The organism is uncultured Anaerofustis sp. (assembly GCF_938029165.1).
Lineage (GTDB): Bacteria > Bacillota > Clostridia > Eubacteriales > Anaerofustaceae > Anaerofustis.
In genome coordinates this window covers 173,014-230,684 of the sequence record NZ_CALHFB010000050.1, presented here as the reverse complement: position 1 = coordinate 230,684, position 57,671 = coordinate 173,014, and the positions used below count along the sequence as shown (strand labels likewise).

Annotated in this window: 61 protein-coding genes and 2 tRNA genes (2 of these 63 only partly in view); 39 read left to right on the top strand and 24 right to left on the bottom strand. The window is 37.5% G+C overall.

Translation table 11 applies throughout. The features are described from left to right. From Q0516_RS10170 to Q0516_RS10160, 3 genes are all read left to right on the top strand, one after another. Nucleotides 1–301, top strand: partial view of an ImmA/IrrE family metallo-endopeptidase gene (locus tag Q0516_RS10170; protein ID WP_294465555.1) — the 3' portion only. The gene continues 263 nt to the left of window position 1, outside the view; 301 of the gene's 564 nt are visible here — the last part of the coding sequence; the start codon falls outside the window, past its left edge; the stop codon is at nucleotides 299–301. A gap of 27 nt (nucleotides 302–328) precedes the next feature. Next, nucleotides 329–955, top strand: a complete 627-nt coding sequence (locus tag Q0516_RS10165) for a hypothetical protein (protein WP_294465553.1) — start codon at nucleotides 329–331, stop codon at nucleotides 953–955. 315 nt (nucleotides 956–1,270) lie between these two features. Continuing rightward, nucleotides 1,271–2,470 (top strand): tyrosine-type recombinase/integrase, encoded by a 1,200-nt coding sequence (locus Q0516_RS10160; RefSeq protein WP_294465551.1) that lies wholly within the window; start codon nucleotides 1,271–1,273, stop codon nucleotides 2,468–2,470. A gap of 46 nt (nucleotides 2,471–2,516) precedes the next feature. Here Q0516_RS10160 and Q0516_RS10155 read toward each other — a convergent pair. From Q0516_RS10155 to Q0516_RS10130, 6 genes are all read right to left on the bottom strand, one after another. Continuing rightward, a tRNA-Ser gene (locus Q0516_RS10155) sits at nucleotides 2,517–2,608 on the bottom strand. 39 nt (nucleotides 2,609–2,647) lie between these two features. Beyond that, nucleotides 2,648–2,736 (bottom strand) — tRNA-Ser (locus Q0516_RS10150). 76 nt (nucleotides 2,737–2,812) lie between these two features. Further along, nucleotides 2,813–3,625: a pyrroline-5-carboxylate reductase gene (gene proC, locus Q0516_RS10145; protein ID WP_294465549.1), complete on the bottom strand. Its 813-nt coding sequence runs from the start codon at nucleotides 3,623–3,625 to the stop codon at nucleotides 2,813–2,815. 43 nt (nucleotides 3,626–3,668) lie between these two features. Further along, a complete protein-coding gene (locus tag Q0516_RS10140) occupies nucleotides 3,669–4,376 on the bottom strand; it encodes a SprT-like domain-containing protein (protein ID WP_294465547.1) in 708 nt (235 codons plus the stop codon). Nucleotides 4,377–4,395: 19 nt separating this feature from the next. Continuing rightward, nucleotides 4,396–5,304, bottom strand: coding sequence for a CorA family divalent cation transporter (locus Q0516_RS10135; RefSeq protein WP_257480952.1), 909 nt, complete (start codon nucleotides 5,302–5,304; stop codon nucleotides 4,396–4,398). Between the two features lie 826 nt (nucleotides 5,305–6,130). Beyond that, nucleotides 6,131–6,301: a hypothetical protein gene (locus tag Q0516_RS10130; RefSeq protein ID WP_294465545.1), complete on the bottom strand. Its 171-nt coding sequence runs from the start codon at nucleotides 6,299–6,301 to the stop codon at nucleotides 6,131–6,133. Between the two features lie 50 nt (nucleotides 6,302–6,351). On the opposite strand from Q0516_RS10130, the gene Q0516_RS10125 reads away from it, so the two are divergent. After that, nucleotides 6,352–7,875 carry an ABC-F family ATP-binding cassette domain-containing protein gene (locus Q0516_RS10125; RefSeq protein ID WP_294465544.1) on the top strand — a complete coding sequence of 508 codons (1,524 nt, stop codon included), beginning with the start codon at nucleotides 6,352–6,354 and terminating at the stop codon, nucleotides 7,873–7,875. 505 nt (nucleotides 7,876–8,380) lie between these two features. On the opposite strand, the gene Q0516_RS10120 is transcribed toward Q0516_RS10125, so the two are convergent. Together Q0516_RS10120 and Q0516_RS10115 are read right to left on the bottom strand one after the other, a co-directional pair. Beyond that, nucleotides 8,381–8,755: a RidA family protein gene (locus tag Q0516_RS10120; protein ID WP_257480905.1), complete on the bottom strand. Its 375-nt coding sequence runs from the start codon at nucleotides 8,753–8,755 to the stop codon at nucleotides 8,381–8,383. 385 nt (nucleotides 8,756–9,140) lie between these two features. After that, the gene (locus tag Q0516_RS10115; RefSeq protein WP_294465541.1) at nucleotides 9,141–9,731 is read right to left on the bottom strand and encodes a hydrolase; all 591 of its coding nucleotides are present in this window, start codon (nucleotides 9,729–9,731) and stop codon (nucleotides 9,141–9,143) included. A 953-nt stretch (nucleotides 9,732–10,684) separates the two neighbouring features. On the opposite strand from Q0516_RS10115, the gene Q0516_RS10110 reads away from it, so the two are divergent. The 32 genes from Q0516_RS10110 to Q0516_RS09955 all read left to right on the top strand — a co-directional run bounded on the left by Q0516_RS10110 (nucleotide 10,685) and on the right by Q0516_RS09955 (nucleotide 40,195). Continuing rightward, on the top strand, nucleotides 10,685–11,500 hold the full coding sequence (locus tag Q0516_RS10110; RefSeq protein WP_294465539.1) for a hypothetical protein: 816 nt from the start codon (nucleotides 10,685–10,687) through the stop codon (nucleotides 11,498–11,500). Nucleotides 11,501–11,514: 14 nt separating this feature from the next. Continuing rightward, on the top strand, nucleotides 11,515–11,859 hold the full coding sequence (locus tag Q0516_RS10105) for a hypothetical protein (RefSeq protein ID WP_294465536.1): 345 nt from the start codon (nucleotides 11,515–11,517) through the stop codon (nucleotides 11,857–11,859). A gap of 31 nt (nucleotides 11,860–11,890) precedes the next feature. Beyond that, a complete protein-coding gene (locus Q0516_RS10100; RefSeq protein WP_294465531.1) occupies nucleotides 11,891–12,496 on the top strand; it encodes a hypothetical protein in 606 nt (201 codons plus the stop codon). Beyond that, nucleotides 12,496–14,988 carry a hypothetical protein gene (locus Q0516_RS10095; protein WP_294465528.1) on the top strand — a complete coding sequence of 831 codons (2,493 nt, stop codon included), beginning with the start codon at nucleotides 12,496–12,498 and terminating at the stop codon, nucleotides 14,986–14,988. The genes Q0516_RS10100 and Q0516_RS10095 overlap by 1 nt, the downstream gene beginning before the upstream one ends. A 10-nt stretch (nucleotides 14,989–14,998) precedes the next feature. After that, a complete protein-coding gene (locus tag Q0516_RS10090) occupies nucleotides 14,999–15,391 on the top strand; it encodes a hypothetical protein (protein WP_294465524.1) in 393 nt (130 codons plus the stop codon). An 8-nt stretch (nucleotides 15,392–15,399) separates the two neighbouring features. Next, nucleotides 15,400–16,239 carry a DUF859 family phage minor structural protein gene (locus tag Q0516_RS10085; protein ID WP_294465521.1) on the top strand — a complete coding sequence of 280 codons (840 nt, stop codon included), beginning with the start codon at nucleotides 15,400–15,402 and terminating at the stop codon, nucleotides 16,237–16,239. Beyond that, nucleotides 16,239–16,871, top strand: coding sequence for a hypothetical protein (locus Q0516_RS10080; RefSeq protein ID WP_294465519.1), 633 nt, complete (start codon nucleotides 16,239–16,241; stop codon nucleotides 16,869–16,871). The genes Q0516_RS10085 and Q0516_RS10080 overlap by 1 nt, the downstream gene beginning before the upstream one ends. A gap of 86 nt (nucleotides 16,872–16,957) precedes the next feature. Next, complete coding sequence (locus Q0516_RS10075) at nucleotides 16,958–17,278, top strand: hypothetical protein (protein ID WP_294465516.1); 321 nt, start codon at nucleotides 16,958–16,960, stop codon at nucleotides 17,276–17,278. 12 nt (nucleotides 17,279–17,290) lie between these two features. After that, nucleotides 17,291–18,382 (top strand): hypothetical protein, encoded by a 1,092-nt coding sequence (locus tag Q0516_RS10070; RefSeq protein WP_294465513.1) that lies wholly within the window; start codon nucleotides 17,291–17,293, stop codon nucleotides 18,380–18,382. A gap of 55 nt (nucleotides 18,383–18,437) precedes the next feature. Continuing rightward, complete coding sequence (locus Q0516_RS10065) at nucleotides 18,438–19,607, top strand: hypothetical protein (protein WP_294465510.1); 1,170 nt, start codon at nucleotides 18,438–18,440, stop codon at nucleotides 19,605–19,607. A gap of 72 nt (nucleotides 19,608–19,679) precedes the next feature. Then, entirely contained in the window at nucleotides 19,680–20,810 is a 1,131-nt protein-coding gene (locus tag Q0516_RS10060) for a hypothetical protein (RefSeq protein WP_294465509.1), read from the top strand. A gap of 11 nt (nucleotides 20,811–20,821) precedes the next feature. Beyond that, entirely contained in the window at nucleotides 20,822–21,223 is a 402-nt protein-coding gene (locus Q0516_RS10055) for a DUF2977 domain-containing protein (RefSeq protein ID WP_294465506.1), read from the top strand. A gap of 96 nt (nucleotides 21,224–21,319) precedes the next feature. After that, nucleotides 21,320–22,420, top strand: a complete 1,101-nt coding sequence (locus Q0516_RS10050; protein ID WP_294465501.1) for a hypothetical protein — start codon at nucleotides 21,320–21,322, stop codon at nucleotides 22,418–22,420. A gap of 62 nt (nucleotides 22,421–22,482) precedes the next feature. After that, entirely contained in the window at nucleotides 22,483–23,655 is a 1,173-nt protein-coding gene (locus Q0516_RS10045) for a hypothetical protein (RefSeq protein WP_294465496.1), read from the top strand. A gap of 78 nt (nucleotides 23,656–23,733) precedes the next feature. Then, nucleotides 23,734–24,066, top strand: coding sequence for a hypothetical protein (locus tag Q0516_RS10040; RefSeq protein WP_294465493.1), 333 nt, complete (start codon nucleotides 23,734–23,736; stop codon nucleotides 24,064–24,066). A 2-nt stretch (nucleotides 24,067–24,068) separates the two neighbouring features. After that, nucleotides 24,069–24,854 (top strand): D-Ala-D-Ala carboxypeptidase family metallohydrolase, encoded by a 786-nt coding sequence (locus tag Q0516_RS10035; protein WP_294465491.1) that lies wholly within the window; start codon nucleotides 24,069–24,071, stop codon nucleotides 24,852–24,854. A 25-nt stretch (nucleotides 24,855–24,879) separates the two neighbouring features. Continuing rightward, the gene (locus tag Q0516_RS10030; RefSeq protein ID WP_294465488.1) at nucleotides 24,880–25,176 is read left to right on the top strand and encodes a phage holin; all 297 of its coding nucleotides are present in this window, start codon (nucleotides 24,880–24,882) and stop codon (nucleotides 25,174–25,176) included. Nucleotides 25,177–25,800: 624 nt separating this feature from the next. After that, on the top strand, nucleotides 25,801–26,562 hold the full coding sequence (locus Q0516_RS10025) for an SDR family oxidoreductase (protein WP_365945418.1): 762 nt from the start codon (nucleotides 25,801–25,803) through the stop codon (nucleotides 26,560–26,562). Between the two features lie 85 nt (nucleotides 26,563–26,647). Beyond that, nucleotides 26,648–27,301, top strand: a complete 654-nt coding sequence (locus Q0516_RS10020; protein ID WP_294465483.1) for a flavin reductase — start codon at nucleotides 26,648–26,650, stop codon at nucleotides 27,299–27,301. Nucleotides 27,302–27,439: 138 nt separating this feature from the next. Further along, a complete protein-coding gene (locus tag Q0516_RS10015; RefSeq protein WP_294465482.1) occupies nucleotides 27,440–28,816 on the top strand; it encodes a hypothetical protein in 1,377 nt (458 codons plus the stop codon). 279 nt (nucleotides 28,817–29,095) lie between these two features. After that, on the top strand, nucleotides 29,096–30,082 hold the full coding sequence (locus Q0516_RS10010; RefSeq protein WP_294465480.1) for an Ig-like domain-containing protein: 987 nt from the start codon (nucleotides 29,096–29,098) through the stop codon (nucleotides 30,080–30,082). Nucleotides 30,083–30,292: 210 nt separating this feature from the next. After that, a complete protein-coding gene (rimP, locus tag Q0516_RS10005; RefSeq protein ID WP_294465475.1) occupies nucleotides 30,293–30,754 on the top strand; it encodes a ribosome maturation factor RimP in 462 nt (153 codons plus the stop codon). A 17-nt stretch (nucleotides 30,755–30,771) separates the two neighbouring features. Continuing rightward, entirely contained in the window at nucleotides 30,772–31,956 is a 1,185-nt protein-coding gene (nusA, locus tag Q0516_RS10000) for a transcription termination factor NusA (protein ID WP_294465473.1), read from the top strand. Nucleotides 31,957–31,974: 18 nt separating this feature from the next. Continuing rightward, entirely contained in the window at nucleotides 31,975–32,259 is a 285-nt protein-coding gene (locus Q0516_RS09995; RefSeq protein ID WP_294465471.1) for a YlxR family protein, read from the top strand. A 1-nt stretch (nucleotide 32,260) separates the two neighbouring features. Next, nucleotides 32,261–34,729 carry a translation initiation factor IF-2 gene (gene infB / locus Q0516_RS09990; RefSeq protein WP_294465468.1) on the top strand — a complete coding sequence of 823 codons (2,469 nt, stop codon included), beginning with the start codon at nucleotides 32,261–32,263 and terminating at the stop codon, nucleotides 34,727–34,729. A 5-nt stretch (nucleotides 34,730–34,734) separates the two neighbouring features. Further along, entirely contained in the window at nucleotides 34,735–35,100 is a 366-nt protein-coding gene (gene rbfA, locus Q0516_RS09985) for a 30S ribosome-binding factor RbfA (RefSeq protein ID WP_294465465.1), read from the top strand. Next, the gene (locus Q0516_RS09980) at nucleotides 35,090–36,025 is read left to right on the top strand and encodes a bifunctional oligoribonuclease/PAP phosphatase NrnA (RefSeq protein ID WP_294465464.1); all 936 of its coding nucleotides are present in this window, start codon (nucleotides 35,090–35,092) and stop codon (nucleotides 36,023–36,025) included. The genes rbfA and Q0516_RS09980 overlap by 11 nt, the downstream gene beginning before the upstream one ends. Further along, on the top strand, nucleotides 36,026–36,934 hold the full coding sequence (gene truB / locus Q0516_RS09975; protein WP_294465461.1) for a tRNA pseudouridine(55) synthase TruB: 909 nt from the start codon (nucleotides 36,026–36,028) through the stop codon (nucleotides 36,932–36,934). A 3-nt stretch (nucleotides 36,935–36,937) separates the two neighbouring features. Then, complete coding sequence (locus Q0516_RS09970) at nucleotides 36,938–37,852, top strand: bifunctional riboflavin kinase/FAD synthetase (RefSeq protein ID WP_294465458.1); 915 nt, start codon at nucleotides 36,938–36,940, stop codon at nucleotides 37,850–37,852. A 148-nt stretch (nucleotides 37,853–38,000) separates the two neighbouring features. After that, entirely contained in the window at nucleotides 38,001–38,774 is a 774-nt protein-coding gene (locus Q0516_RS09965) for a transporter substrate-binding domain-containing protein (protein WP_294465457.1), read from the top strand. A 31-nt stretch (nucleotides 38,775–38,805) separates the two neighbouring features. Continuing rightward, nucleotides 38,806–39,474, top strand: coding sequence for an amino acid ABC transporter permease (locus Q0516_RS09960; protein WP_294465454.1), 669 nt, complete (start codon nucleotides 38,806–38,808; stop codon nucleotides 39,472–39,474). After that, entirely contained in the window at nucleotides 39,467–40,195 is a 729-nt protein-coding gene (locus tag Q0516_RS09955; protein WP_294465450.1) for an amino acid ABC transporter ATP-binding protein, read from the top strand. The genes Q0516_RS09960 and Q0516_RS09955 overlap by 8 nt, the downstream gene beginning before the upstream one ends. Before the next feature lie 27 nt (nucleotides 40,196–40,222). Here Q0516_RS09955 and rsgA read toward each other — a convergent pair whose 3' ends face one another. From rsgA to dut, 6 genes are all read right to left on the bottom strand, one after another. Further along, the gene (gene rsgA, locus Q0516_RS09950; RefSeq protein WP_294465447.1) at nucleotides 40,223–41,302 is read right to left on the bottom strand and encodes a ribosome small subunit-dependent GTPase A; all 1,080 of its coding nucleotides are present in this window, start codon (nucleotides 41,300–41,302) and stop codon (nucleotides 40,223–40,225) included. A gap of 423 nt (nucleotides 41,303–41,725) precedes the next feature. Continuing rightward, nucleotides 41,726–42,538 carry an ATP-dependent Clp protease proteolytic subunit gene (locus Q0516_RS09945; RefSeq protein ID WP_294465445.1) on the bottom strand — a complete coding sequence of 271 codons (813 nt, stop codon included), beginning with the start codon at nucleotides 42,536–42,538 and terminating at the stop codon, nucleotides 41,726–41,728. 84 nt (nucleotides 42,539–42,622) lie between these two features. Next, nucleotides 42,623–43,813, bottom strand: coding sequence for an aspartate kinase (gene dapG / locus Q0516_RS09940; RefSeq protein ID WP_117532613.1), 1,191 nt, complete (start codon nucleotides 43,811–43,813; stop codon nucleotides 42,623–42,625). Nucleotides 43,814–43,838: 25 nt separating this feature from the next. Beyond that, nucleotides 43,839–44,078 carry a YlmC/YmxH family sporulation protein gene (locus tag Q0516_RS09935; RefSeq protein WP_257479781.1) on the bottom strand — a complete coding sequence of 80 codons (240 nt, stop codon included), beginning with the start codon at nucleotides 44,076–44,078 and terminating at the stop codon, nucleotides 43,839–43,841. 315 nt (nucleotides 44,079–44,393) lie between these two features. Next, a complete protein-coding gene (locus Q0516_RS09930; RefSeq protein WP_294465441.1) occupies nucleotides 44,394–44,822 on the bottom strand; it encodes a DUF3788 domain-containing protein in 429 nt (142 codons plus the stop codon). A gap of 202 nt (nucleotides 44,823–45,024) precedes the next feature. Beyond that, a complete protein-coding gene (gene dut, locus Q0516_RS09925) occupies nucleotides 45,025–45,465 on the bottom strand; it encodes a dUTP diphosphatase (RefSeq protein ID WP_294465436.1) in 441 nt (146 codons plus the stop codon). Between the two features lie 226 nt (nucleotides 45,466–45,691). On the opposite strand from dut, the gene rpsO reads away from it, so the two are divergent. The 3 genes from rpsO (at nucleotide 45,692) to uppP (ending at nucleotide 49,062) form a co-directional block, all read left to right on the top strand. Further along, nucleotides 45,692–45,955, top strand: a complete 264-nt coding sequence (gene rpsO / locus Q0516_RS09920) for a 30S ribosomal protein S15 (RefSeq protein ID WP_083781750.1) — start codon at nucleotides 45,692–45,694, stop codon at nucleotides 45,953–45,955. A 58-nt stretch (nucleotides 45,956–46,013) separates the two neighbouring features. Continuing rightward, a complete protein-coding gene (pnp, locus tag Q0516_RS09915; protein WP_294465433.1) occupies nucleotides 46,014–48,149 on the top strand; it encodes a polyribonucleotide nucleotidyltransferase in 2,136 nt (711 codons plus the stop codon). Between the two features lie 76 nt (nucleotides 48,150–48,225). Beyond that, a complete protein-coding gene (gene uppP, locus Q0516_RS09910) occupies nucleotides 48,226–49,062 on the top strand; it encodes an undecaprenyl-diphosphatase UppP (RefSeq protein WP_257479785.1) in 837 nt (278 codons plus the stop codon). Between the two features lie 146 nt (nucleotides 49,063–49,208). On the opposite strand, the gene Q0516_RS09905 is transcribed toward uppP, so the two are convergent. From Q0516_RS09905 to tsf, 10 genes are all read right to left on the bottom strand, one after another. Continuing rightward, nucleotides 49,209–50,210: a serine hydrolase gene (locus Q0516_RS09905; protein ID WP_294465430.1), complete on the bottom strand. Its 1,002-nt coding sequence runs from the start codon at nucleotides 50,208–50,210 to the stop codon at nucleotides 49,209–49,211. Between the two features lie 249 nt (nucleotides 50,211–50,459). Beyond that, nucleotides 50,460–50,945: a GNAT family N-acetyltransferase gene (locus tag Q0516_RS09900; RefSeq protein ID WP_294465650.1), complete on the bottom strand. Its 486-nt coding sequence runs from the start codon at nucleotides 50,943–50,945 to the stop codon at nucleotides 50,460–50,462. Between the two features lie 13 nt (nucleotides 50,946–50,958). Continuing rightward, nucleotides 50,959–51,699 carry a PHP domain-containing protein gene (locus tag Q0516_RS09895; RefSeq protein ID WP_294465426.1) on the bottom strand — a complete coding sequence of 247 codons (741 nt, stop codon included), beginning with the start codon at nucleotides 51,697–51,699 and terminating at the stop codon, nucleotides 50,959–50,961. Further along, entirely contained in the window at nucleotides 51,696–52,748 is a 1,053-nt protein-coding gene (gene ispG, locus Q0516_RS09890) for a flavodoxin-dependent (E)-4-hydroxy-3-methylbut-2-enyl-diphosphate synthase (RefSeq protein WP_294465424.1), read from the bottom strand. Before ispG ends, Q0516_RS09895 begins: the two co-directional genes overlap by 4 nt. Nucleotides 52,749–52,758: 10 nt before the next feature. Next, nucleotides 52,759–53,781 carry an RIP metalloprotease RseP gene (gene rseP, locus Q0516_RS09885; protein ID WP_294465421.1) on the bottom strand — a complete coding sequence of 341 codons (1,023 nt, stop codon included), beginning with the start codon at nucleotides 53,779–53,781 and terminating at the stop codon, nucleotides 52,759–52,761. Between the two features lie 12 nt (nucleotides 53,782–53,793). Continuing rightward, nucleotides 53,794–54,615, bottom strand: a complete 822-nt coding sequence (locus tag Q0516_RS09880) for a phosphatidate cytidylyltransferase (RefSeq protein WP_294465419.1) — start codon at nucleotides 54,613–54,615, stop codon at nucleotides 53,794–53,796. Between the two features lies 1 nt (nucleotide 54,616). Beyond that, a complete protein-coding gene (locus Q0516_RS09875) occupies nucleotides 54,617–55,333 on the bottom strand; it encodes an isoprenyl transferase (RefSeq protein ID WP_257479790.1) in 717 nt (238 codons plus the stop codon). Nucleotides 55,334–55,368: 35 nt separating this feature from the next. After that, the gene (gene frr, locus Q0516_RS09870) at nucleotides 55,369–55,926 is read right to left on the bottom strand and encodes a ribosome recycling factor (RefSeq protein WP_294465416.1); all 558 of its coding nucleotides are present in this window, start codon (nucleotides 55,924–55,926) and stop codon (nucleotides 55,369–55,371) included. A 13-nt stretch (nucleotides 55,927–55,939) separates the two neighbouring features. Beyond that, the gene (pyrH, locus tag Q0516_RS09865; protein ID WP_007049718.1) at nucleotides 55,940–56,644 is read right to left on the bottom strand and encodes a UMP kinase; all 705 of its coding nucleotides are present in this window, start codon (nucleotides 56,642–56,644) and stop codon (nucleotides 55,940–55,942) included. Nucleotides 56,645–56,755: 111 nt separating this feature from the next. After that, on the bottom strand, nucleotides 56,756–57,671 hold the 3' portion of the coding sequence (gene tsf, locus Q0516_RS09860) for a translation elongation factor Ts (protein ID WP_294465412.1). Its footprint extends 8 nt past the window's final position; only the last 916 of its 924 coding nucleotides appear in the window; its start codon lies off the right edge, out of view — the gene reads right to left on this strand; its stop codon occupies nucleotides 56,756–56,758.

Here is a 57,671-nt window from a genome sequence, read left to right as displayed (position 1 = left end):
TATAGCCCATGAGATAGGTCATATAGTATTAAAACATCTATCAATATTGGATTATGAAAAAAATAATGAGCTTGAAGAAGAAGCTGAATTATGTGGAAGATATATTTTGATACCTAATATCATACTGGATAAATGTAAAAAATTTAATCCTAAAGATATCATGGTATTATGTGAAACAACATGGGATTTAGCAAAGGAATTTTATAATCAATCGGAGGTTGATATAGAAAATAAAGAATATATAAAATTAAAAGAATTTTTGTTGAAACAGTTTGAATATTTTATAGATTTTTATAAGTAGTTTTGAAAAAGTTTAAGGGGAAATATTATGAAAAAAATTTTATCAGTTTTATTAGTATTAATTTTAAGTATTGGTTTGTTAGCAGGCTGCGGAACAAAAGGTGATACAAAATTTAAAGATAGTGAACTATATACTAAAGGATTAATGGCAGAAAAAGGATATATAATAGGAGATGTAGATGAGATAAATGAGGGAATAAATTATCATATATCATTAATTAATCAGGATCAGGATAAAAAAGAACATATAGGACTTATAGATTTTGAAAGTAGAGAGAATGAAACTTATAAAAATGAAGGTACTACAGGAATAGTATATAAAACAGAAACAAATAAACTTAAAGTTACATATGAATTTAAAAAGGATAAGCTTATTTCTTTGTCTTTATGCGGTCAAGGAAATAAAGATTGGTTTACAACTGATTATCTAGCTTATATTGTTGCCATAACCAACGTAATTTGTCCTAAACAAGGGACAGAAGATATGCTTGATGTTATTTTTTCTGGGAAAGAAGAAACAACGTATAAGTTGAAAAATAAAGGCTTGATTTTAACACAGTCTGTTATTCCCGATGATAAAATAATTTGTTTCTTCTTTGTTGAACCTTATAAAGAAAGAGAAAAAACAAATATACATAATAAAATTAAAATATAAAAATAAAATATAAAAAACTCCCCTATCTAATATAGACAAAAGAGTTCTGAGGTGCTTTGGCTAATACACCTATAATGGATATAAGTATTATATACCTGAAAGTTATAAATTGTCAAATAAATAATTTAAACAAGTAAAAAGCCCCCCTAGCCTCTACAAAGGCTAAAAGCTTAGAGAGTGCATTACATATAATATAATAACAATACTTATAGCAAATTTTATTATATGTAATACGCTTTTATTTGTCAAACCAAATAAGCGTATTTTTTATACCCCTCAAACGCTATCCCACTAGCAATAGGAGGTATATAAATAATGGACGCAAGAACTAACACGGCAAAATGGTCCAAAAAATATAAAAAATGGAGGATTAAAATACAACGAGACGGAGTACCTAAGGAATTTACCTGTACTACTCCGGGTAGAAAAGGACAGCGAATTTGCAATGCTAAAGCTGACAAATGGCTATCTGAAAGAACATTTAACGAAAACACGACTTTAGAACATCTTTCAGTGTCATATTTAGAAAAAGTAAAAGATTTAGTAGGAACTAGTAGGTATAAAAATATTTGTTCACAGTTTAATAAATGGATTTTACCATACAAGGGTAAAAAAAGATTTAGCAAATTAGAAGAAGACGATTTGCAGGATATACTAGATAAAATGTTCAAAGAAGGTAAGGCAGCAAAGCATATAAGCGGAGTTAAAGGAACAATAGAAGATTTTCTTAAATTTGCTAGAAAGAAAAATATAACAAGATTAATACCGGAAGACCTACAAATAAATCCAAAAGCAAAAAGAGAAAAAAAAGACTCTCTACAGCCAGATGATCTATATACATTGTTTAATAATAATAAAACTACATATTATGGTAAAGAGATAAGAGATCCATATATTTATATTTACCGTATGTATGTTGTCACAGGACTGAGGAGAGGCGAACTTATCGCATTAGAAAAAGAAAAAGATATATTAAATGCCCCCGTAATTCGTTATTTTAACAAGAAAATAATCAATGTTAATAACGACACCTTTCTAAGGGTAAACAAGTCTATAAATGAATATGGAGAACTTACAGAGGGAAAAACCGAGAATGCTTATAGGTACGAGATATTACCACAACTAGCATTAGATATTATAAAAGATGAAGAGAATTTTCTGAAAGAAAATCATGTTATCTCTAAATATCTTTTTCCAGAACTAAACGGTAATCATTTAAAACCGCAATATATTTCATCTAGATTTAAGAAGTATGCAGAATATCATAAATTGTCATGTGATACATTACATGAATTACGACACACGTTTGTTAGTTTAAATGATGATGACATAGAAGATGAAACAATGCTTGAAATTATAGGACACGGCAATAAGAAAATCACAAAGAATTATAAGCACGTCGTGGTCGACAGATTATCAAAAGCAAGTAATGTAATTGACGAAAGAATGCAAGATGTATTAGAATATGGGGAAAAATTAAAAAAGTGTTCCAATGTGTGGTCTTTAAAAAAATAAAAACCCCCAAAGCCTTTCAGCTAAAGGGATAGAATGGTTTGTTTAATGGCGGAGAAGGAGGGATTTGAACCCTCGCGCCGCTTACACGACCTATACCCTTAGCAGGGGCACCTCTTCGGCCAACTTGAGTACTTCTCCGTAATCCGAATAAAAAAAAGATATTCAGTTTAATCTTAATGGCCGAGAGGGTGGGATTCGAACCCACGTGGGCTTGCACCCTAACGGTTTTCAAGACCGCCCCGTTATGACCACTTCGGTACCTCTCGGGATTCATTAAGCTTAACTATATTATCATATAGAATTATTTTTGTCAACATAATAAGCCTTAATTATAAAATATTTTTATTTATTCCCGCTCATTTCCTTTGACTTTTCGATACTCGAAAGAAGTGCATCTATTACATTACCTCTAAATCCAGAGTATTCGAGAGCATTTACGCCTTTTATGGTCGTTCCCCCCGGAGAACATACATTATCCTTTAATTTTCCGGGATGTTCCTTCGTTTTAAGGACCATCTTTGCCGCCCCAAGAACCATCTGTGAAGCGAGCTTGTAAGCCATTTCTCTCTTAACTCCGCTTTCCACCGCCGCATCCGCCAAAGCTTCTATGAATACATACACAAATGCAGGTCCGCAGCCGCTTAGGCTACCCGCAGTATCTATCAAGGCTTCTTCAACGACCTCGCTTTTACCGAAGCTACCGAATATCCTAAGTACGTCTTCAAGATCTTCAAAATCAGCATTCTCCCCGGGACATATAAGGCTCATTCCCTCCATTACCATTGCGGGAGTATTCGGCATGGTCCTTATAAGCCTTATTTTCTTACCAAACATCTTTTCGACGTTTTCTAATGTCTGACCCGCCGCTATGGTGACTATCAAAGTATCATCACTTACACAGTCCTTTATTTCGTTTATTACTATATGATAAGCATTGGGCTTTACCGCAAGGAATAAAATGTCGCTCTTTTTCGCAACTTCCTTGTTGTCCATGGTAACATTTATCCCATATGTATCTTGTGCATTTTTAAGGGTTTTATCCGTGGAAGCGCTGGCGATTATATTTTTTTTATCAGTCACACCCCCGTCAATGATCCCTCCTGCCATGGCTCTTGCCATATTTCCAAACCCTATAAATCCCACTATCTTGTTCATAACACTATCTCCTTTTAATATATTTCTTCTTTCATCAATGATATTATACCAAAAACCACGTATCTTTAAAGAAAAAATCGCTTTTTAATTCTTCACAAAATTTATCGTACTCGGGACACATTTTGTATAAGGTACGATAAAACCACTTTTGGTGATTTCTAAACCTCATATGACACATTTCGTGAAGCAGTACGCTTTTTATTATATCCTCGGAGTATTTCACCAGACATACGTTTAGGCATATCCTGTCCGTCTTAACGGAATAACTTCCGAACCTTGTCTTCATTATCCTTGTCCTTAAAGTAAATTTCCTTCTTATACCCACTTCTTCCGCCCTCAGTTTACATTCACAGATGAGCTTTTTGTTCAGTATATCATCAAAAGTCTTTTTAAGATAATCGTTTATGAGCACAGTTTGATATTCTATGTCATCTTCTTTTGAATATAAGATAAATTTATCTTTTTCAAGGTCTATTTTATCCTCATCGGATTTTATCACATCTATCTTATACCTTCTGCCCAGTATACCGATCGTCTTGTCCTGAAGGTCATCCACCTCGGCATACCGCTTTTCCATTATTTCAATTCTCTTTTTTATCCAGTCGTCTTTGAGCCTGAGTACGTTATAGACCCCCTGTGTCGTAAGCTCCTTATTCGCATTTACCACCACATTCAAATCTTTGTCTATTCTTATATATAAGTTTTTTATATTTTTTCTGTTTATTATTACGTTATAATCCAAATCATTCATTTACTAAAAATACTTCCTCTTACTTAAAATACTTTCTCATCAAATAAAAACTAAATCCTACCACGGAAAGGCTTAAAAATATAACCAGCGGATATCCGTACTTCCACGCAAGCTCCGGCATATATTTAAAGTTCATCCCGTACCACCCCGCAATGAGTGCAAGGGGAGAGAACACTGCGGTGATTATCGTAAGGGTCTGCATCGTCCTGTTCTGCTTTATATCCGCCTGTGCCTGATACAGATCCCTGAGATGCCTTGTATATTCCATAAGCATATCTACTTTCCCGTTAAGCCTTACGACTTTATTTGTAAATATCCTGAAAAGCCCTTTATATCCGTTTATGAATATGTCCTCTTCGTTCTCCTCAAATACCATACCCATTTCTATAAGCTGGTCGTAGTAATTGCTGAGTACCAGCAGCTGTCTTTTCATATTTACTATAAAATAATTGAAGTTCTTTAAGTCTCCCGTTAAGACCTTGTCTTCGATTTCGTTTATGTTCGTCTCGAAATGCTCCAGATATCCCAAATCCCCGCTTATGAGTATATCCAAAAAGTCGTATAAAAAATGTGATATGGACGGATTTTTCCATTCTCTCTTCTCTTTTATACTTTCTATTATGGGCTTTACAACGTTGTCGCTGTCGATAAAATATATCCTATGATTTTTTATATAATATCCGAACTTCCCCTGCTTTAAATCTTTTCCCATTTTGGGGATAAAGAAAGTCCCCACTATTACATCTCTGTATACTTCTGATTTTGAAAAGTTTATATTGTCAAAATCCGCATAATATGTCGGTATGCCTTTATCACGGCACGCCTCGTGCCACTGCTCGAGAGTAAGCAGTATCACCACATCGTCTTTCTCACTTACATTATCTAAACTTTCTATCTCTTTAAGTTCATTGTCTACTTTATAATACATCGTCTCACCTCGGTACATCTATAATATCACATTTGCTTACTATATTTTACCACAATATTGAGTTTTTATTTATTACCTGAAGACTTCGAAGAAGTCTTGTGAATTTTACATATGTAAAATTCATATGTGTGAAACACATCAGGTAATACGAGCGAATTTTCCTTCTGTAGGGTTCCACCCTACTAACCACATAAGGGGCTCTGCCCCTAATACCCTTGTAAGGGACTCCGTCCCTTAGGAACCCTGCGAAGTTTTTTCCGAAGAAAAAAAACTTCGAGAAAAGTTCTTCCACTCATTCGCCGTGGCGGCTTATAACGCTTCTCGATTTCCTAAGAAACGCTGCCCGCGTTTCTTGGAAGAGAAGCTACCTCCACCCCAATAAATAAGAATTTTACATTTTACTAAAAGTTATATATCTTTCAGATAGTATACTGGTGAATGATATCCATATTACCTGAAAGAGTTATTAACTTTAATTTAAGATAAAACTTATATTTACAGGGGGTAGGGACAGCGACTGTTCCCAGGAAATCGGGAAGATTTTCTGAGGAAATCCAGTCGCTTTAAGCCTCCGCGGCTTGAGCGGCGTCCTTTAATCCAAAAATTTGGACGAGCAAATTTTTGGTGGGGTGCGGGGCAAAACCCCGCAGAAAGGGTTTTAGGGGCAGAGCCCCTTACTCCACCATTTGACAAAACACAAAAGCTCTGATATCATGAGCTTAGTAAAAAAGGAGAATGTCATGAACTTTTACGAAACAGACAAAATCACAAGAAAACTCAGCTCTGTGCAAATGAAACGATGAACGTTGTGCAGAGCATAAAATATTCATCGGGAAGCAATAACAGTGAAGTGATCCTTTAAAGGGATTTGTTTTGCTACGTTCTTCCCGATAACATTTAGGCTATGGACAGCGTTACGGTCCGTAGCCTTTTGTTTTATCTTTAAAAACGGAAGGCAGATACCGCCTTCTTTTTTATTTGAATTTATATTATTCATTCTTGAAGGCTGGAAACAGGAATAAATAAAAAATCAGCGAGGAAAACAAAATGAGTTTATTATATATAGAAAATCTTTTTCATTCATATTCGGATACGGTCTTATTCAAAGGCGCGGATATGACGCTAAATAAGGGCGAACATATGGGGATAGTAGGTCAGAACGGTGCGGGGAAAAGCACCTTTATAAAAATATGCACGGGACTTACCGTCCCCGACGAAGGCAGGGTCGTGTGGGACAAAAAGATAAAAGTCGGATATCTCGACCAGTACGCAAAAATAGACGATGAAATCACCATAGAAGACTTCCTGAAATCTTCATTTGAAGAATTATACATCATTGAAAACAAAATGAACGAATTATACATAAAATCCGCAGATGGTGATTTTGATGCACTGGAAAAGGCGGGTAGATATCAGGAAAGGCTGGAGAGAGAAGACTTTTACGAAATAGATACGAAAATCAAACAGATCTCCACGGGGCTCGGACTTGATGCAATAGGTCTTAACAGAAAGATAAGGAATTTAAGCGGAGGTCAAAGGGCTAAAGTAATCCTTTCAAAGCTCCTTCTTCAAAAGCCCGACGTCCTCCTCTTGGACGAACCCACCAACTTTTTAGACAAAGAACATGTAGCATGGCTCAGTGAATACCTTAAAAATCTGGATAACGCATTTATGGTGGTCTCCCACGACCATACCTTCTTGGAAAATATATCCAACAGGATATGTGATATAGATAACGGGAAGATAAACAAATACTACGGGACATACTCCGAGTTTCTCAAAAAGAAAGAAATGCTCAGAGAGGACTACATCAGAAAATACAACGCTCAGCAAAGAGAAATCAAGAAGACCGAGGAATTCATAAGAAGGAACATCGCGGGAAGAAAGACTAGGATGGCTAAGGGCAGACGTAAACAGCTTGAGAGGATGGATAAAATGGAAGCCTTGGACACAAGAGAAATAAATCCCGTCTTCGACTTAAAAAGCCTTCCTCTGAATAACACCGAACAGCTTAGCGTAAATAACCTTAAAGTTGGATATGACTACCCTGTCTTAAAAGACATAAACCTATCCGTAAAAGGAGGAGAGAAGGTGGTTATAACAGGCTTCAACGGCATAGGAAAATCCACCTTATTAAAGACCCTTACGGGAAATATCAAAAAGCTGGGCGGAGGATTTAAATTTTCACCTCAGGTCATCATCGGATACTACGAACAGGATCTCACTTGGGAAGACGATAAAATGACACCTCTTGAAATAGTTTCAGACAGCTTCAGAAAGCTTTCCGAAAAGGAAATACGACGTCATCTTTCAAGATGCGGAATTAGCTTCAAACATTCCAATCAGGAAATAGCGTCCCTAAGCGGCGGAGAGCAGGCAAAAGTAAAGATGTGTCTGCTTACATTAAGCCCATGCAATTTCCTCATTATGGACGAACCTACCAACCACCTGGACAAAAACGCCAAAGAAGCACTCAAAAAAGCACTTCTCACCTTTAAAGGAAGCGTAATACTTGTCTCTCACGAAGAGGAGTTTTATAAAGACTTCTGTGATAAAATAATAAGTCTGTAGGGCGCTGCCCTACAACCCACATAAGGGGCGCTGTCCCTTATACACCGATACTCTGTAGGGTTCCACCCTACAACCCGCCATTCTGCAAGGCTCCGCCTTACAATCCACATAAGGGGCTCTGCCCCTTATACCCCGGCACTTTTTAAAAGATTAAAAAGTACCAAAAAATCTCCGCTCAAGCCGCGGTGGCTAAAAGCGACTGGATTTCCTCTGAAAATCTACCCGATTTTCAGGGAACAGTCGCTTTCCCAACCCCAGTTATATAAAAAGTTTTATCCTAAATTAAAGTTAATAACTCCCTTAGGTAATATGCGGGTGACTGACTTCGGTAAGTTTAATATCCCTTTTAGCGAAGCTCTCAGGCACCGCGCCCAGCGGAAGCATTTAACTCAAAGTTTTTTTGCTTCGGAAAAAACTTTGCGGGGTTTTAGGGGCAGAGCCCCTAGGAAGTTTGTTTCTTTAAAAAAGAAAACAAAAAGCACCCAAAAGGGTGCTTTTAACCTAATTATTCAACTACCGCGATAACTTCAACTTCCACAAGCACGTCTTTGGGAAGTCTTGATACTTCCACGCACGACCTTGCAGGCTTTGAAATGAAGTATTTTTCATAAACTCCGTTAAAATCCGCAAAATCTTCGATATCGCTTAAAAAGCATGTGGTCTTTATGACTTTATCAAATCCGCTTCCCGCTTCTCTTAATATCTCTTCTATATTTTGGCATACTCTATTAGCCTGCACTTTTATATCCCCTTCGATAATTTCTCCGCTTTCGGGGATTATCGGTATCTGTCCCGACGCATATAACATACCGTTCACGATAATTCCCTGCGAATAAGGTCCTATCGCTTGAGGTGCCTTTTTTGTTGATACTGTTTTCATATTATCTCTTCCTTTCAATCAAACTGGATTTATTATATCATATTTTATCGTTACTGATATATATAAATAATTTTATTAAAATTTAATAGTTATCATATCTATATCGTTCATCGTTACCCAAAACATGTTTTATACTCATCAATATTTCATATATCATCAAAACACGTTATTCTTCTTTCCTTACTCCTTTGATATAACAAGTAAAACATCCTATTTTAATCTTTTTTATATAACTTCTTTTACTAACAAACTTTAAAATTATAACCTTATTAAAAAATTAATATTTTAATATCGATAACATTGATAAAAAAATGTTTCTTTATAAATATTTCTATCACGGTCATAAAGTGTATTATCATATCTTTATCCTAAAGAATTATATTATTTACCCCTCATACCCTTTCATAATATCATTTATTTCGTCTTCGCTTTCTTTCATGGCTTCCAAAGTATCAGAAAGCAAATCACTCAGTTCAACCCCGAGCATTTCGGCACCTTTTTTGATTACGTCTCTGTCACAGCCGGCAGCAAAGCTCTTGCTCTTAAACTTCTTCTTAAGGCTCTTAAGCTCCATATCCTTCGTACTCTTTGAAGGTCTCATCAGCGCCGCCGCATTTATAAGCCCGGTAAGTTCGTCTGCCGCAAAAAGCACCTTCTCCATTTCATGCTCGGGCTTTATATCGGAACATATCCCGTAACCGTGAGAACATACAGAGCGTATTACGCTTTCCTTCACTCCCGCCTCGTTAAGAAGATCCACCGCCTTTTTGCAGTGTTCACCTGGGTAAAGTTCAAAGTCTATATCGTGAAGAAGCCCCACAATCCCCCAGTACTCTTTTTCATCCCCATAACCCAGCTTATCCGCATACCACATCAAAACCTTCTCCACCGTAACCGCATGCCTTATATGAAAAGCCTCTTTGTTATATTTTCTTATAAGTTCAAATGCTTCATCTCTTGTAATCCCTGTTTCCATTTCTCCTCCTAAAACTAGTTTTTATTTGTAATAATTATATAAATTATGAACCTAAAAACTCTCTTTGTCAATACAGTTAAGGGACTCCGTCCCTTATGAACCCTGCGAAGTTTTTTCCGAAGAAAAAAAACTTCGAGAAAAATTCTTCCACTGCGTGGTGCTAAGCCTTCGGCAAAAGGGATATTAAACTTACTGAAGAATATCACCCGCATATTACCTGAAAGAGTTATATACTTTAATTTAAACTAAAAAATTTTCATGTAAAGGGGGTGTGACAGAGGTAGGAAAATAAGGGGCGCTGCCCCTTACACCCCGAACTTCTGTAAGGCTCTGCCTTACAATCCAATCTATAGGGCTCTGTCCTATAACCCGCCAATTTTTACTTGTCTAAAAATTGGATTTAACGACCCCACTCACTCGCCGTGGCGGCTTAAATCGACTGGATTTCCTCAGAAAATCTACCCGATTTTCTGGGAACAGTCGATACCCCAATCCCTCTTTATATCGGGGAAAGGTCGGGGTAGCGGTCGTTTGGAGAAATTGCGGGCAGCAATTTCCCAAAATCCGACCGCGTTAAGAGCCGCCACGGCGAGTGAGTGGAAGCATTTTGTCCAGTATTTTTTGCTTAGGAAAAATACTGGCGGGTAGTAGGGCGGAGCCCTACATAGGGTTTAAGGGACGGAGTACCTTATAGATAGGTTTTAGGGGCAGAGCCCCTGGGAACTGGGTCGTAGGGTGGAACCCTACAGAGAGGTGGGTCGTAGGGCAGAACCCTACAGAAAGTGGGGTGCGGGGCAAAACCCCGCATAGGGTTTAAGGGACTAAGTCCCTTACAAAGAGTTTTAGGGGTTAAGCCATGTAAAGAAGATAATGGGACGAAGTCCCATAAGTCAGTTTATATATCATAAGCAAATGAAAAAATTTTTATTAAAAATATTAGGAGGAACACATAAATGAGTTATTCAAATTTTAAACAAACCGTATGGAGTGCAAATATTTTAAGAGACTTGGAAAAACATGCGGTTTTATACAAAGACTGCTGTCATGATTTTGACGGTGAGATAAAGAAAGCGGGAAGAGTGAAGATACTTGGTGTCGCAAGACCTACTATCGGTGACTACACAGGCGAAGATATCGGTTCTCCGGAAGAACTTCAGGATACAAGTATATACTTGGACATCAACAAAGCAAAATATTTCAACTTCGGTATCGACGATGTGGATAAAGCACAAAGTCAAAAGGGACTTATGGCGTCACTGAGATCCGAAGCCGCTGCGGGACTTACGGAAGTCTTCGAATCGGACATCGCTAAAGAAGCCATGAACGCAGGCAAAAAATCAGTTTCAACGGCAGTAAAGACAGAAGACGACGCAAAAAAATTAGTAGACAAAGGTCTCGTTTACTTGAGAGAAAACGGAGTTCCTTTTTCACAGAAAGTAGTAATCGAGCTTTCGTCTTGGTTCTATGACTTGTTTGCAAACAAGGTAATGGAAATAAAGACACAAAACGACATGCTCGTTGAAGAAGGTATCTTGGGTCAGTATAAGAATGCATACATCAAAATGAGCAACAATCTTTACAACGACGGAACAGACGATTACATGATGATAAGAACGAACAGAGCCATTGCGGCGGGAAAACAAATAGATAAAGTGGAACCTTTCAGACCGGAAGGAAGATTTGAAGATGCTGTTAAGGGTCTGCTCGTTTACGGTATCAAGACCGTAAGACCAAAAGAATTATATACAATAAAAGCTCATGAAGCTTAATGGGAGGTAAGACTATGTCAATGACAAATGTAGAAAGCGTAAAAATAATCAAAAATCAAGTAAGCGGATATCCGACTTTTACAGCTATAGGAGAAGAAGGCGTGCTAGTGGATTACAGCAGTGCCGACGATAAGACTTTACTTATATTATCGGCTAGTGCTGACAGCACCGTGAGTGTTCATGCGGGAAACGGTATCCAGGGAGCGGAAGACAATCAGTTCTCTTTTGAAATCAAAAACGGAGAAACAAAGACTCTTGTTTTGGAAAGCGGGATGTTCATGGATGTAAAAGAAAACAAAGGAAAAGTTAAAATTACAGCCACAGGAACAGTATCCATCGGGGCTATCGTTCTTCCTTAAAGGGGCGGTGCCCCTTTTTTAGGGGGTAAAAATGAGTATAAAAAGTATTAAAGAAATAAAAAGGCATGTGCTTGCGCTTATCGAAGAGTACACCGTCGGGGACAACTTTACGTCCGAAGACGACGATATAAACATTAAAATGCTTCCTTTGATAAACCTTCACTATATATTCCTCGCAAATCAAACGGGGATATTAAAGAAGAAGGTTATAAATGCGGAGGGTGATATGAATGAACAGGAGGGGTATACTTCCTACAGCGTATCTCCGAGATGTGCAAAGCTTATCCAAGTGGAAGTCATAAAAGGAAGTAAAAGGGATATAGATTATTACTATCTCAATAAGAGGCTTTATATAAAAAATGATTTTTGTGGGATAGTCGAAGTGACTTATAATGCTTATCCCGAAGACCTAACCGAGATAGACAGCTCCATGGTGGATAAGACGGAGCTTGAATTATCCGAAGACGCTGTCCTCGTACTGTGTTATCAGGTTGCGGGAGATATGTTAAAGACCGATGTAAGTGCAAACTATACAGCCTTTGAAAGCAAAGCGGAAAAGATAATTTCCGCAATAGATATAGATAAGAGCAATATAATCGGAGTAGTAAAAAATATAGGATATATCGGAGGTCTGTAATGGCGAGTACAATAGCGAAAACTTACGGGCGTATAAAGGGCGTGGACTTTTCCAGAGAGCCCAGGAATGTAGATGAGAGACGTTCGCCGATGATGGTGAACATGTGGAAAGATTACAGCTCCGACAGCGAATGTATCGTGACCAGAGAGGGTTTCAACATACTAATGGACTTTTCGGCTATGGTGGATGAACTTAATAAGCCTCCCGAAGAGACCGTCGACCCTGCTCCTCCCGAAGTACCCGATTTGCCTGAAGACCCTTCCATACAAGAAGTCCCATCGGCGGAAGAAGAAAGCGGAGGCAGTGAAATATCCGAAGACGTAAACAGTTATAACGATATATCAAAAGTAAACAGTGACGCCGATACATCAAAAGATTCAAATACTAATAACGATATATCGAATAATAGCAATAACTACGATATATCCGAAACAGACGAAAATTATGATATGACCGAGGTTTCAAGTGTTGATAAGGATATATTGCAAACACCGAGCATTCTTAACGATATATCGGAATTGGGCGGTACTGAGGGAAATACTGAGACAGGAAGCGGTGAAAGCGAAACAGGAGGAAATACCGAGCCGACCGGCACCGACGAGACACCGACGGACAGGACGGTTTACGGTATCCATGTATTCAGACATAGCGGTGAAAATCATGCTCTTGTTCATATGGGCAAGTATCTTATCCTTTGGAGTAAATTCCCCGAAAAGATAAAAGAACCCAAAAAGGATATGATATTAAGGACGGATATGAATTTGAACAGGTCACAGAGTTTTATGTATAACGACAACTTATACATAAACGACGGACATCTTTATTTAAGATACGGTCTCGGAAAGGCGACCAGCGGAGATAAGAAGCTTATAGAAGTATCCAATATAAATGAAATAAACAAAAAGATGAGAAGCATTGACGGAAGCACCGTAAAGACCGATAACGACTTGGACGTTCCATTTGTTCCCATTACTTCCGTTTCCCGTCTTCCAGGCGGCAGCGGAGATATGTATCAAAAGGTGAACGTTCTTACTCCGTGGAGGAAAAATCAGTTCAGTGCCGACGGTACGTCAGTTACTTATTCTCTCGATACCACAAATATCACTTATGATAATGAAGCGAAGAACGATATAAAGGTATGGATAAACGATACTTATATAACCGATACGAGCGAATATAAAATAACAGCCGTGAATGCGGAAACAGGTACCGTCACTTTCGCAAAGGCTCCTCAAAAGGCAGTTTCCGGTAGCGGGAATGTAGTCATATTATTTCAAAAACAAGTAGACGGATACAAGGAGAGGATAGATAAGTGTACTTTGAACACCGTATTCGACAACAGGGTATTCTTCAGCGGAAACCCGATTTACAGAAATCAGCTTTTTCACTGTGAACTCAATAATCCCGAGTACATATCCGACCTTGCGTATTATAAAGACGGCAGCGATAACGAAGGGATAAATTCCCTGGTAGTCGGAGGAAATACCCTTTGGGTATTCAAAGACGGGAAAGAGGGAGAAAACAATCTTTTTTATCATATCCCGAGCACCTCTTCCAATTCTATAGTCACTTCCACGGGCGAGACCGACACGGATACAATGAAGACTTATCCCGTAAAGCAGGCAAAGAGCAGTACCAGCTGTCTGGGAGGGGCTATAAACTTCCTGGACGACATATGCTTTCTTACCAAAGACGGGGTTTATGCTCTTCAGTATTCCAATTTAAGCAGCGATATATATTCTCTCAATTTCCTCTGCCCCAGGTCTACTCTGGTAAACCCAAGGCTTATCAACGAGACGGGGTACGATATTGCAAGCGTGGATATATATAAAGGGTATTTATGTATACTGTCTAACGGTCATATGTACCTTGCCGACAGCAGGAACACATACTCTTCAAACAAAGGATACGAGTACGAATGGTTCTACTTTGACCATTTGGTCGCAGGGGACGGCAAAGGTGTATACCTTAAATCCTTTGACGGAGACCTTTACTTCGCTACGGACAAGGGACAGGTGTGTGTGTTCACTTCTTCCACTTATAAGGACGGCGGTGAAAACATGCAGAATTACATCACTTTGAAAGCAGACAATTTCGGATACAACAACTTACTAAAGACCACCTCGAAAAGAGGAGGGATAGCAAAGTTCAAAGTAATGAGCAACTCTGCGGTAAATGTATTCGTAAAGACGGACAAGCAGAAGGACTATAAGTATCTCACCAGCTTCAAAAACAGTGGGTTCAAATTCCTCGACTTCACATTTACGGGGATGTCCTTCTTAGTGGATGTGAACAACAATTATCAGGTCGTTAAGACCAAACAAAAAAAATTCAACGAAATACAATTTCTATTCAGCGGAGAGACGCTTTCAAAGACAGCGAATATCCTGTCCGACGGCACAAGCGATGTACAAACGAAAACAGAGTGCAAGCCCTTCGGATTTTATTCATTTACTTTGGAAGGTTTCACCGGAAGTTATATAAAAAGGTAGGTGAAAAAATATGCCAATCAACAACATACCAAAATGCAATGCAAAAGTAACTCATGTAAGAGAGCTTGCGGATACTCCGAGTGCAGAACCCGCAAGGTTAAAAGAAGCCTTCGATTTGGGGGGCGAAGAGATAAAAGAATATATAAACGACCGTTTGGTCTTGGCTCTCGAAAATAATTTTAGTGCGGTGACTGCGGAGAAAAACAGCAGCTTTAATGAGCTAAATAATAAGATAGATACGAACAAAACGGAAACGGAAAAGACGATACCACATGTATATGTGAATTCGACGACCAAATCAGCATCACTTACGCCTGAGATCAGGTTCGTAAAGAGTACCGCTCCGACTACAGGCAACTACGGTGCATCTCTTCCCGCAGGCTCCATAGTGTTCGTTTATTAGGTGATACTATGGCAGAAGGAAAAATAAAAGGAAAGTATTCCGCGGGGAGCAGTGAGATATATCCCGAGCTTGTATGGGAAAGTAAAACAGACAAGGAAAAAAATAAATCTACGATAACATGCACCTTATATATAAGAGGCAAAGACGGTTACAGACATTACAATCTAAATAAGAATACAAAGACCATAACTTTGAGCGGGATAAAGAGGACCAATACCGCGACAACTTTCGACACCAATAAAAGCAACAGAAAGCTTATGTCGACGACATATACCGTAAGCCATGACTCTGCGGGGAAGTGTTCAATCACTCTTTCCGCAAAGCATATAAGCGGTATAAGCCTGAAAACGGGCACGGTAGCCTCAAAGAAAATCAATCTTCCAACCATAGTCAGGAAGTCAGTTATTCAAACACCGACAGTGATAGGAGGATACAAAGGGGTAAAAGTACCTTATAAAAGATATTACTCCGCGTATTCTCAGGACCTTACGGTTTCCTATTCGAGTTTTTCAAAGACTGTTAAAAATTATGTGAGCAATGCTCAGGTACTTTTCACCGACAGCGAAATAGATAAGCTTGAAAAGCTCATTGGAGATAAGACGACAATCACTTTCAGGTGTGTAATAAAGACAAGGCTCGGAAGTACCGCTCTCGGGGAGAGTGCTTATAACATAGAGACTTCATTCCCCAAGATAATAAAATATAAGGTATATGTGGTGCCTGTAAAGGGAAAGACGATTTACAATGCTGTTCCGTATATAAAGCTTAATGCAGACACAATAGTCAAATGCAAAGGGGTATACATAAAGCTAAACGACAAAACCATATATAAAGTAGGAGGAGATTAATGGCAAACAAGAGTTCAAATAAAAGTAAGAGCACAAATCCTTACAGCGGTCTCTCGGATTTGGCAAAGAAGTCAAAAGACAGCATGGACAAAGCTTTAAATAATTATTCTTCGTCTCAGACAAAGAATATAAATAACACTTTGGCTCAGACGACAAAAGAATACAATCAGAAAAAGACCGAAGCCGATAACGATGCGGCTACGCAGTCAAGAGCTGCCAACACCGATTATCTCAAGAGCATAAATCCTTACGGAGCCGGAGCGGAAGCTCAGGCAAGCGCGGGATTGTCGGGAAGCGGATACAGCGAAAGCACAAAATCGGCAAATTACAACACTATGCAAAACCGAGTAGCTATAGCAAAGTCCACGGCGGATAAAGCCAAGCTCAATTACGATAATCAAATAGCTCAGGCAAATCTTCAAAAGAATTCTCAGCTGGCGGAACTTGCTTACAATACCATGGCACAGAAGGCTGAAAATATGAATAATTATTTTAACAACAGGCTGAACATAACAAACGGAAGTACGAACTACAAGCTTGGGAATGCACAGCTGAAGATTTCAAAAGACCAGCTTAAGCTCCAGAAAGACGAGCTTAAATTCAATAAGAAGCAGGCAAAAAAGAATAGATAAAGAGGCGATTTGAGTTAATCTCTTATCGCCTTTTTTAGTATGGATAAGTTTGAAATATCCATAAAAAATATAGTTTGGAGGTAGAAATGAAAATAAAATACGGCAATACGGCGCGTATGCTCTTTTCCTTGAATAAATTAAAAATGCTTGATATGAGGATAATCGAAAAAGTTGTTTTTACATTCGGGAAAGGGAATAAACAGCTGATAAAAGAATACCCGGGAAGTGTAAAATACATTGACGATTACGGATTTATGGTGGAATTTTCTCAGGAGGATATGAGGACGTTCAACCAAGGGGACATCATAGAGTACGATGTAAAATGCGTATATCTCACGGGAGATGTGGTGTCTTCTAAAATCGGCGAGATTGAAATAGAAGAGGTCGTCAATACAAATGTATATTAAAGAGAGGTAAATATGTCGGAAATAATATTAACGGTAGACACCCCCGTCTTAAAGGGGGAAAAGGGCGATAAAGGCGAAACGGGAGTATTCGATTACGGTGAACTGGAGCGTATAGTAGAATTAAATTTAGGAAATAAGCTTGAAACCATAAATAAAACCTTAGCAGGCAAGGTAAATACGGATGAAAGCCACAGCATGGTAGACAATAATGTAATATCAACATTCGATGAGCTTGAGAAATGGGTGGACAATCCGTTTATAACAAAAGATGAAAACGGTAAAGATATCGAAGAACCGAGGACTATAGTAAAGATGTTTGATACAAAAATCGATAATGATGATATGGATAGTAAATTGAAAGAAACAAAGGGCGAACTTCAAAATTATATCGACGAAAAGATGCAAACCGCCGGTACGGGAGATATGCTCAGTTCGGATTTTGATAAAGACGGGGACGGGGTAATAGATTTAGCCGCTCATGCCGACGATGCATCCACCGTAAACGGTAAGACAGTTAAAACGTCAGTACCCGAAAATGCTTTATTTACGGATACCACATATGATGAAGCTGCTCCAGATAAAGCGGGGCTTATGAGTGCAGGAGATAAAGTCAAACTCAACGGTATTGCAAACGGAGCTACGAGGGTGGAAGTAGTGGACGCGCTGGACAGTATCGAGGCTTCAAAGGCTTTATCCGCCAATCAGGGGAAAGTTTTGAATGATAATATAAATTCTTTGGATATGAGTATAGATACCGCAAATTCAAACATAACATCGCTTAACGGCAGTGTAAGTACTTTAAATAACAATTTAAATACAACGGTAAATAATATAAATAAAGTTTCAAACAGAGTCCTCAGCGGATATGTCACGGCGTCTCAGCTTCCGATCAAAGCGGGTAATACCGCTTATCAAAAGACAATAAATTTCGGACATACCTTTTCTTCCACTCCTTCCGTAACGGTTTCTCCTTACAGTACGGCTTTAAATGCTTTCGCGAGTATTGGAGGAGATGTGTCGAAGAGCAGTTTTATATTAAATTACGGAAGGACGTCAGGTGCCACCACACCTTTTGGTGTATTTTGGATAGCGGTAGGAAATTAAAATAAACTAGAATAATAAATTACTTAATTATAAAGTAATTTTAAAAGGAGAAAATATGTCGGAAATAATATTAACGGTGGACACCCCCGTCTTAAAGGGTGAAAAAGGCGATAAAGGCGAAACGGGAGTATTCGATTATACTCATCTTGAAGATATCGTCGATAAACATTTAGATAATAGATTTCAGGGTGTGGAAGATAAAATATCCCAGAAAGCCGATAAATTTCCTGAAGGAAAAGACTTGGTGGATAAAAATGTGATAAAAACTTTTGCGGGTTTGGAACAGTGGAACGACAATCAAATTGTAAGTCGAGAGGGAGAACAAATAACGGAAGACATGACTATTATAAAAGTCCTAAATACAAAAGTAGATAATCAGGATTTAAATAATAAAGTAGAAGAAGCAAAAGGTGAATTCCAGACTTATATAGATGAAAAACTGGTAGCGTCTGGAAGCGGTGATATGCTTAAATCCGTTTACGACAAAGACGATGACGGTATCATTGATCTTGCAAAGCAGGCAGATAATGCTTCAAGGGTCAACGGAAAGACAGTCGGGACTTCTGTGCCCGAAAATGCGGTCTTTACGGATACTACATACGGTGAGGCAGCGGCTGATAAAGCGGGGCTTATGAGCATTAGTGATAAGGTAAAACTCAACGGTATCGCAAGCGGAGCTACGAGAGTGGAGGTGGTGGACGCACTTGACAGTATCGAAATAAGTAAAGCACTGTCCGCTAATCAGGGGAAAATATTAAATACTAATATTGGTACGCTAAACACTTCCCTTGAAGAAAATATAAATAAGGTTTCTTCTAATATAAATACTCTTGCAGGCAGAGTCGGTTTACTTGAAGAAGAGCAGAAAATACTATGGAGCGGGGGATTTTATATGCTTGAGACTCAAACTATTCAGTTATCTGAAAAAATATCACAGCAGAAAAACGGAATAGTACTTCTGTTCTCCGCTTATAATAATGAACCCGTAGATTGGGGGCTTCATAGCTTCTTTATCCCGAAAATCAATTATTTCGGCAGTACCTGGGCAGGTCAGGGGCTATGCTTCAATTTAATGATGACCGATTTCCTTGCTATAGGCTCAAAATATCTTTATATAGGTGACCAAAGTATTACAGGAGCCAGCAATAATATCAAAGTAGGTACTGCTTCGGGTATATCTTTTAGAAATAATTACTGGGTGCTCAGAGGTGTAATAGGCTGTTAACATTTTAGTAACATTATTAAATTTAATATGATCATATAAAAAATAATTTGCTCATGAAAAGGAGGATGTTTTATGTCGGAAATAATTTTGACCGTAGATACTCCCGTTTTAAAAGGAGAAAAGGGAGATAAAGGAGAAACAGGTTCATTCGATTACGGTGAGCTTGAGAGTATAGTAAAAAGAAATTTAGGAGATAAGTTTCAAAGCGTTGAGGATAAATTTGAGACTAAGGTAGATAAGGTTACAGAAAAGAGCCTTGTGGATGATAAAGTAATAAAAACTTTTGACGGACTTGAAAAATGGTCGGACAATCCGTTTATCACGAAAGATGAAAACGGAGAACCTATGGAAGAGGCAAGGACTATCGTAAAAATGTTTGATACGAAAATCGACAGTCAGGATCTTGATACAAAAGTAGAAGAAGCAAAAGGTGAAATGCAGATTTATATCGATGAGAAACTGGTGACCGCGGGTTCGGGAGATATGCTTAAATCCGTTTACGACAAAGACGATGACGGTATCATTGATCTTGCAAAGCAGGCAGATAATGCTTCAAGGGTCAACGGAAAGACAGTCGGGACTTCTGTGCCCGAAAATGCGGTCTTTACGGATACTACATACGGTGAGGCAGCGGCTGATAAAGCGGGGCTTATGAGTGCGGGAGATAAAGTAAAACTCAACGGTATCGCAAGCGGAGCTACGAGAGTGGAAGTAGTAGACGCACTTGACAGTATCGAGGTTTCAAAGGCACTATCCGCCAATCAGGGCAAAGTTTTGGGGGACGGTATACAAACGCTCGGTACCGATGTTACATCTATAAACACTAGGTTAGACGCCATTGAAGATATGTCTCAGCCGGTGCTGTTTGAAGGTAAGGTGAAAAGCGGTAGTATCACGCTTAATCAGAGCATGTATTCTTTTAAATTCTTAGTCTTTTATATTAAAAATGACAGCAGTGTAAAAGGATTTGGATACGGGCTTTTCCCTGTGATACAGCCGAACAGGCAGGAACAGTCCCTTCCTTTGATAATGGGAGACCCGTCGGATGTCAATACGCATGTTACATATATAGGTAAATTTTCGATTACCAATTCAACAACACTTAAATTTGAAGACGTAATAACAAATGTCGTTCACACGAGAGCTTCCAATCACAGCGGTGCGACCACTTATTATGTAAGTAAAATAATAGGCATCAAATAGGGGGTATTTATATGAATATAAAACTTGATGAGAAAAACTACATCACCGATTATGCGGTGACGGGCGATATCGATAACAGTATAAAAGCTGATATAGATAAAAATTTATTCGAAGATTATCCCAGCTTTTTATATAGATATGAAAACGGAAAAATAATCCTCGATGAAGATAAGAAAGAAAAATATTTACTCGATGTCGAAAAGCAGAAAAGGATAGAAAAACTCGAGGATGAGATTTATCATTTAAACCTGTGGCTTGAAGATTACGACAGGGAATATCAGATTTTTGAACGCTGTAAAAGGCTTGGAACAGGGTATGACAAAGATATCGAAGAACTTAATAAAGAAGCTTTGGTAAAGCAGAATTTGCTGAATGAGCTGAAAAGTGATATACGGTGTTTGATGTCTGAATAAAATATAAGTTATATATTAGTTTAAAGAAAGGATTTGTAAATCCTTTCTTTATTGTTTTTTTTTAATTTTTATAATGAAAGGAAGTGAAATAATGTTATGTCAGAAATAATATTAACCGTGGACACCCCCGTTTTAAAAGGAGAAAAGGGAGATAAAGGAGACACCGGTTCATTCGATTACGGTGAACTTGAGCGTATAGTAGAATTAAATTTAGGCGATAAGCTTGAAAAAATAAACAAGAGCCTTGACGGAAAGGTAAATACAGATGAAAGCCACAGTATGGTAGATAATAATGTAATCTCAACCTTCGGCGGTCTTGAAAAATGGGTAGACAATCCTTTTGTGACTAAAGATGAAAGCGGTAAAGATATCGAAGAACCGAGGACTATAGTAAAGATGTTTGATACCAAAATCGATAGTCAGGATCTGGATAATAAAATGGAAGAAGCAAAGGGAGAGCTTCAGACTTATATAGATGAAAATCTCGAAGCTTCAAAAAGCGGAGATATGCTTAGAAGCGTTTACGATAAAGACAGGGACGGCGTGGTAGATTTGGCAAAGCAGGCTGACAATGCTTCCACGGTAAACGGTAAGACCGTCGGAACTTCCGTACCCGAAAATGCTATATTTACGGATACTACATACAAGGAAGCTTCTTCCTCAGAAGCGGGGCTTATGAGCATAAGTGATAAGGTAAAACTAAACGGGATAGCAAGCGGAGCTACGAGGGTGGAAGTAGTGGACGCTTTGGACAGTACGGATATTTCAAAGGCTTTATCCGCCAATCAGGGGAAAGTTTTGAATGATAATGCAGAGCTTATTAATAATAGAGTTGCTGTACTTGAGCAAAGGAGAATAATAGAGACGAATCCAAGTTATCCTCATTTTGATAACGGCTGGACGTGGAGGAAATACAGTGACGGAACAGTTGTAATGTTTGGCAAAAAAACAGGTAAAATTGCTTTAACCACACGTTCAAATGACTATTGCTACAGAAATGCAGACCCTATTATGTTTTCCTATCCTTTTGAATTAGCTGAGATCATAAATGCATCAGTCGGAAAAAGCAACGGTTCTAACTGGTCGATTATGACTAATGTCGGTACTTCAAGTATAGGATTATGGATAAGAGATGTTATATCCGTAGCAAGTTATTCCTATACAGCTTGGATAAATATTTACGGTATATGTAAATAATAATTAAAATTATGACCTTTTAATATTGATATTTTAAAAGGTTTCGGAAAGGATGTTAATAAATGTCTGAAATAATATTAACGGTGGACACCCCCGTCTTAAAGGGTGAAAAAGGAGATAAAGGCGAAACGGGAGTATTCGATTATACTCATCTTGAAGATATCGTGGATGAACATTTAAACGATAGGTTCCAGGGCGTGGAAAGTAAACTTGATTTAAAAGTAGATAAATTTGATGGTAAAAGTATTGTAGATGATAAGGTTATAGAAACTTTTGACGGTCTTGAAAAATGGTCGGACAATCCTTTTGTCACGAAAGGTGAAAACGGAGAAGAAGTTAATGAAGACAGAACTATAGTTAAAGTCCTTGATACCAAAGTGGATAATTCGGATTTAGCCAATAAAATGGAAGAGGCAAAGGGAGAATTTCAGACCTATATAGATGAAAAGCTGGTAATGTCGGGAAGCGGAGATATGCTTAAATCCGTTTACGATAAAGACGGGGACGGGGTAATAGATTTAGCCGCTCATGCCGACGATGCATCCACCGTAAACGGTAAGACGGTAGAGACGTCGGTGCCCGAAAATGCGGTCTTTACGGATACTACATACAAGGAAGCTTCTTCCTCAGAGGCAGGTCTTATGAGCATAAGTGATAAGGTAAAGCTAAACGGTATTGCTTCGGGAGCTACGAGGGTGGAAGTAGTGGACGCACTTGACAGTACGGATATTTCAAAGGCTCTGTCGGCAAATCAGGGGAAAATGATCAATGAAAGTATAAATTCCATAAATGCGAATATAGATACCGCAAATTCAAATATAGCTTCACTTAATAGCAGTATGGAGAATATCGATACCAGATTAAATCAAGTCGAAAATGAAGATTGGGTAGAAATAGACCCGAACAGGATACATATAACCAAAGGTGAAAACTGCGGAGGCACTATTTTAAAACAAGCTTTATATAAAAACGGGTTCATTTCTTTGTATCTTACATGCTGGGCAAGCAAAACTCTTGCGGTAGGCGGAAATATAACAGCGACCATCACATTTGATGACTATGAAATCGTGAGTGCAAATGTTCCTACAGCTTCTTATGCTGGTACTACCGCATTGATCACATCATTTACAAATGAAGGGGTATTGAACAGCAGGATACTGGCAAATCAATATACAGGAACTTCACAGGGTGGTTCCTATGGGATACATTTATTGATACTTGCAAGAAAGAAATAAAAATATATAAATTATTTTAAAATTTTATAAAAATAAAAAAGGGCAGACAGCCCTTTTTTATTTATGAAAGGAGGGAATATGACACCGAACACAGAGATAAGTATGTCGCTTTTGATATCTATTGTTTCGATTTTTTGTGTGGTGATGAGCTTTGTAAGGACGAGTAAAAAGGATACTTCAGAGAACTTGAAAGAGCAGATGAAAGTAAGCGTAAAGCTGGATACTATCTGTAATACCACAAACGAGACGAGGAGCGATATAAAGAGTATAAACAAACAAATAAGTTCGCTTCTGGAAACACAGATACTTCAGGGACAGGAGATAAAGACTATGTGGAGAAAAGTGGACGAGCACAGCGAAAAGTTAAACGAACATGAAAGTAAGATAAACGAACTGGAAAAGGAGGTGTAGGGATGTTAAATAGAAAACAAGCCGAGATAAACCTAAGATTTTTCGGTTACAGATATAAAGGTAAGAAGTACGGCAACGATAAAGAATATGAAAAAGCACTATTGAGGCTTCAAAAGACTTATAAACTACCTCAAACGGGAAAATTGGATAAAAAGACAGACTCTTTACTTGTGAAGAAAATCAAAGACCTTGAAAATATGCTTTACTTTTTGGGGCATGATGTTGTTGTAAACGGGAAATTTGATAAGAAAGACAGAGCGGGAGTTATGGCTATCCAAAAGAAACATAAACCTAAGAGTTATAGGAAATACAAAGGGATTATAGACGGTCCTACATGGGATACGATAAAGTATTATTACAAAAAAAAGAAGAATAAAAAAAGATATTTCTTTCAATTTATGAATGGCAGTTTAAATTGGTCAGCTGTTGAGCGTGAGCATTTCAAGAAAGGTGAGTTTAAGTGTAAATGCGGCGGGAAGTACTGTAACGGTTATCCTGAAAAGATAGACCCCAAAATCATTTATACGGCAATAAAGTTAAGGAGAAAATACGGACAGGTAACCATAACAAGCGGTTTGAGGTGTAAAAAATGGAATAGTATGCAGACAGGATCATCATCAATGTCAACACATATGAAAGGAAAAGCCATTGATTTTTATATAAAAGGAGTAACTGACACAAAGTCGGGAAGAGAAAAGGTAAAGAAATATTTAAATGCATTGCCGCACACGAAGTATACATATTCAGACACACCTAATATGGGAAGTGCGGTTCATGTGAATGTTTAGAAAACAAAAGAAAGAGGTACATATAATGTTAGAAAAAATCAAAGATAGTTTAAAAGAAAGATTAAATGCAGTGTTTATTATTCAAATCGTATTGGCGGTGTTCACACCGATATTTGCATATGCGGGAATTACGGCTGAAAGTTTAACTACATGGAAAGCGTTATTTGATTTGGTTAAAATGGCACTGAGTAATCCTTATGTTTTAGGGTTAGTAGCGGTCAGTATATGGAATGCACTAAATAATCCTACTACTTCAAATATCCTGCCAATGGGTTCAAGCGAAGATATAGATATCGAAGATGAGGATTTGGATTTGATTTAATAAAATAAAAGTAAAATGTAAGAGGAGCTGAGGCTCCTCTTTTTTTATTTGTACATTTCTTTATGTTTAACATTCATATGATTTGATTTTTTATTTATTGTAAATTTTAAAACTTACTTTTACCGTGCGGGGCACTACGCCTCACTTCGTGAGATTCCGCGCCCCGCATTCCCCGCCGATACTCGCATATCATATATGTAAAATATTAAAAGAAAAGTACGATATCCAAGGAATGATGTGTCCTATATTAACATTTTATAAATGAAAATCCTAAAATAATTAGGATATTATTTTATGCTTATTTTTAAATTTAAACATATTCAGTTTGATATAGTCCGTTAAGTAAGGGGCGCGGAATCTCACGAAGTGAGGCGTAGTGCCCCGCATTCTCACTTGTAAATTTAAATTTAAATAATCCTTTTGACCGAAACCTGCATATTTTTTATTTTATATGTTCAAAAATAACATAGTAAAAAGTATTATTTAGAATGATTACAGTTTAAATTAGAATGATTATAATTTACTTGACAAAAAATGGAAACGGGTGTATAGTAAAATTAAGATTTGAAATATTTGATTTTGGCGTAAAGTCGCCTAAATAAATATATTTAACGTTTAAATAAAATGGAGGTAGTAAAAAAAATGTTAAAAGGTAAAGTAGCGGTAGTAACAGGCGGGACCAGAGGTATAGGATATGCCACTGTAAAGACTTATTTGGATAACGGTGCGAAAGTCGTTTTATTCGGCTCCAGACAGGAAACGGTGGATAAAGCTATGGCAAAACTAATGGAAGAAAACAAGGATTATCCCGTAAAGGGAATGCATCCCGATTTAACAAACGAAGAAGAAATAAATAAAGTATTTGCCGAAATCAAAGAAGAATTCGGAAGCCTTGATATCTTGGTAAACAATGCGGGGATTTCCGCAAGAGAAAGCATTTATGACTATAAGCTCGAAGATTTTGAAAAGATAATGGATCTTAACGTCGTTGCTGCATTCAACTGCTCGAAAGAAGCAGCAAAGATAATGAAAGAACAGGGCGGAGGAGTGATCCTAAATACAAGTTCCATGGTAAGTATTTATGCACAGCCATCAGGTTCAGGTTATCCTGCATCTAAATTTGCTATAAACGGACTTACAAAAGCCCTTGCAAGGGAACTTGGAAAAGATAACATCAGAGTGAATGCTGTCGCACCGGGAATCATAAGGACTGATATGGTAGCGGCTCTTCCCGATGAAATAATCAAGCCTTTGATAAATACAATTCCTCTTAGAAGAGTTGGGGAACCTGAAGATATAGCGAATGCATTTTTATATTTAGCAAGCGATATGGCAAGTTATGTAACAGGCAGTGTGTTATCCGTAGACGGAGCTTCAATGAGCTAAAAAAGATAATCATTTAGTAATAAACAAAGCTAAATATAATATATATAGTATAGTATATTATAAATAACAGAAGGTAAGTGAACAAATGAACAATAATATTTTCAGAAACATGTCTTACGGAGTATATATCGTAAGCGCAATGGACGGTAATCGTCCAACGGGATGTACGGCAAACAGCATCATGCAGATAACTTCGGACCCTGCAAGTGTTGCCGTAAGCATCAACCACGACAACTACACCAACAAGTGTATAAAAGAAACGGGAAAATTTGCATTTTCTATCCTTGCCGAAGACAGCGATGCTTCCCTTATCGGTAACTTCGGATTTAAATCAGGCATAGATAACGACAAATTCGAGAACGTAGATCATGAAATAATCGGCGGTGTTCCCGTAGTAAAGGATACATGCGGATATGTAGTGTGTGAAGTGATAGATAAAATGGAGACTTCAAGTCACACCGTCTTTCTCGGAAAAGTGGTGGAGGCCGAAGTTTACTCTAAACGTAGACAAATGACTTATGCTTATTATCATGAAGTGGTAAGAGGAAAGACCGCTAAAAACGCTCCTACTTATATCCCCGAAGAGGAAGAAAAAGTAGAGAGCAAGTCGAATGTAAAATATATCTGCACTGTATGCGGATATGTTTACGAAGGAGACCCGCTTCCAAAAGATTATAAATGTCCGATATGCGGAGCAGGTCCCGAAAAATTTAAAAGAGTGGAAGAAGCTATCGTATAGCTTATTTAAAAACAGCATTTTATATGCTGTTTTTTTATTCTCCTAAAAACCATATGATTTTTTAAATCATTGTAAATGATATCATTTAATAGTATAATGTTTTATAAGAGGGAATTTGATAAAGGAGTACGAACCGCTATGAAAAAGATACTTGATTTTTTTAACGAACACAAAACCATTGATTTAATTGTCAGATTGATTTTTCTATTTTGTCTTTATACTATTTTGATACCTTTTTTGACAGACCTCATAAACAATATTTATGTCCTATTTTTTATAATACTTTGTATTTTCATCATTCCTCAGATAATCATTTATATTTACGATAAGGATACGGTAAAGAGAAAGAAGATAATAAGGGATAATGTCATCGTCCTTTTGTTTACGGTCATATTCGCACTTTGGTTTTCTTATACGAACTACGGTAATCTCGACGGGACGAATTATTACTATCCCGCTCAAATAGTCATGGAGTATGAAAAGAGAGATTATATAAAGGGGAGCGAGCAGTATAAGCTTTGCAGTCTCAGCGATGAAATGTTTGCTAGTTCCTTTAAAAACAACGGTTCATTTGACGATAAATATAAGGATATCATATCCAAAGAGGATTTTAAAAAGCTGGATATAGGTACTGTAATGGACAAAAAGCAAAGGGGCTTTTTCAACAGGAACAAAAAGCTAAAAGACACATACGAAAAAATGAAGCCTATACTTACTCTTTATGATGATAAATATGCCTCTGTTTGGGTAGGTACGGATACTTATATCATAGAAAATGAAAAGACAGTAAATTATTACGGAAGTGAATACCGACAAATAAAATACAAGAAAATCGACGGTAAATATAAAGTAACGAGCGTCAGAGACGAAAAGGAAAGCTATAAAGAAAATAAGATGATACATAAACGCCTCAAAGACATGGGCAGGATAAAAAAATCGGGTTATTACGATGACCTCTTAGATGATGAAGCTTTTGACGATGGATACTCCGAGCATTTGGACTACATCTTGAAGTACGGGAGTATAGACACAAAGGATAAGGACATCATCAAAATAAAAGACGATGTTTATAAACTAGCAAAAAACTCTTACTACAAAGATTATGATGAAACTATCAAAACAAAAATAGATAAGAAGCTTTATGATAAAATTTCCTCTAAGGACGATATAAAAGAACAGATAAAAGAAATTAAAGATATGAACGAAGAAATGGATAAACTATATATCAAAAGTATCGAAGTCGATACTCTTATTCCTATCATGACCGAACTTAACGAAGATAACATGACCCTTTGGGTAAAGAAAAATATATCCATAGAAGCCGATAATTCAAGAGGAGAGGATACTTTATATGCTGATGATAATATATTGGGGAGTGATTTGGAAATGATTTATCAGCTAAAAATCAAAATCACCGATAAGAAAAAACATCGGTATAAAATAAAGAGCGTGAAAAAAGATTTTGAAGCAGAAAAGGAAATAAACTTTCAGTATAATCAAATGAAAAATAAGTAATGAATATACTTTTTGCAAACAAAAAGTACCAAAAATTTCCGCTCCAGCCGCGGAGGCTGAAGCAGTAGCTAAAAGGGATGCAAAAGCTAAGTTTGCAATTCATCGTTGCGGCATTTTATTTAGCAGTGGATAGTTACATATTTAATAAATATTTATGAATTTTATTTTTAACGATTTATTTATAATTTTATTTAAGAACCGTACTTTAACGATATTGATAAAGTAAGATTTCATGCTATAATATAAAAATAAATAAAATGATATGGAAGAGGGAGAAATATGAAAAAGAAAATAGTAAGCGTGGTTTTGGCTGTACTTCTTATGTTCAGCATAATGCCTTTGGCGAATGTCAGTGCCGCGACGCCTAAATTATCCGCAAAGAGCGTATACGTTACCGCAGGCAAGACTTATCAGCTTAAAGTAAAAGGTACGAAGAAAAAGGCTAAGTGGTCTACGAGCAAGAAAAGCGTCGCTGTGGTAAACAAAAAAGGCAAGGTCACCGCAAAGAAAAAAGGCGCGGCGTATATATATGCAAAAATCGGCAAGAAGAAGCTTAAATGCAAAGTAAACGTGGAAGCTCCTAAACTTAATGCGACAAAGAGGACAATGAACCTCGGCAGTAAATATACTCTTAAACTCGGCGGTACAAAGAGGAAAGTATCTTTCAAAAGCAGTAAGACTTCCGTTGCGACCGTGACGAGCAAAGGTGTCATAACCGCAAAAAGAGTCGGAAGTGCTACTATCACCGCTAAAATAAAGGATAAATCATACAGCTGTAAGGTTAGCGTTATAGACCCTAAAGGAAGCAGGACGAACCCTGCCGACCCTACAAAAGGGATAACCGTTGATGCTTTTGAAGGCAAGTTTTACTTTAGGCTTAAAAGTGTGGTAAAGGGTGACGAAGTGATAAACAAACTCAAAGCTATGAACGAATGGGACGAAGACTATAATGAGGTTCCCGCAGGTATGACTCCTGTGTTCTTTACTTATGACGTAAAGGCAATAAGCGGATTTGATACATATCCTTTGACGGGGTATGATATAATCAATTTTATGGATTTATATAATAGTTCATGTAGTTCTACTATTAGCGGCATTGAAACTCAGCCTATGGATAGTGAACATTACAGAAGTAATTTTGAAATATATAATGGTGTGAATAAAGAAATGTACGCCGTTTTTTATGCTCCGAAGGGAATGACATCTTTCAGTAATTATTACTTTAAGAAAAATTTTGATGAATTGTGGGTAAGATATAAATTCTAATTCTAAAGGACACCTGTGTGGTGTCCTTTTTTATATTTACTTATTATAAAGAATAAATAAACTCTTTTTTAATGATAAAATCGGGTATATTTAAGAAAATAAGTGAATTTTATTGCATTTTCTAAATTATGGGTGTATAATAGTTTAGGTTAGATGAGTGGGCAAAAGTCCACTCATCGTTTTATATTGTTAGGATTAGGAGGACCTTTTTTGAAAGTAACAGATAGAGTAGAAGCTTTGAGCGAAGATATCTTAAAGGATAACGGATGTGAACTTATAGATATCGAGTTTAAAAAAGAAGGAAACAATAAAGTATTGAGGCTTTATATCGAAAGATTAGAGGGCAAGGTAAGTTTGGATGAGATAAGCACGGTAAACAGGCTCCTTTCCGATTTGCTGGATGAAGAGGACTTCATAGAAGAAGAATATATTTTGGAAGTATCTTCACCGGGAGTGAACAGAGTAATAAAAAAAGAAAAAGACTTTATTAAATTCAAAGGCAGTAAAGTTGATGTGAAACTATATAAACCTTTGAACGGCAAAAAGCAGTTTACGGGGATATTGGAAGGCTATGAAAATGAAAATGTGCTTATAGACCTTGATAGCGAACATTTGGTTATTCCTCATAAAGATATAAGTAAAGTAAACCTAAGTTTTGATTTTAAATTTTAAGTAGGAGAAAGGGAAAAATGGCAAGAAAGAAAAAACAGGCTGTAGATAATTCTTTTAAGGATTTTATCGAAGCATTAGATGAGATTAATAAAACAAAAGGTATCGACAAAGAAGAGATAATAGTTGCGGTGGAACAGGCACTTGTGGCAGCATACAAAAAAGATACCAGGACAAACGTGGATTTGGTGGTAAATATCAACAGAGTATCGGGAGCGATAGACGCTTTCTACTCAAAACAGATCGTAGAGGAAGTGGAAGACGAAGACAGAGAGATATCTCTTCACGAAGCATTGGTGCTCGATAAGAGTGCTATCTTGGGTGCGAGCATGGTAACACATATCGACCCTAAAGGTTTCGGAAGGATAGCTACTCAAAACGCCAAACAGCTAATCATTCAAAAATTAAAAGAATCGGAAAGAAACATAATAAGCAACACTTTCATGAAGAAGAAAGATGAAATGGTTACGGGCGTTATTCAAAGGGAAGAATATAAAGAAATGAGAAAAATGGTTCACGGTGAACCTGTTAAAGAACAAAACAGGATAATCCATATCGACCTTGGTAAAGCCGAAGGTATAATGAACAGCCAAAATCAGGTAAAAAGCGAACATTATCACCCGGGAATGAGGCTTAAGGTTTACGTTTCGGATGTAATCCTTACTCCGAAAGGACCTCAAATCATTTTATCCAGGACACATCCTGGTCTTATAAGAAGACTTTTTGAAGAAGAAGTTGCGGAGATTGCCGATGGATTGGTTGAAATCAAATCTATTTCCAGAGAAGCGGGAAGCAGGAGCAAGATGGCTGTTTATACAGCCGACGACCAAATCGACCCTGTGGGTACATGTATAGGTCCAAAGGGATTTAGGATACAAAACGTCTTAAACGAAATAGGAGACGAAAAAATCGATATAATCAAATACAGCGACGACCCTGTGGAATATATCAAGAATGCACTGGCTCCTGCCGATGTTTTAAAAGTAGATATACTTCAAACCGAAGAGGAAGACGGGAAAAACTCTGCGGCGGTTGTGGTGGACGATTCTCAGCTATCCCTTGCCATAGGTAAAGACGGTCAAAACGTAAGGCTTGCGGCAAGACTTACCGGCTGGAAGATAGATATCAAAAGCAAAAGCAGTGCTATGGAAGATTTAAAGGACGATATAGAAGTTATAGACGACACATTATCGGAAGAAGAATAAATTTAAAGAGGTGGGAATATGAAAAAGACACCGCTTAGAACATGCATAATATGCAGAGAAAAAAAAGAAAAGAGAAAACTTATCAGAATAGTAAGAGATAAAGAAAATCAGACGGTCTTTTTTGATAAAACCGGAAAGGCAAACGGCAGAGGAGCCTATATCTGCGGGAGTGACAAATGCATCGAAGCTTTGTCAAACGTCAAGATAATAAATCATGCTCTTAACGTGAATGCGGGGAAGGAAGACATGGAAAAAGTCAAAGAAGACATAAAAAAATATTTGAAAGAGGAGGTTTTGAATTAGGATGAGAGTTTATGATATGGCAAAAGAATATGGTTTTCAAAGCAAAGAATTTGCTGAAATAATGAAGGGTATGGGTATACCCGTTAAAAACCATATGAGCGCAGTGACCGCACAGCAGGAAAAATACTTTAGGAACAACTTCAATAAAGAAGCTTATCTAAATAGTTTAAACGATAAAAATGCTTCAAAAAAAGAAGCACCTAAAAAAGAACAACCAAAAAAACAGCCTAAAGAACAAGAGACAGAAAATAAACCTAATAATAAAAAACCCGAAATTATAACTCAGAGAAAGCCTCTTAAACAAGAAGCCAAAAAAATCGGAAATAAAGAAGTCAAACCTAAAGAAAACAAAGGTAAAGACGAACCGGGAGTAGTGGTCATCTACGATAAAGATAAGAAACCCGCTAAGAAAAAACCAAATGCGGGAAACAAACATTATAACTACGACGCAAAAGAAGAAGATGTCAAGGTGAATGTAAAGGGCGATAAATCCGCAAAGAAGAAACCGGATAATAAAACACCAAATAAAAACGAAAGACCTCAAAATAACAATAATAATAAGAAAAAGAATAAAAACAAAAATAAAAAAGATAATAAGAAGGAAGTAGTTCCTAAGTTTATCGATAACTCAAAGAGGTCTAAGAAAAATAAAGCTACTTACAAGAAAAAGAACAAGCAGGAAAGAGAAGAAAGACAGTTAGAAAATTCACAAGTAAGTGAAATCACTATCATGGAAGGCGTAACGGTAGGAGAACTTGCCGCTAAGCTCAACAAAGCTCCTACGGAAGTGATAAAAGTGCTTATGGGTTACGGAGTAATGGCTGCGGTAAATCAGTCTATAGATTTCGATACAGCTTCCATAGTATGCGAAGAATTCGGCGTTACATGCGAGCTTGAAGACGAAAATCAAGCAATGGACGATCTATTCGATACACATTATGTGAATGAAGACGAACTTGTTAAAAGACCGCCTATCATCACGGTTATGGGTCACGTTGACCACGGTAAGACTTCACTCCTTGACGCCATAAGACACACGAACGTTATAAGCGGAGAAGCCGGCGGTATCACTCAGCATATAGGTGCTTACACCATAATGATAAAAGACGAAAAAATCACTTTTATAGATACACCGGGGCATGAAGCCTTTACGGCAATGCGTTCCAGAGGTGCTTCCGTTACCGATATCGCAGTGCTTGTTGTAGCTGCGGACGACGGCGTAATGCCTCAGACCGTTGAAGCGATAAACCATGCAAAAGACGCAGGGGTACCTATCATAGTTGCGGTAAACAAAATAGATAAACCGGGAGCAAATCCCGACAAAGTAAAACAGGAACTTACAGAGTACGGACTTGTTGCAGAAGACTGGGGCGGAGACACCATATGTGTAAATATTTCCGCAAAGAAAAGAGAAGGTATCGAAGAACTTCTTGAAATGATACTTCTTGTTGCCGAAGTCGAAGACTTAAAGGCTCACCCTACAAAGAAAGCTATCGGTACCGTTATCGAAGCAAGACTCGACAAACAAAAGGGTACCGTTGCTACACTTCTCGTTAAATCGGGCGTACTGCACGACGGAGATATCGTTGTCTGCAACGACGTTTTCGGTAAGGTAAGAGCTATGATGGACGATAAAGGCAACAAAGTAAAAGTTGCGGGTCCTTCCACTGCCATAGAAATCTTAGGTTTCAATGAAGTTCCGGGTGCGGGAGAAAAATTCTTCGTAGCGGAAAATGAAAGAGACGGAAGAAAATACGCAGAGAGAAGAAAAGCGATAATGAAAGAAAACGCTCTTAAGAAGAGCGGTCCCGTAAGTTTGGATGATTTATTCAATCAAATAAGCGAAGGCGAATTAAAAGAACTTAAACTTATCGTCAAAGCCGACGTAAGAGGTTCTTTGGAAGCTCTTTCTCAGTCATTGGAAAAACTAAACGACAACGACGAAGGCGTAAGAGTAAGTGTTATCCACGGCGGAGTAGGTGCAATAGCTGAAAGTGACGTTGCCTTGGCGGCGGCTTCCAATGCACTTATTATTGCCTTCAATGTAAGACCGGACGCCAATGCGAAAGCCATGGCTATGAAAGAAGAAGTGGAAATAAGAAGCTATAACGTTATCTACCATGTAATGGAAGAGATCGAAAAAGCTCTTAAAGGTTTACTCGACCCTGAATTCAAGGAAGTCGTAGTCGGCAATGCTGAAGTAAGAGAAACATTCAAAGTTCCGAACATCGGTCTTGTAGCCGGTTCATATGTCACAGACGGTACTATTAACCGTAATGACAAGATAAGAGTCATAAGAGACGGTGTAGTTATATTTGAAAGTGAAATAGCATCTCTTAAGAGATTTAAAGATGACGCAAAAGAAGTTCAGGCGGGATACGAATGCGGTATCGGCGTTGAAAACTTTAACGACATCAAAGTCGGAGATACTTTCGAAACTTTCAAAATGGAAGAAATTGAAAGAGAGTAATTTAAATGGGATATAGGATTGAAAGAGTGAACGAGCTTATCAAGAACGAACTGTCGCTTCTTATAGAGCTCGAACTCAATGACCCGAGGCTTAAAGAAGCCATAATAAGCGTAGTGAGAGTAAAAGCTACTCCCGATTTGAAATACGCCAAGGTTTATGTAAGCGTAATGGGCGAAAATAATAAGAAAGAGGAGATTATAGGAGTTTTGGATAAAGCTAAAGGATTTCTTCGTAAATCCATAGCCAAGGTTTTGAATACTAGGAATACTCCCGAACTTATCTTTGAATTGGATAATTCTTTGGATTATGCAATGCATATCGACGAAGTGTTAGCCAATTTAGACATTAAAGACGATGAATATGATAGATAAATTTATAAAAAAACTTGAAAGCTATAATTCTTTTTTGATAATAACACATGAAAACCCGGACGGTGACGCTCTGGGTTCTTCCGTTGCTCTTAAAAGGACATTGGAACTTATCGGCAAAGAGGTGGATTTGTATGCTCAAACACCTATACCGGTAAATCTTGAAGATTTGATAAAAGAGAGCGATATCACCTCTTTAGATGATTTAAAGACGGGATACGACGTTTGTATGTGCCTCGACTGTTCAAGCGAAGATTATCTTTTCGGAGGCAATTTAAGGAACCTTTGCAGGGATATAATCGTTATAGACCACCATGTCACGAATAACCGTTACGGAGATATAAACATGGTAAGCGAAAAAGCTTCTGCTACGGGAGAGCTTATATTTATGATAAGTTCAGCCATACTCGGGACTATACCTAAGTATATCGCAAGCCTGTTATACGTTGCCATTTCCACGGACACGGGAAGTTTTTCTTATTCAAACACCACACCCGCCACTCACATAATAGGAGCTAAGCTTTTAAAATGCGGCGTGGAACAGGGCAAACTTAGTGAAATGGTGAAGCTTAAAGATATTACCAGTCTTTTCGTAAGGAAGAAATCTTTGGAGAGCATTTACGCTTTCAAGGAAAATCAGATACTTGTGATGGTGCTTGACGATGAGAACATCAATGGTGAAACCGATACGGAAGGGCTTATCGATGCTATAAGATATATCAAGGGCTGTAAAGTGGCGGCTCTCGTTAAAAGAGTAGATGATGAAAGTTTTAAAGTTTCCTTAAGGAGCGGAGGCTCCGAAGTAGATGTGGCAAGTATCGCTCATCATTACGGCGGAGGCGGACACAGAAAGGCTGCGGGCTTTACCTTCAAAGGAAGCAAAAACGAGATATTAACTGCAATAAAAGATATAGATTTAGAGGTTTAGATGTTAAGCGGCGTAATTTGTATAAATAAAGAACAGGACATGACAAGCCACGATGTGTGCTATAAAGTAAGAAAGATACTGGGTACAAAGAAAGTCGGACACAGCGGTACATTAGACCCTATGGCGGAAGGTGTGATGGGTGTTTTGGTAGGCAGGAGCACCAAACTTTCCAGCTATATAACAAGCTTTAATAAGGAATATATTGCGGGCATAGAATTCGGCAAGGACAGCCCAAGCTATGATATATGGACGGACATGAGAGATGTTTCCGTTCCCGAATTTTCTAAGGAAGATTTAAAAGGAGTTTTGAATTCTTTTATAGGTAACATAACTCAGACCCCGCCTATTTATTCCGCAATAAAAGTAAAAGGAAAACCTTTATATAAATACGCTCTGAAAGGTGAAAAGGTGAAGATACCCGGTAGAGAAGTCACTGTAAATGATATAGAACTCCTCGAAGCAAATCTGCCATATAGTGCAAAAATAAGGGTCTCATGTTCAAAAGGCACTTATATAAGGAGCCTTATACACGATATAGGCGTTTCCCTGGGCACTTCCGCAGTTATGAACAGCTTAGTCAGGACGAAAAACGGGATACTAAATATCGAAGACAGCATTACATTATCCGAGCTTGAAGCTAAAGTAAGATCGGACGAACTTGATGAAGTCATAAAGCGGGACGATTTTTTCCTTACGGACTTACATAGAGTGGATGTAAATCCATTAAGCGGTAAAATACTTCTTAACGGGAATGCTCTTATAAGGAAAAATCTTATAACGCCTACCGATGATATTAAGGCAGGCACTATGGTAAGGTTATATCTTGAAGATAAATTCATAGGGCTTGGCAAAAAGACAGACGAAGAAGGTATTTTAATAAGACCGATAAAGATATTATATGGGGAATAAACAATGAAGATAGTACATTCTTTTGACGCAGTAGATAAAAATGAACCATTATCTTTGGCATTCGGATACTTTGACGGTATCCATCTGGGTCACAGAAAAATAATTGAAGAAAATAATAAAGACTTAAAGAACTGTGTGGTAACATTCGATAAACATCCCATGGATCTTATAAACAAGGATAAGTCTCCCAAAATGCTCATGACTATGGAAGAAAAGGAAGAATACCTTGAAAAAATGGGTGTGGATTATCTTTTTATAATCCATTTCGATTCGGACTTTATGAACCTTACAGACAGGCAGTTCATAAGTCTTGTAATAGACAATGTAAACATGAAAAAAATGAAAGTCGGTTTCAATTACCATTTCGGTAAAAACGGAAGAGGGAACGCCGACTTCTTAAGAAAGGTTTCGAAGGAAGAGGGCTTTGAGCTGGAAGTAGTCGAAGAATATAAAATAGACGATGAGAGAGTATGCTCAACTGCCATAAGAAACCTTATATACGAAGGAAATATCAGTAAAGCAAATAAGTTTTTGGGAAGACCTTATTCTATTACGGGAAAAGTCGTTGAAGGGAAACACCTCGGTAAACAAATAGGCATACCGACGGCTAATATCTTCCCCGACCCCACTAAAGCTATACCGAAAAGGGGAGTGTATGTAACGAGAGTTACAGTTGACGATGATATCTATTATGGGATAAGCAATGTCGGGATAAATCCCACATTCAACGAAGAACCGAAAATCGAGACGAATATATTCGATTTCGACGGGGATATATACGGTAGAGAAATAAAGGTGGAATTCCTTGAGTTCGAGAGAGAAGAAAGAGCTTTTGAAAGTATCGACGAACTTAAAGCGACCATTGAAAAAAGCATACGGTTCGGAAGGGATTATATTACCCATAAACTTAATTATTAAAAAGAGACTTAGAGCAAATCGACCTTTTGTTTAATTTAATAAAAAGAAACAAAAAATTTACTTTATTTACTAAAAGTATTGGTAAAACGAAGCTTATAAGTTATAATAGAATTAATATTCTATATTCTAATGTTAAAGGAGGAAAGAAATGAAAAAAGGAAAGAGAATTTTAGCGTGTATATTAGCGGTAGGTCTTATCATCGGACTTGCGGGATGCGGTTCAAAATCAGACTCAAAGGGCGGCGATAAGTCTTACATAATCGCGACTGATACAACATTCGCACCGTTTGAATTTACAGATGATAAGAACAATTTTGTAGGTGTTGATGTGGATATCTTAGCGGCAATAGCAAAGGACCAAGGTTTTGACTATGAACTTCAGTCTTTGGGTTTTGATGCGGCGGTTGCGGCTTTGGAATCAGGTCAGGCTGACGGAGTTATCGCGGGAATGAGTATCACAGACGAGAGAAAGAAAAAATATGACTTCTCCGACGCTTATTACGATTCAGGCGTAGTTATGGCTATTAAAGCAGACGACAACTCTATCAAAACTTATGAAGACTTAAGCGGCAAAAAAGTTGCTTGTAAGACAGGTACGGAAGGTGCTACATTTGCCGAATCGATCAAAGATAAATACGGTTTTGAAATAGCATATTTCAAAGATTCTCCAAAGATGTACGAAGACGTAAAAACAGGTAATACTGTAGCATGTTTCGAAGATTATCCTGTTATGGGTTACGGTATAAGCCAAGGCAACGGACTTAAAATGGTAACGGATATGGAAAAAGGTTCTTCTTACGGATTTGCTGTTCTTAAAGGTAAGAACGCAGAACTTCTTAAAATGTTTGATGAAGGTTTAAAGAACATTAAAGCTAGCGGAGAATATCAAAAAATATTAGATAAATATATTGCTAACAAATAGTAATAAATAAACAATTAGTTGGAGTGATTTAATGAATTTTTTAGAAGTCTTTTCCGGTGCAACGCCTCTTCTTTTGGAAGGGCTTGCGATGACAGTACAAATTACTATAATATCATTAATAATAGCGTTTTTCTTAGGGCTTTTTTCATGCGTGATGGGTATTTCCAGCTTTAAGCCTTTCAAAGCCATTTCTAAATTTTATCTTTGGCTTATCAGAGGAACACCTCTTTTGGTACAATGTTTCTTTGTATACTTCGGTCTTCCTCAGCTCATACAGTCTTTTGGTATAGATTTCAGACTAACCGCATACTCTGCGGGTATCATAACACTTTCTTTAAACGCGGGTGCTTATATGTCTGAGATATTCAGAGGCGGTATACAAGCGGTTGATAAAGGACAAATGGAAGCGGCAAGAAGTCTCGGACTACCTAAAGGCAGAGCCATGATAAAGGTTATTTTACCCCAGGCACTAAAAATATGTATACCTTCACTTGTAAACCAATTTATTATTACACTCAAGGATACATCTATAATTTCTACCATAAGTTTAGCGGAAGTAGTATATGCCGCTAATATCTATATCGGAAGGACGATGAATTCTTTTGCTACTTGGACTCTTGTAGGACTTATGTATTTAGTCGTTGTTACCGCACTTTCTTCGCTTTCTAATTATATTGAGAGGAGAATAAGTAATGAGTAAATTAAGAGTGACGGATTTACATAAATCCTTTAAAAAGTTAGAAGTATTAAAAGGCATTGATCTTGAAATTACTGAAGGGGAAGTGGTTTGTATCATCGGACCTTCGGGTTCGGGGAAAAGTACTTTTCTAAGATGTTTAAATTTATTGGAAGTTCCGACTAAAGGCGAAATCGAGATCGATGATCAGCTGATTACGAACAAGAAAAATGATATTAACAAAATGAGAGAAAATATAGGAATGGTATTCCAGCAGTTCAATCTTTTCCCTCATTTGACGGTAAAGAAAAATATAATGCTCGCTCCCGTGGATCTGAAACTGAAAACCGCGGAAGAAGCAGAAAAGAAAGCTTACGAACTACTGGATAGAGTGGGGCTTAGAGAAAAAGCCGATGTTTATCCTAAGAAGCTTTCAGGAGGTCAGCAACAGAGGGTAGCCATAGCAAGAGCTCTTGCCATGGAGCCTGATATCATGATGTTTGACGAACCTACATCTGCCCTTGACCCTGAAATGGTAGGGGAAGTTCTCGGTGTTATGAAGGAACTTGCTTCCCAGGGTATGACGATGGTTATTGTAACTCATGAAATCGGATTTGCCAGAGAAGTTGCCGACAGGGTGATTTTTATGGACGAAGGCGTTATCATAGAACAAGGTCCGCCTAAAGAAGTAATAAATAACCCTCAAAATCAAAGAACGAAAGACTTTTTAAATAAAGTTTTATAATAAAAAAGACCACTTATGTGGTCTTTTTTAATTTCTTTTATCTTTGTCTTTTAAATATTTTCTTGCTTTCTTCATTCCTCCGACGCTTTTAAACATCTGATTTAGTTTTTCTTTTTCTATTTCCTTTGAATTAAGTCCCGCGTATTTATTTTCTCTTTGTATTTTTTCGTAGTTCTCATATCTTCTTAAATCCAAAGTTCCTTTTTCTATCGCTTCTCTTACTTTACATCCGGGTTCGTTCGTATGGGTACAGTCTGAGAATTTACACCCTGAAATGAGCTCTTCGATATCTTCAAACCCTTTTGATGTTTCTATAAATCCGGTTCCAAGCTCTCTCATCCCCGGGGTATCTATAACGATACCTCCGCTATCAAGCAATATCAAATCTCTCGTCGTGGTGGTATGTCGTCCTTTATCATCGTTTCTAAGTCCCGAAGTCTTTATTATATCTCTGCCCAGCAGATGATTTATTATAGTAGATTTTCCAACTCCCGAAGAACCTATGAATGCACCGGTAATGCCCGGTTTTAAATACTCATTTATTTTTTCGTAAGAACTCTCGTCTTTGTTTGTCGTAAGGATTATATCATCTGTGAAAGTAACGGAAGTTACTTCGCTTAGGATATTATCGATATTTTCAGCCAAGTCGGATTTTGTAAGGATTATAACGGGTTTTGCTCCGCTGTCCCAAGATAAAGTCATATATCTTTCCAGCCTGCTTATATTATAATCATTGTTCAAAGCCATACATATAAATATGATATCGACATTTGAAGCCACTATCTGCATTTCTTTTTTAGAACCTGCGGCAGTCCTCTTGAATACGCTTTTCCTGTCAAGCACGTGGTGAATGACGGAAGTTTCTCCTTTATCTCTGAAGCCGTCTGTCATTACATAGTCGCCGACTGCGGGATAGTCAGATGAAGAGTATGCCTCGTTCATGAATTTCCCCGATACCTTTGCCAGACATTCTCCTTCTTCGGTGATTATCTTATAGATACCTTTGTACTGAGAAATCACTCTTGCAGGTTTTAAATCTTTATATTCTTTTGCCAGCGTTAAAAATCTTTCGTCGGCACCGTATTTTGCTAAATTATTGTTGTTCATTTTATTATTACCTCCCTTTTATTTATCCCATGGAGGTATCATGTATCGTGTTATTTTACACATACCTCCGTGTATAACACAATATCCGTTCTGTTTACTGTTTTAAACATAAAAAATTATCTCCTTTCTTTCAAATGTTTTTTTATTATAACATATATCTTTATATTTTAATACAAAAAAATCGGGGCACTACGCCTGCCTTCGGCAGATTCCGCGCCCCTAAGTAACTTGCCATTGAATGTAATGATTTCCAAACTTGTTTGTTTACTTCTATTGACGATATATCCCTAAATATAAACTTAAGTATAAAATAAAAAGGACCATTTTAGGTCCTTGGTCGTTATTCGGGGTTAGATAAAAATGAGGTCAGGGTCGTACCTTAGGGGCGCGGAATCTGCCGAAGGCAGGCGTAGTGCCCCGATGTTATTTACTGCCGTTATTCTCTTTTTTGTTATTATTGCCCTTGCTTTTTTTATTACCGTTTTTGTTTTTATCTTCTTTACTTTTGCACTTTTCATGCTCGTATTCGTTGATAAGTTCAAATAATTTGTTCCTTGCATCACTCAGCGAACCAACCGCGTCAATAAGCCCTATCTCTACCGCCTGTTCACCTACAAGGACCGAACCCATATCGTTTACGAGTTCATCGGTATTGAGCATTATTTTATTGAATAACTCCTTATCCACGTTGGAATGTCCCACAACGAATTCGGTTATCCTTTCCTGCATTTTCTGGAAGTATATAAAGCTTTGAAGCACTCCTATCACAAGCCCCGTAGTCCTTATGGGATGTATCATCATCGTTGCCGTCGGAACGATAAATGAGTAACTTCCGCTTACCGCAAGTGGTACTCCTATGCTGTGGCTCCCTCCGAGAACAAGTGTTACGCATGGTTTGCTCATTCCGGAAATCAGTTCGGATATGGCAAGTCCTGCTTCCACATCTCCTCCCATGGTGTTTAAAATAAGGAGTACGCCTTTTATTTCATCTTTTTCTTCCACGTCGATTATCATTGGTATTATATGTTCGTACTTAGTGGATTTTTTCGGAGAACCCGCTTCTATATGACCTTCTATTTCTCCGATAATGCTTATTGTCTGTATCCCGCTGTTATATCCGTCGTTTAGCTGTCCAAGCTCTTTTAATCTGTTCAGCGTTTCATCGTCAAAATCAGATTCGTGAGATAAATCAAAGTCTTCTTGATTGTTCATTTTTAATTCGTCTTTATTTTTCATTATATTTCCTTTCAAACAAAATAAAATAAGAAAGAACTTTTGTCCTTTCTTATTTTTTCCTTTTATTTAAAATTTATGTAATTTTTATTTTATTAAATTTGTATGTAATACGTTAACCGCATCCTTTGCCTGTTTTGTATCTACAAGCACTGATACGGTCGTACTTGAGTCGGATGACTGATGTACAAAAATATTGTTTGAATAAAGTGCTGCAATTATTTTTGCGACTACTCCCGGAACGCCTTTCATTCTTCCCATTATGGTTATCTTTGTAAATCCGTCGCAGATAGTGTATTCAAGACCTATCTTGGACATTACTTCGTCAACTACGTTTTGTTTATCCGTATCTATGATAAATGTTTTTCTGTCAGGGAAAATGTTTATCATGTCGATAGATATTTCTTTTTCCGCAAGCAGATCGAATAGTCTGTCTTCTTTTTTAAGGTCGGTGAATTTGATATCTACCTGACTGCATCCGTCTATTTGTGTAACTGCAGAGAAATTCTTTTCGCTGTATATATCCTGAGAAACATCTTCTATCCTCGTTCCTCCGTAGTATCTTCCTTTCTGCGTATTTAATATAGCGATAGGTACATCTGCTTTCATTGCGTATTCCACCGCTCTCGGATGAATTACTTTGGCTCCGTATTCTGCAAGCTGGAATACTTCGTCGTAATCAACGGTTTCTATAAGCTCGGCATTTTCGACTACTCTAGGATCGGCTGTCATTACTCCGTCCACGTCGGTATATATTTCCACTAAGTCTGCATTCAGTGCCGCACCCAAAGCAGTAGCGGTAATGTCGCTGCCGCCTCTTCCGAGGGTCAGTATCTGTCCGCTTTTACTCATACCCTGGAATCCCGCAACTACGGGAACTACGTCTTGATTTAAAAGTTCCATGAGCCTGTTTGTATCTATGTTGACTATCTTACCGTCTCCGTAATTTTCATTAGTAACGATACCCGCTTGTCCGCCTGTAAGAGCTCTTGCATTTATGCCTTTTGCTCTTATTTCTTCACTTACCACGACAGTGGTTATGATTTCTCCGCATGTTGCAAGTAAGTCTTTGTTTCTAAGATTTGCTTTTTTCATATCGGGAAGAAGGCTTAAAAGCGAATCGGTCGCATATGGTTCCGGTTTTCTTCCCATAGCGGAAACTACAATGATAGGTTTGAACCCGTCATCAATGGCATCTATCATATTCTTTATGATCATACTTCTTGATTTCGCGGTGTTTACACTGGTTCCGCCGTATTTTTGCACTATAATTTTCATATTTGGACCCCTATAACTAATATTATTATTTTTCTAAATTGACCATTATTGTATCCATTCCTATTTTTACTATGCTCTCCCAAGGAATAGTCAAATATTCCACTTCCCCGGAAAAGAATTTTCTGGCTTTGCCCTGCGGAATTAATACTGCTTCTATTTTACCCTGTTTTTCATCTATTTTCAAGTCACAATTACCTAAAACACCCAATTTTTCGCCGTTATTTATGTTTACGATTATCCTGTTCTTCAACTCTTCTAAATGCATATAACTCACCTCATTTATATATATGAAGCAGGGCAGGTTTTTATAATAAATATGATATTAAATAATATAAAATATCATTACTTTAGTGTGATTTTTGAAAATAAATCTAAACCCATAAATATTGCTGCTGCAAAATGCTGAACAGCTTAAGAAAATAAGAAAATTATCAATAGAAAATCAAATGTTTCTTAAAGGTCTAATAACAGGTACTAATGAAACTTTTGGATACTCTGACAAAAAAGTCAGTATAAGTAAAAATAATATGCATTATAAAAATAATATGGTATTAAAAAAGAAAGCATTTCTGCTTTCTTTTTATTTTGTCTTTACTTTTAGTTCGATAAGCCTTTTGATGTCGCTTAAAACTTCTTCATTCAATAAGTCCAGTACCAGCCATGTGCCGAGTCCGCTGTTGGATTTGCTTTCTTTATATCTGTTCATGACATAATCGCTTGATGTATATATTATAGCTTCCGCTTCGGTTTCCAGTTTATTGCCGATGACCACCATTACTTTGGGTATATTCTTTTCGGGGTATACGACGCAAAGTGATTTGCTTCCTTTTTTATATTTAATGTTCCAGCCGGGTATGGCTGAACATTTGCTGTATTCAACGCTTTTTTTTGCATTGAATTTGTCACTTAAATATTTGCATAATTCTTCATAAAGGGGGCTTATCATATAATCTGACAGCTCTTTATCCGTGGGCTTTTGGTCGATAGGGTAAATTTCTTTCCATTCCATTTTTTAATAGTCTCCTTTTGTTTGGTGTTTTCCATGCGGTATCTCGGGCGCACTTCACCTTTCAGACTCCGCGCGCCCGAATACACCTTGATTTCTGCCTTATACACACTCTCTTAATGATTTAACTATATATCAAAATAAGTAATAATAAAAGCAAAATACTTTATATTAATAAATTATTAATATTTAATAAAATATCATCTTAAACCCCGCTGTGACCGAACCCTCCTTCACCTCTGTCTGTATTATCCAAACTTTCGACTTCCGTGAATTCTGCGGTCTCATGTTTTGCGATTACCATTTGGGCGATCTTCATTCCCGGTGTGACCGTAAAAGGTTCGTCTTTTAATGTGGTTATTATTATGCCTATCTCTCCTCTGTAGTCGCTGTCTATGGTCCCTATTCCGTTTACCAGTGTGACGCCGTGCTTTAAACTAAGTCCGCTCCTCGCTCTTATCTGTGCTTCGTAACCTATAGGGAGTTTTATATATATCCCTGTGGGTATCAAAGATATCTCACCTTGTCTGAGTATTATATCTTCATCTATATTTGCATATAAATCGGCTCCCGCACTGCCTTTTGTCGCATATTCAGGCAGGGGATACTTTGATTTATTTATTATTTCGACTTTTACATTTTTCATTCTTTTTCTCCTTAAAATATACTATAATAACATTATAGTTAAAATTAAAAGTTTTATCAATCAAAAGGGTTAAAAACATTTATAAATCCCGCCTAAAGTTGTTTACAAAAATATCCTTTTGTGATATAATTTTAAAGCTATGTACCTAAGGCTTAGTTATGAGCATCTCCGGCTTACTGCTAAGGTTTTAGGCGAATATAAATATTAAAAGGAGACTAAAATGTCAATAACAAAAGAAAAAAAACAAGAAGTAATCAGCAAATATCAAAAACACGAAAAGGATACAGGTTCACCTGAAATCCAAATCGCTATCTTGACAAGCAGGATCAATACTCTAAACGAACACTTCAAAAACAATCCTAAAGACCATCACTCAAGAAGAGGACTATTAATGATGGTAGGTAAGAGAAGAAGACTTTTAGATTATGTAGCTAAGAAAGATATCAATAAATACAGAGAAATAGTTAAAGAACTTAACTTAAGAAAATAATTAAGCATTTAAAAGGCGGATTTTTTCGCCTTTTTATAATATGGAGGAAAAAAATTAGATGAAGAAAGTGTTTAAAACTGATTTTTTAGGCAGAGAACTTTGTGTTGAAGTTGGAGAATTGGCACAAATGGCTAACGGTAGTGTTTTCATTTCATATGGAGATACTCAGATTTTAGTCAACGCATGTATGTCTAAAGAAGCAAAAGAGGGAATTGACTTTTTCCCGCTAAGCGTATTTTACGAAGAAAAAATGTATTCCGTTGGAAAAATTCCGGGGGGATTTTTAAAGAGAGAAGGAAGAGCAAGCGAAAAAGCTACTCTTACATGCAGACTTATCGACAGGCCTTTAAGACCTTTATTCGATAAAGGTTTCAGAAACGACGTTCAAATCGTCGCTACCGTTATGGGTGTGGATCAGGATAACTCACCGGAAATCACAAGTATCATAGGAGCATCTCTTGCTCTAGGTATTTCCGATATCCCGTTCGACGGTCCCGTTGGTGCAATCAATGTAGGTCTTATAGACGGAAAACTTGTTTATAATCCGACAAGCGACCAAAGAGACAACAGTGATTTAAATCTTACAGTTGCGGGAACCAGCGAAGCCGTACTTATGGTTGAAGCGGGCGCAAACGAAGTGAGCGAAGAAATCATGATAGACGCTATCATGGGGGCTCATGAACATATCAAAGAAATCATCAAATTCCAGGAAGAAATAATAAGAGAAGTCGGCGTGGAAAAAGCTGATATCACATACTACAGAACAAGCGAAGAAATCAAAGAAAAGATTTACGAAGAAGCTAAAAAAGGCTTCAGAGAAGCTTATGATATCCATGAAAAACAAGCCAGAGAAGACAGAGTGGAAGAAGTCAAGGCTGAAATTTTGGATAAATACTTGGAAGAATATCCCGACAACAAACTCGACTTTGAGGAAATATTCGCTAAATTATTAAAACAAATCGTCAGAGATATGATAACCAACGAAGGTATCAGACCTGACGGAAGAAAAGTAGATGAAATCAGACCTATTACATGCGAAGTAGGAAAGATAAGAAGAGCTCACGGCTCGGGACTTTTCACAAGAGGACAGACTCAGGTAATGTCTATGGCTACTCTCGGTGCTATAAGAGATGAACAGATAATCGACGGCATCGGAGAAGAAACAAGCAAAAAATATATTCACCACTATAATTTCCCTGCATACTCTGTAGGTGAAACGGGACCTATGAGAGGTCCGGGAAGAAGAGAGATAGGACACGGTGCTTTGGCTGAAAGAGCGCTTATCCCCGTACTTCCCGACCAAAAGGACTTCCCTTATACAATAAGAGTGGTTTCCGAAGTACTTGCTTCAAACGGTTCTACATCTCAGGCAAGTGTCTGCGGTTCTACATTATCTCTAATGGACGCAGGTGTTCCTATCAAATCGCCTGTAGCGGGTATCGCAATGGGTCTTATAAAGGAAGAAAGTAAAGTATCCGTTTTATCGGATATTCAGGGCGTTGAAGATTTCTACGGCGATATGGACTTTAAAGTTGCGGGAACAAGCGAAGGTATCACTGCTATCCAAATGGATATCAAAATCAAAGGTATAGATAAAGCTATACTTACAGAAGCTCTATCAAGAGCTAAAAAAGGCAGATTCCATATCTTAGGCAAAATGGAAGAAGCCATCACAGCTCCTAGAGAAGACGTAAGCAAATACGCTCCTAAAATCATGACTATGAAAATAGCCGAAGATAAAATCAAAGATGTCATCGGACCGGGCGGAAAGATGATAAATAAAATCATCGATGAAACAGGAGTTAAAATCGACATCTTGGACGATGGACAAACCTTCGTAAGTGCTGTGGATTTGGAAGATGCTAAAAAAGCGGTTCAAATAATCGAAGATATAACGAGAGAAGTAGAAGAAGGGGACACTTATGTAGGTAAAGTCGTAAGAGTAATGGACTTTGGTGCATTCGTGGAAATCCCGGGCGGAAAAGAAGGTCTCGTTCATATTTCAAAGATAGCTCACGAAAGGGTAAATAAAGTCACTGACGTTTTAAACGTAGGGGACGAAGTAAACGTAAAGGTCATCGAAATAGATAAACAAGGAAGGATAAACCTTTCAAGAAAAGCACTTCTTCCAAAACCAAAAAAAGAAGTCAAAGAAAATAAAGATGACAAAAAAGAAGAAAAAGTAAATGAATAAATAATTAAAAGCGAGGGTTAAACTTCGCTTTTAAAGCATATAAATAGTATTAAATGTATAAATAACGGAGGATATTATGACTACAATACAAGCCATAATTTTAGGTATAGTCCAGGGTCTTACGGAATTCCTTCCGGTAAGCAGTTCCGGACATTTGGTAATACTCCAGAATTTCATGGGTATCAGCGAAGGTTCTCTCGAATTTGCGATAGTGCTTCATCTTGGGACACTGCTTGCGGTAGTTATCGCATACTATGAATCCATATGGAATATGTTCAAGCAGTTTTTCCTAATGCTTGCGGATTTAATAACTCTTAAAGGACCTTGTTTTGAAAAGAGTAAATACAGAAAATACATAGTGTATATCCTTATGGCATCCATACCTGCGGGCATAGTTGGAGTTTTATTCGAAGATTTCATAAGCGAGAAGTTCGGTTCTATCATCATAGTAGGGTTTACTCTTCTTATTACCGGAGTACTCCTCGTTTTAGGCGATGCACTGGGTAAAAACAACAGGGGACATATAGAAAACGTAGGAGCGGGAAAAGCTTTCATTATTGGTATTTTCCAAATGTTCGCCATAACCCCGGGTATTTCAAGGTCGGGTTCTACTATAGTCGGCGGGCTTTTATCGGGGCTTAAAAAGGAAGAAGCCGTTGAGTTTTCATTCCTTATGTCTATCCCCGCAGTACTGGGTTCACTGTTACTTAAGATAAAAGACATAATCTCCATAGGAGCGACTACATCGTTTGTACCTCTTATAATAGGATTTTTCTGTTCTCTTGTGATAGGGTACTTCTCCATAGTCCTTCTTAATAATATCGTTAAGAAAGGCAAGCTTTACTATTTCTCCATTTACTGCTGGATAGTAGGTTTGGCGCTTATTATATATCAGGTATTGATTACGATATAATTTTATGTATAAATAATATACACCCCATAATTATGATAAAAATTGAAGGATTGAAAAAGACACCTATATCGGGTGCCTTTTTTTGTTTTAATAATATTTTTTAATTAATTACTTTTTCCTCTTATATTAAAATATCCATGTTTATTTTAATTGGATAGGGCAGGGAGGATATATTCCGCTACAAATCCTATCCTGTCTTTTGCGTTCATCATAAAAGACGAAGTCATTGCTATGACGGTATTCAAGTCAGGTATAACGCATATCATATTTCCTCCGTCCCCGAGAGCGCAATACATCCTTATAGGTGCATTGTAAATCAAATACCACATATATCCGTAGCCGTTCTGATTTTCCTTTAAGGTCTTGTCTATCCATTCCTCGGATACTATCCTTTTTCCTTTGTATTCTCCATTGTTTAAATAAAGCTCTCCGATTTTTGCCATATCCCTCGTGCTCAGTTTAAGTCCGAAACCTCCCGCAGAAATCCCCATGGGGTCATTTGCCCAGCCTTCTATTTTTTCTCCGAACAGAGTATCAAAACTGAATTCTTTGGTGTCGTTATGATTTATTTCTTCCATATCCATAGGCTTAAATAAATACTTATTTGCAAATTCCTTTGCAGACATTCCCGAAGCTTTAGTTAAAATGGCGGAAAGAAGATGAGCACTCATGGTGGAATACTTGAATTTACCTTTTTCTCCGTTGCCGTCAATGCTCTCAAGTGCATATCTTATCCAGTCTTCGCTTCTTGTAAAGTCTTCAAGGGGTTCCATGTACTCTTCAAAGGTGTATGGGACGGTCATAGTAAGTAGGTCTTTTATCGTGATTTTATCTCTGATTTCATTTTTATCTATGAAGTCATATTCTTTGAAAAAATCCATTACTTTTTGATTTTCATCTTCCATAAATCCCTTATCTATGGCTATGCCAATCAGTATTGATAATATGCTTTTCGTTACCGAGGCTATGTGCGTCTTTTGGTTTTCATTGCTCTCACCGAAGTATTTTTCATATATCATTTCACCGTCTTTGGATATTACTATCCCCTCCGTGTTAGAGTATTCTTTCTTTATTATATCTTCTATTTTTAAAAGTAAATCATATTTGCTCCCTGACTTTTCAGGAATAATGTTCTTATTATTTTCCATTTTAAATTTTCCTTTTGTAATTATTAATGGTACCATAATAACAACTTATCATGATTAAAAAGCATATTCAAGAAAATTTTTAAAATATATTTTATAGTAATTAGTAGTTTAACTATTGATACAAAGACTAAAACAAAAAATTATAGATATTCAATGAAAGCATATAAAAATACTTAGAAGCGATTTTGTAGGGGAGCTTTGATTCCAAGGGTAAAAAGTGCAAATAAAAAGCAGCTTTTAGCTGCTTTTTTATAGTTCGTATATGTATGATATTATATCTTCATAATTCCCGTCATCTTTTAAGTATCCCTTTGGTATTACTCCCAGCTTTTTAAATCCGAGGCTTTCATAAAGATGTATAGCACCTTTGTTGGATCTTACCACCGCGTTGAACTGAAGTATTTTAAAATCAAGCTCCCTTGCCTTTTTTAGAGAATGCTTTACAAGCTCTCTTCCTATATGCTTTCCTCTGATTTTTTTATCCACAGCATAACTTGCGTTTGCGATATGAGCACACCTTCCCACGTTGTTGGGGTGGAGTATATATATCCCCGCTACTTTATCATCAAGCTTTGCCGTTCCCGTAAAGCTTTGAGAAGCGAAAAATTCAAGACCTTCATCTCTTTTCATTTCTTCCGTCTGAGGAAATGCATTTGCTTCTCTTACCACTTCATTCCAGATTGCAAGAGCGGTATTTAAATCTTCTTCTTTTAATTCAGTTATTGTTACTTCCATAGTCACACTGCCTTTATTCTTCCACATTCCAAACTTTATCCAAGCTTATACCGCTCTTTTTAAGTATACACTTTGCATTTTCCCATTTTCCTATGTCTTTCTTTGAATGAGCGTCGCTTCCCACCGCATAGGTTATGTTTATCCCGCTTTCTTCTATGAGCCTTATATCCTCTTCGTTAAGCTTACTTTGTGTGTCGTTTATTTCCAGTATCACATCATGCTTTTCCGCCGCTTTCGCAAGCTCTATTATGTCTATGGGTCCTCTCGTGTCGGGGTGTGTTATCATCTTTAAAGGATACTTTTCTATTGCTTTTATAAGTGCATTTGTATTTATCCTCGTCTGTCTTTTCCTGAACCAGCCGAACTTTGAACATAAAGTATTCATTATCTGCATATTAAAAAATGTACTTATATCCTTTGGTATGGACATCAAATGGATACCGCAGTACAAGACTTCCACGATTTCCAGAAGTTCCTCGTCCACGTCCAAATCTCCCTTCATGGAAATCACGTTTGCTTCCATTCCCATTAAAATTTCCATATCAGGGTATTTTTTTCTAAGTTCCAGTATTTCTTTTTTCATATCCATATAAGTAGCGTTGGTATTTTTTCTCGCTACCATATGCCCCGGTCCGTGTTCGCTGATGATGATTTTTTTCATACCTTTCTCTCTTGCGGCGATGACGTTGTCTTCTATGGTCCCCGTCCCGTGAGAATAAATGGTATGACAATGTATTTCTGCTGTTAGTTTCATTTAGATATTCTTTCTTCAATCCTTTCTAATATGAAAGAAGCAATTTCTTCGCTTTTAATGCTTTTTACTTTTTCTCCCTTTTCAAAAAAGACCGCATTCCCGTCTCCGCAGGCAACTCCCATGTCCGCTTCTTTTGCTTCTCCCGGACCGTTTACCGCACAGCCCATGACCGCTACGGTAATAGGTTCCTTTATGTGTCTTGTTTTTTCCTTTATCTCTTTTACTATGGACAGAGTATCTGTTTTACATCTTCCGCATGTAGGGCATGATACCACTCTTACTCCTTCGTCCAAAAGCCCGAGGCTTATGAGTATCTCTCTTCCCACGACTACTTCGTCTCTGCTGTCACCGGTCAAGGAAACTCTTATGGTATCTCCGATACCGTCTTTTAAAAGACTGCCAAGCCCTATGCTTGAACGGACTATCCCTCCAAGCTCCGCTCCCGCTTCCGTAACTCCCAAATGAAGGGGATAAGAGTATTTTTCTCTGAAAAGCCTGTTTGCGTCTATTGTAGTTACTACGTCGCTTGATTTAATGGATAATACAATATTGTCATATCCGAATTCGTTGAAGTAAGCGATACTTCTGTATGCACTTTCAACCAAGGCTTCCGGGGTAGGGTGTCCGTACTTTTCCAGTAAGTCTTTTTCCAGACTTCCGGAGTTTACGCCTATCCTAACGGGTATATCGTAGTCTTTAAGACATTTTACGACTTCCCTTACTCTTTCTTTGCCTCCGATGTTGCCGGGGTTTATCCTGACTTTATGAACACCGTTTTTTATGGCTTCTATAGCTACTCTGTAGTCGAAATGGATATCCGCTACAAAGGGTATGTTTGTATTTTTTACTATCTTCGGTATGACTTTTGCGGCTTCCATATTCGGTATGGTGCCTCTTATTATGTCACATCCCAGCATTTCCAGTTCGTTTATTTCATCTATTATTGACTTGTAATCGGTAGGCGGTAATTTAAGCATTGACTGCACCATAATAGGATTTCCTCCGCCGATTATCTTGTTACCGATTTTTACTGCGTTTGTTTTCTTCATCTTATAACTCCTAGAAAAGTTTTATTACATCCTGTACAGCAACGAATACCGCGAATGCCATAAGTAATACAAATCCCACAAAATGTATCATTCCTTCTTTTTCCCTGTTGATAGGGGAGCCTTTTATCATTTCTATAAAGCAGAACAATATCCTGCTGCCGTCCAAAGCGGGTATGGGAAGTAAATTGAATATACCTATATTTATCGTAAGCAGAGCCGTTATGTTAAGCAGTATACTAAACCCAGCACCCACCGCTTCGTTGATAACTCCCGCGACACCTATGGGACCCGACAGCTGATTTATGCCTATAGCGCCTCTGATTAGGTCTATTAAGGCTTTGAACGTAACATATATATAAGTTCCGAAGGCTTTTACAGAACTCTTTACAGTCCCGATAAAGCTCTTTGAATAGGTAGGGTTTATACCGACTTTATATGAATTCGTTGCACTGTCCAGCTTCGGCGTTACCGTAGTATCCTTTAATTCTCCGCTTTCTGTCTTATAAGTGACCTTTAATTCTCTTCCTTTTGAAGAGTTTATGGTGTTTGATATGTCTTCCCATTTGGTTATCTTCGTATCGTTTATCTTAACAAAAGTGTCGCCTTCTCTAAGTCCCGCCGTATATGCGGGATTATTTTCAAGAACTTTTCCTATGGTCGTGGTGGGCTCAGTCCCCATTACTCCGTAAACAACCATCAATATGATGATAGCTGATAAAAGGTTCATTCCCGCACCTGCCGCAAAAACGAGTATCCTTTTAAAAGGGGAGATAGAGTTTAGGCTGCCTTCTCCCGTTTCTTCTTCGTCTTCATCTTCGCCGTACATCTTGCAGTAGCCGCCGATAGGCAGGAGCCTAAGCGAATAAAGGGTTTCGTCTTTTCCTTTTTTCTTAAAAATAAGTGGTCCCATCCCGATAGAAAATTCTTCCACGATGACACCACATTTCTTTGCCACGATGAAGTGACCGAATTCATGAGTTGATATTAGTACTCCGAATATTAACAGAGTATATATTATAGTTGATAAGCTCAAATTTTTTCTCTCCTAAAAAGTAAACATATTCAGCACGATGTATACATAGAAAAATGTTCCCGCCAAAGAAAATAGTGTGCCGTCTATTCTGTCCAGGACTCCTCCGTGACCGGGGATTATCCAGCCGTAGTCTTTGACGTCGAATTTCCTTTTTACCATGGAAGCCGTAAGGTCTCCGAACTGGCTCAGTATACTATTTATTGTTGCCATTATTATACAGTCTATTAAAGAAATGTCAATAATATTATAATTTATGAATATAAAATGTAATATCATTCCCGCCAAAATACCGAAAACAAGCCCTGCGATACTTCCTTCTATGCTTTTCTTGGGGCTTATCTTAGGGCATAATTTATGTTTACCGAACTTTATACCAAACAGGTATGCAAAAGAATCGGTAGCAATGGTTATGACTTCCGCAAAAATAATAAGTGCAAGTCCCTCTATATTGTTCATTTTACTTAACATCAGTACCATAAATGAAAGGATAAGAGAAATGTATATCAGACCGAATATAGAGTATATCGTCGTATCCGCGTCAAATTTCTTGTCCAGTATATTTATCATCGATATGAGAATGATCATTATAGGTATGGAAGGTATCACCAAATTGAAATCCTTCATAGCGAATATCAAAAGCAGTGTACCCGATAATATATATATTATCTTGGATAAATCAAGGTGTTTCCCGTTATCATCTATAACGTTTATATATTCGTACAGCGACATTATATTCAAAAAGAATGCAAGTACGAAAAACGCCTTGTTACCTATTATTATAGCTATGATCAAAAGTAAAATCATTATAAGGGAACTTATTAATCTTTTTGCCAATTTATTTCACCAATCCTCCAAATCTTCTTTCTTTATGCTGGAAAGAGTAAATGGCTTTATGTAATTCTTCTTTAGTAAAATCAGGCCAAAGCGTATCGCAGAAATAAAGTTCGCTGTAAGCTATCTGCCATAATAAGAAATTGCTTATCCTTATATCTCCGCCCGTCCTTATGAGTAAATCCACTTCCGTGTTATCACTGTTATATAAATATTTACTAAATAATTCTTCGTCTAAATCGCAAGCGTCAATTCCCTCTTTTATAATTTCTTTTGCTGCATTTACGATTTCTTTTCTTCCACCATAATTAAGGGCAATATGAACATTGAGACCGCTGCCGTTTTTTGTCCTCTCGATAGTGTCGTTCATACTTAGTCTGGTCTTTTCCGGCATAGAGCTTATGTCTCCGATAAAGTCCATTTTGACATTTTCCTTTATTAGGTCGTCGGTTTCTTTATTTAAATATTCCACTACCAAGTTCATGATAGTCGTTACCTCGTCCTTTGGTCTCTTCCAGTTTTCGGTGGAAAAGGCATAAAGTGTGAGGTGCTTTATATTTAAATCATTTACTGCTCTTATTATGTCTTTGACCGTCTTAGCTCCGAATTTATGTCCGAAACTCCTTATTTTGCCCTTTTGTTTTGCCCATCTGCCGTTACCGTCCATGATAATGGCAAGATGGGTTGGCATATTGTCTTTATCCAGTTTTATGTTATTCATATTTTTTATCCTTATAACTATATTAAGAGAATAAATTAAATAGTCGTGATTTCTTTTTCTTTGTCTTTGATTTTTTTATCTACTTCTTTGATATAGTCATTGGTTAGTTTCTGCATTTCATCTTCTGCATCTTTAAGGCTGTCTTCTGTAAGTTCACCCTTTTTTTGTTCGTCTTTTAGAGTTTGAATAGTATGTCTTCTTATATTCCTTACCGCTACTTTTGCGTTTTCGCCTTCTTTTTGTGCAAGCTTAACCAGTTCTTTTCTTCTTTCTTCCGTTAACTGAGGGATAACGAGTCTTATGACTTTTCCGTCGTTTGAAGGATTAAGTCCGAGGTCAGAACTCATTATGGCTTTTTCTATAAGTCCCAGAGCCGATTGGTCCCAAGGCTGAACCGTAAGTGTTCTCGGTTCCGGAGCGGATATGCTTGCCATTTGGTTTACGGGGGTAGGGGTTCCGTAATAATCTACCATTATCCTGTCTAACATCTTTGGGTTTGCTCTTCCTGCTCTTAGAGCATTTAAATTGGATTGAAGGTTTTCAACTGCTTTTACCATTTTTTCTTTAGCTTGATTTTGTACTTTTTTACTCATATCATCTTCTCCTTTATTTTATTATTGTTCCTATTTTCTCTCCGCATACAACTTTTTCGATATTTTCAGGAGGATCTATTGCAAATATCAATAACGGTATATCGTTATCCATACAAAGTGAAGCCGCCGTAGAGTCGATCACTTTAAGTCCCTGATCTAAAATATCAAGGTAAGTAAGCTCGTCGTATTTTATCGCGTCATCGTGTTCGTTAGGGTCTTTATTGTATACTCCGTCGATGTTCTTTGCCGATAATATAGCTTCCGCTTCTATTTCCGCAGCTCTTAGTGAAGCCGCAGTATCGGTAGAGAAGAATGGATTTCCTGTACCTGAAGCAAATATAACTATCCTTCCTTTTTCAAGATGTCTGATAGCTCTTCTTCTTATGTAGCTTTCCGATATCTGTCTCATTTCGATGGCACTTTGTACCCTTACTTGAAGGTCTAATTGTTCAAGGCTGTCCTGAAGTGCAAGAGCGTTCATTACGGTCGCGAGCATACCGATATAATCTGCCGTTGCTCTGTCCATGCCTTCACCGGTCCTTCCTCTCCAGAAGTTTCCGCCTCCTACTACGATAGCTATTTCAACGCCCATGTCATGACATTTTTTTATGTGTTTGCTGATGTTATTTATAACCTGTGTGTTAAGCCCGAATTTGTTATCTCCTGCAAGAGCTTCGCCGCTTACTTTTAATATAATCCTCTTGTACTTTGGTTCCATAAAATACTCCTATCTATATTAAGTTATTCTTTATATATAATACAATAAATACTCAAATAAAACAACAAAAAAAGAACACAACTAAAGTTTAATTGTGTTCTTCAAGTCTTATTATTCACCTAATTGTTTTTGGATTTCTTCCGCGAAGTTTTCTTCTTTCTTTTCTAAACCTTCGCCTGTTTCAAAACGTACGAATTTGTTGATTTTGATGTTGGCGCCTGTTTCTTTGTTTACTTTTTGAATATATTGTTCAACCGTTAAATCAGAATCCTGAACGTAACCTTGGTCTAATAAACAAACTTCTTTAAGTTCTTTTTTTAGTCTTCCGATAATCATTTTTTCGATGATATTGTCAGGTTTTTCAGGGTTTTCTGTTTTAGCTTGGTGAAGTAAGATTTCTTTTTCCGAATTTATATAATCTTCGGGAACTTCTGCGTCTGAAACGTATTTAGGGTTCATAGCCGCTATTTGCATAGCTATGTTTCTAAGACAAGCTTTTACTTCATCGTCTACTTTATCACAGCTTGCTTCAACCAAAGCACCGATTTTTCCGTTTCCGTGGATATATGAAGCGATGCATCCGTCAGATACGACTTTCTTAAATCTTCTGATGTTTAAGTTTTCACCGATAACTGCGATTTTTTCGTTCAATGCTTCTTTTACTGATTTTCCTGCTTCTTTTAACCAGCCTTCCGATAAGAATTTTTCTACATCATCGGTTTCTGTTTCCATAGCTTGGTCAGCAACGTCTTTAACGAAGTTTTGGAAATCGTCGTTTTTAGCAACGAAGTCCGTTTCAGAGTTTACTTCAACGATACTTGCAGTCTTGCCGTCTTCTTTAACGCTGATTTTTACAGCGCCTTCAGCGGCAATTCTTCCTGCTTTTTTGCTTGCTGCAGCAAGTCCTTTTTCTCTTAAATATACGATGGCTTTTTCGATGTCACCTGCGGTTTCAACCAATGCTTTTTTGCAGTCCATCATGCCAACGCCTGTTTTTTCTCTAAGTTCTTTAATAAGTTTAGTTGTA

Excerpts from the sequence above, each read along its gene's own strand:
- Q0516_RS09935 (WP_257479781.1), bottom strand. The coding sequence starts at position 44,078 with ATGCATTTAGAAGAGTTGAAGAACAGGATAATCGTAAACATAAATAAC.
- Q0516_RS10160 (WP_294465551.1), top strand. The coding sequence starts at position 1,271 with ATGGACGCAAGAACTAACACGGCAAAATGGTCCAAAAAATATAAAAAA.
- Q0516_RS09970 (WP_294465458.1), top strand. The coding sequence starts at position 36,938 with ATGAAGATAGTACATTCTTTTGACGCAGTAGATAAAAATGAACCATTA.
- Q0516_RS09960 (WP_294465454.1), top strand. The coding sequence starts at position 38,806 with ATGAATTTTTTAGAAGTCTTTTCCGGTGCAACGCCTCTTCTTTTGGAA.
- Q0516_RS10085 (WP_294465521.1), top strand. The coding sequence starts at position 15,400 with ATGGCAGAAGGAAAAATAAAAGGAAAGTATTCCGCGGGGAGCAGTGAG.
- Q0516_RS10040 (WP_294465493.1), top strand. The coding sequence starts at position 23,734 with ATGACACCGAACACAGAGATAAGTATGTCGCTTTTGATATCTATTGTT.
- Q0516_RS10130 (WP_294465545.1), bottom strand. The coding sequence starts at position 6,301 with ATGAATAATATAAATTCAAATAAAAAAGAAGGCGGTATCTGCCTTCCG.
- Q0516_RS10070 (WP_294465513.1), top strand. The coding sequence starts at position 17,291 with ATGTCGGAAATAATATTAACGGTAGACACCCCCGTCTTAAAGGGGGAA.
- Q0516_RS10090 (WP_294465524.1), top strand. The coding sequence starts at position 14,999 with ATGCCAATCAACAACATACCAAAATGCAATGCAAAAGTAACTCATGTA.
- Q0516_RS10100 (WP_294465531.1), top strand. The coding sequence starts at position 11,891 with ATGAGTATAAAAAGTATTAAAGAAATAAAAAGGCATGTGCTTGCGCTT.
- Q0516_RS09875 (WP_257479790.1), bottom strand. The coding sequence starts at position 55,333 with ATGAATAACATAAAACTGGATAAAGACAATATGCCAACCCATCTTGCC.
- Q0516_RS10045 (WP_294465496.1), top strand. The coding sequence starts at position 22,483 with ATGTCTGAAATAATATTAACGGTGGACACCCCCGTCTTAAAGGGTGAA.
- pnp (WP_294465433.1), top strand. The coding sequence starts at position 46,014 with ATGAAGAAAGTGTTTAAAACTGATTTTTTAGGCAGAGAACTTTGTGTT.
- rbfA (WP_294465465.1), top strand. The coding sequence starts at position 34,735 with ATGGGATATAGGATTGAAAGAGTGAACGAGCTTATCAAGAACGAACTG.
- uppP (WP_257479785.1), top strand. The coding sequence starts at position 48,226 with ATGACTACAATACAAGCCATAATTTTAGGTATAGTCCAGGGTCTTACG.
- Q0516_RS09995 (WP_294465471.1), top strand. The coding sequence starts at position 31,975 with ATGAAAAAGACACCGCTTAGAACATGCATAATATGCAGAGAAAAAAAA.
- rsgA (WP_294465447.1), bottom strand. The coding sequence starts at position 41,302 with ATGAACAACAATAATTTAGCAAAATACGGTGCCGACGAAAGATTTTTA.
- infB (WP_294465468.1), top strand. The coding sequence starts at position 32,261 with ATGAGAGTTTATGATATGGCAAAAGAATATGGTTTTCAAAGCAAAGAA.
- Q0516_RS10020 (WP_294465483.1), top strand. The coding sequence starts at position 26,648 with ATGAACAATAATATTTTCAGAAACATGTCTTACGGAGTATATATCGTA.
- Q0516_RS10135 (WP_257480952.1), bottom strand. The coding sequence starts at position 5,304 with ATGTATTATAAAGTAGACAATGAACTTAAAGAGATAGAAAGTTTAGAT.
- Q0516_RS10035 (WP_294465491.1), top strand. The coding sequence starts at position 24,069 with ATGTTAAATAGAAAACAAGCCGAGATAAACCTAAGATTTTTCGGTTAC.
- truB (WP_294465461.1), top strand. The coding sequence starts at position 36,026 with ATGTTAAGCGGCGTAATTTGTATAAATAAAGAACAGGACATGACAAGC.
- Q0516_RS10080 (WP_294465519.1), top strand. The coding sequence starts at position 16,239 with ATGGCAAACAAGAGTTCAAATAAAAGTAAGAGCACAAATCCTTACAGC.
- nusA (WP_294465473.1), top strand. The coding sequence starts at position 30,772 with ATGGCAAGAAAGAAAAAACAGGCTGTAGATAATTCTTTTAAGGATTTT.
- Q0516_RS09930 (WP_294465441.1), bottom strand. The coding sequence starts at position 44,822 with ATGGAATGGAAAGAAATTTACCCTATCGACCAAAAGCCCACGGATAAA.
- Q0516_RS10055 (WP_294465506.1), top strand. The coding sequence starts at position 20,822 with ATGAATATAAAACTTGATGAGAAAAACTACATCACCGATTATGCGGTG.
- Q0516_RS10165 (WP_294465553.1), top strand. The coding sequence starts at position 329 with ATGAAAAAAATTTTATCAGTTTTATTAGTATTAATTTTAAGTATTGGT.
- Q0516_RS10125 (WP_294465544.1), top strand. The coding sequence starts at position 6,352 with ATGAGTTTATTATATATAGAAAATCTTTTTCATTCATATTCGGATACG.
- ispG (WP_294465424.1), bottom strand. The coding sequence starts at position 52,748 with ATGAAGAAAACAAACGCAGTAAAAATCGGTAACAAGATAATCGGCGGA.
- Q0516_RS10050 (WP_294465501.1), top strand. The coding sequence starts at position 21,320 with ATGTCAGAAATAATATTAACCGTGGACACCCCCGTTTTAAAAGGAGAA.
- Q0516_RS10010 (WP_294465480.1), top strand. The coding sequence starts at position 29,096 with ATGAAAAAGAAAATAGTAAGCGTGGTTTTGGCTGTACTTCTTATGTTC.
- Q0516_RS10025 (WP_365945418.1), top strand. The coding sequence starts at position 25,801 with ATGGAGGTAGTAAAAAAAATGTTAAAAGGTAAAGTAGCGGTAGTAACA.
- Q0516_RS10120 (WP_257480905.1), bottom strand. The coding sequence starts at position 8,755 with ATGAAAACAGTATCAACAAAAAAGGCACCTCAAGCGATAGGACCTTAT.
- dut (WP_294465436.1), bottom strand. The coding sequence starts at position 45,465 with ATGAAAAATGTAAAAGTCGAAATAATAAATAAATCAAAGTATCCCCTG.
- Q0516_RS09965 (WP_294465457.1), top strand. The coding sequence starts at position 38,001 with ATGAAAAAAGGAAAGAGAATTTTAGCGTGTATATTAGCGGTAGGTCTT.
- Q0516_RS09900 (WP_294465650.1), bottom strand. The coding sequence starts at position 50,945 with ATGGAAGTAACAATAACTGAATTAAAAGAAGAAGATTTAAATACCGCT.
- Q0516_RS10105 (WP_294465536.1), top strand. The coding sequence starts at position 11,515 with ATGTCAATGACAAATGTAGAAAGCGTAAAAATAATCAAAAATCAAGTA.
- Q0516_RS09980 (WP_294465464.1), top strand. The coding sequence starts at position 35,090 with ATGATAGATAAATTTATAAAAAAACTTGAAAGCTATAATTCTTTTTTG.
- pyrH (WP_007049718.1), bottom strand. The coding sequence starts at position 56,644 with ATGGAACCAAAGTACAAGAGGATTATATTAAAAGTAAGCGGCGAAGCT.
- Q0516_RS10065 (WP_294465510.1), top strand. The coding sequence starts at position 18,438 with ATGTCGGAAATAATATTAACGGTGGACACCCCCGTCTTAAAGGGTGAA.
- proC (WP_294465549.1), bottom strand. The coding sequence starts at position 3,625 with ATGAACAAGATAGTGGGATTTATAGGGTTTGGAAATATGGCAAGAGCC.
- Q0516_RS10095 (WP_294465528.1), top strand. The coding sequence starts at position 12,496 with ATGGCGAGTACAATAGCGAAAACTTACGGGCGTATAAAGGGCGTGGAC.
- Q0516_RS09945 (WP_294465445.1), bottom strand. The coding sequence starts at position 42,538 with ATGAAAAATAAAGACGAATTAAAAATGAACAATCAAGAAGACTTTGAT.
- Q0516_RS10015 (WP_294465482.1), top strand. The coding sequence starts at position 27,440 with ATGAAAAAGATACTTGATTTTTTTAACGAACACAAAACCATTGATTTA.
- Q0516_RS10110 (WP_294465539.1), top strand. The coding sequence starts at position 10,685 with ATGAGTTATTCAAATTTTAAACAAACCGTATGGAGTGCAAATATTTTA.
- Q0516_RS09895 (WP_294465426.1), bottom strand. The coding sequence starts at position 51,699 with ATGAAACTAACAGCAGAAATACATTGTCATACCATTTATTCTCACGGG.
- Q0516_RS09905 (WP_294465430.1), bottom strand. The coding sequence starts at position 50,210 with ATGGAAAATAATAAGAACATTATTCCTGAAAAGTCAGGGAGCAAATAT.
- Q0516_RS10030 (WP_294465488.1), top strand. The coding sequence starts at position 24,880 with ATGTTAGAAAAAATCAAAGATAGTTTAAAAGAAAGATTAAATGCAGTG.
- Q0516_RS09955 (WP_294465450.1), top strand. The coding sequence starts at position 39,467 with ATGAGTAAATTAAGAGTGACGGATTTACATAAATCCTTTAAAAAGTTA.
- Q0516_RS10140 (WP_294465547.1), bottom strand. The coding sequence starts at position 4,376 with ATGAATGATTTGGATTATAACGTAATAATAAACAGAAAAAATATAAAA.
- frr (WP_294465416.1), bottom strand. The coding sequence starts at position 55,926 with ATGAGTAAAAAAGTACAAAATCAAGCTAAAGAAAAAATGGTAAAAGCA.
- Q0516_RS10060 (WP_294465509.1), top strand. The coding sequence starts at position 19,680 with ATGTCGGAAATAATTTTGACCGTAGATACTCCCGTTTTAAAAGGAGAA.
- Q0516_RS10075 (WP_294465516.1), top strand. The coding sequence starts at position 16,958 with ATGAAAATAAAATACGGCAATACGGCGCGTATGCTCTTTTCCTTGAAT.
- dapG (WP_117532613.1), bottom strand. The coding sequence starts at position 43,813 with ATGAAAATTATAGTGCAAAAATACGGCGGAACCAGTGTAAACACCGCG.
- Q0516_RS10115 (WP_294465541.1), bottom strand. The coding sequence starts at position 9,731 with ATGGAAACAGGGATTACAAGAGATGAAGCATTTGAACTTATAAGAAAA.